The organism is Halomonas sp. KHS3 (assembly GCF_000830495.1).
GTDB lineage: Bacteria > Pseudomonadota > Gammaproteobacteria > Pseudomonadales > Halomonadaceae > Vreelandella > Vreelandella titanicae.
This window is the reverse complement of the sequence record NZ_JWHY01000011.1, coordinates 115,343-173,013: the sequence shown is the minus strand read 5'-3', so window position 1 is coordinate 173,013 and position 57,671 is coordinate 115,343. Positions and strand designations below refer to the sequence as shown.

Annotated in this window: 48 protein-coding genes and 2 pseudogenes (2 of these 50 running past the window's edge); 28 read left to right on the top strand and 22 right to left on the bottom strand. The window is 55.9% G+C overall.

The genetic code is table 11. The annotated features are described in order from the left end of the window. The 6 genes from araD1 (RO22_RS20865) to RO22_RS20840 all read right to left on the bottom strand — a co-directional run. Positions 1-67: the 5' portion of an AraD1 family protein gene (gene araD1 / locus RO22_RS20865; protein ID WP_041159295.1), read on the bottom strand. It extends 932 nt beyond the left edge of the window; 67 of the gene's 999 nt are visible here — the first part of the coding sequence; its start codon is at positions 65-67; its stop codon lies off the left edge, out of view. A gap of 22 nt (positions 68-89) precedes the next feature. Then, on the bottom strand, positions 90-1,262 hold the full coding sequence (locus RO22_RS20860) for an L-rhamnonate dehydratase (protein ID WP_041159294.1): 1,173 nt from the start codon (positions 1,260-1,262) through the stop codon (positions 90-92). Between the two features lie 27 nt (positions 1,263-1,289). Next, on the bottom strand, positions 1,290-2,315 hold the full coding sequence (locus RO22_RS20855) for a 4-hydroxythreonine-4-phosphate dehydrogenase PdxA (protein WP_041159293.1): 1,026 nt from the start codon (positions 2,313-2,315) through the stop codon (positions 1,290-1,292). Between the two features lie 33 nt (positions 2,316-2,348). Beyond that, positions 2,349-3,629 (bottom strand): TRAP transporter large permease, encoded by a 1,281-nt coding sequence (locus RO22_RS20850; RefSeq protein ID WP_041159292.1) that lies wholly within the window; start codon positions 3,627-3,629, stop codon positions 2,349-2,351. Continuing rightward, positions 3,626-4,180: a TRAP transporter small permease gene (locus RO22_RS20845; protein ID WP_200890273.1), complete on the bottom strand. Its 555-nt coding sequence runs from the start codon at positions 4,178-4,180 to the stop codon at positions 3,626-3,628. Before RO22_RS20845 ends, RO22_RS20850 begins: the two co-directional genes overlap by 4 nt. Before the next feature lie 70 nt (positions 4,181-4,250). Then, on the bottom strand, positions 4,251-5,231 hold the full coding sequence (locus RO22_RS20840) for a TRAP transporter substrate-binding protein (RefSeq protein WP_041159291.1): 981 nt from the start codon (positions 5,229-5,231) through the stop codon (positions 4,251-4,253). Positions 5,232-5,437: 206 nt separating this feature from the next. Here RO22_RS20840 and RO22_RS20835 point away from each other — a divergent pair, with 206 nt between their 5' ends. Beyond that, positions 5,438-6,181: a FadR/GntR family transcriptional regulator gene (locus RO22_RS20835; protein WP_041159290.1), complete on the top strand. Its 744-nt coding sequence runs from the start codon at positions 5,438-5,440 to the stop codon at positions 6,179-6,181. 39 nt (positions 6,182-6,220) lie between these two features. Here the strand turns inward: RO22_RS20835 and RO22_RS20830 are convergent, their stop codons facing one another. The 3 genes from RO22_RS20830 to RO22_RS20820 are packed head-to-tail and all read right to left on the bottom strand — an operon-like array spanning position 6,221 to position 10,156. Continuing rightward, the gene (locus tag RO22_RS20830; RefSeq protein WP_041159289.1) at positions 6,221-7,645 is read right to left on the bottom strand and encodes an FAD-binding oxidoreductase; all 1,425 of its coding nucleotides are present in this window, start codon (positions 7,643-7,645) and stop codon (positions 6,221-6,223) included. Beyond that, positions 7,645-8,946 carry an L-fuconate dehydratase gene (locus RO22_RS20825; protein ID WP_041159288.1) on the bottom strand — a complete coding sequence of 434 codons (1,302 nt, stop codon included), beginning with the start codon at positions 8,944-8,946 and terminating at the stop codon, positions 7,645-7,647. Before RO22_RS20825 ends, RO22_RS20830 begins: the two co-directional genes overlap by 1 nt. Positions 8,947-8,992: 46 nt before the next feature. Continuing rightward, a complete protein-coding gene (locus RO22_RS20820; RefSeq protein WP_027956969.1) occupies positions 8,993-10,156 on the bottom strand; it encodes a fumarylacetoacetate hydrolase family protein in 1,164 nt (387 codons plus the stop codon). 237 nt (positions 10,157-10,393) lie between these two features. Here RO22_RS20820 and RO22_RS20815 point away from each other — a divergent pair, with 237 nt between their 5' ends. The 8 genes from RO22_RS20815 (at position 10,394) to nanR (ending at position 18,553) form a co-directional block, all read left to right on the top strand. After that, a complete protein-coding gene (locus tag RO22_RS20815) occupies positions 10,394-11,158 on the top strand; it encodes an SDR family NAD(P)-dependent oxidoreductase (RefSeq protein WP_027956968.1) in 765 nt (254 codons plus the stop codon). Further along, positions 11,155-12,156 carry a 4-hydroxythreonine-4-phosphate dehydrogenase PdxA gene (pdxA, locus tag RO22_RS20810; RefSeq protein WP_041159287.1) on the top strand — a complete coding sequence of 334 codons (1,002 nt, stop codon included), beginning with the start codon at positions 11,155-11,157 and terminating at the stop codon, positions 12,154-12,156. Before RO22_RS20815 ends, pdxA begins: the two co-directional genes overlap by 4 nt. Further along, positions 12,153-13,346 (top strand): four-carbon acid sugar kinase family protein, encoded by a 1,194-nt coding sequence (locus RO22_RS20805; RefSeq protein WP_041159286.1) that lies wholly within the window; start codon positions 12,153-12,155, stop codon positions 13,344-13,346. The genes pdxA and RO22_RS20805 overlap by 4 nt, the downstream gene beginning before the upstream one ends. A 199-nt stretch (positions 13,347-13,545) precedes the next feature. Beyond that, positions 13,546-14,547 carry a sialic acid TRAP transporter substrate-binding protein SiaP gene (locus RO22_RS20800; protein WP_009287493.1) on the top strand — a complete coding sequence of 334 codons (1,002 nt, stop codon included), beginning with the start codon at positions 13,546-13,548 and terminating at the stop codon, positions 14,545-14,547. A 128-nt stretch (positions 14,548-14,675) separates the two neighbouring features. Next, positions 14,676-15,209 (top strand): TRAP transporter small permease, encoded by a 534-nt coding sequence (locus tag RO22_RS20795; protein WP_009287494.1) that lies wholly within the window; start codon positions 14,676-14,678, stop codon positions 15,207-15,209. 38 nt (positions 15,210-15,247) lie between these two features. Next, positions 15,248-16,627, top strand: a complete 1,380-nt coding sequence (locus tag RO22_RS20790; RefSeq protein WP_027956967.1) for a TRAP transporter large permease — start codon at positions 15,248-15,250, stop codon at positions 16,625-16,627. 62 nt (positions 16,628-16,689) lie between these two features. Beyond that, complete coding sequence (locus tag RO22_RS20785; protein ID WP_041159285.1) at positions 16,690-17,766, top strand: Ldh family oxidoreductase; 1,077 nt, start codon at positions 16,690-16,692, stop codon at positions 17,764-17,766. A 64-nt stretch (positions 17,767-17,830) separates the two neighbouring features. Further along, positions 17,831-18,553 carry a transcriptional regulator NanR gene (gene nanR, locus RO22_RS20780; protein WP_022521913.1) on the top strand — a complete coding sequence of 241 codons (723 nt, stop codon included), beginning with the start codon at positions 17,831-17,833 and terminating at the stop codon, positions 18,551-18,553. 56 nt (positions 18,554-18,609) lie between these two features. On the opposite strand, the gene RO22_RS20775 is transcribed toward nanR, so the two are convergent. Further along, on the bottom strand, positions 18,610-19,686 hold the full coding sequence (locus RO22_RS20775) for a TRAP transporter substrate-binding protein (protein ID WP_022521914.1): 1,077 nt from the start codon (positions 19,684-19,686) through the stop codon (positions 18,610-18,612). 327 nt (positions 19,687-20,013) lie between these two features. Between RO22_RS20775 and RO22_RS20770 the strand changes: the two genes are divergently transcribed. The 4 genes from RO22_RS20770 to RO22_RS20755 are packed head-to-tail and all read left to right on the top strand — an operon-like array spanning position 20,014 to position 24,542. Beyond that, a complete protein-coding gene (locus RO22_RS20770; protein ID WP_041159284.1) occupies positions 20,014-21,816 on the top strand; it encodes an IlvD/Edd family dehydratase in 1,803 nt (600 codons plus the stop codon). Positions 21,817-21,833: 17 nt separating this feature from the next. Beyond that, positions 21,834-22,778 carry a DMT family transporter gene (locus RO22_RS20765; RefSeq protein WP_009287497.1) on the top strand — a complete coding sequence of 315 codons (945 nt, stop codon included), beginning with the start codon at positions 21,834-21,836 and terminating at the stop codon, positions 22,776-22,778. Positions 22,779-22,809: 31 nt separating this feature from the next. Next, entirely contained in the window at positions 22,810-23,580 is a 771-nt protein-coding gene (locus RO22_RS20760; RefSeq protein WP_035580622.1) for a FadR/GntR family transcriptional regulator, read from the top strand. 35 nt (positions 23,581-23,615) lie between these two features. Beyond that, on the top strand, positions 23,616-24,542 hold the full coding sequence (locus tag RO22_RS20755; protein WP_041159363.1) for a Gfo/Idh/MocA family protein: 927 nt from the start codon (positions 23,616-23,618) through the stop codon (positions 24,540-24,542). 48 nt (positions 24,543-24,590) lie between these two features. On the opposite strand, the gene RO22_RS20750 is transcribed toward RO22_RS20755, so the two are convergent. The 5 genes from RO22_RS20750 to RO22_RS20730 form a co-directional block, all read right to left on the bottom strand. Next, a complete protein-coding gene (locus RO22_RS20750; RefSeq protein WP_041159283.1) occupies positions 24,591-25,487 on the bottom strand; it encodes an NAD(P)-dependent oxidoreductase in 897 nt (298 codons plus the stop codon). A gap of 68 nt (positions 25,488-25,555) precedes the next feature. After that, positions 25,556-26,611 (bottom strand): Ldh family oxidoreductase, encoded by a 1,056-nt coding sequence (locus RO22_RS20745; protein WP_041159282.1) that lies wholly within the window; start codon positions 26,609-26,611, stop codon positions 25,556-25,558. A gap of 38 nt (positions 26,612-26,649) precedes the next feature. Continuing rightward, positions 26,650-27,528, bottom strand: coding sequence for an NAD(P)-dependent oxidoreductase (locus tag RO22_RS20740; RefSeq protein WP_022521921.1), 879 nt, complete (start codon positions 27,526-27,528; stop codon positions 26,650-26,652). A 131-nt stretch (positions 27,529-27,659) separates the two neighbouring features. Beyond that, the gene (locus RO22_RS20735; protein ID WP_041159281.1) at positions 27,660-28,625 is read right to left on the bottom strand and encodes a GntR family transcriptional regulator; all 966 of its coding nucleotides are present in this window, start codon (positions 28,623-28,625) and stop codon (positions 27,660-27,662) included. A 28-nt stretch (positions 28,626-28,653) separates the two neighbouring features. Further along, positions 28,654-30,183 carry a UxaA family hydrolase gene (locus RO22_RS20730; RefSeq protein WP_027956961.1) on the bottom strand — a complete coding sequence of 510 codons (1,530 nt, stop codon included), beginning with the start codon at positions 30,181-30,183 and terminating at the stop codon, positions 28,654-28,656. A gap of 550 nt (positions 30,184-30,733) precedes the next feature. Between RO22_RS20730 and RO22_RS20725 the strand changes: the two genes are divergently transcribed. The 4 genes from RO22_RS20725 (at position 30,734) to RO22_RS20710 (ending at position 34,977) form a co-directional block, all read left to right on the top strand. After that, on the top strand, positions 30,734-31,867 hold the full coding sequence (locus tag RO22_RS20725) for an iron-containing alcohol dehydrogenase (RefSeq protein WP_022521924.1): 1,134 nt from the start codon (positions 30,734-30,736) through the stop codon (positions 31,865-31,867). Between the two features lie 189 nt (positions 31,868-32,056). Beyond that, positions 32,057-32,983 carry a tripartite tricarboxylate transporter substrate binding protein gene (locus RO22_RS20720; RefSeq protein ID WP_197029746.1) on the top strand — a complete coding sequence of 309 codons (927 nt, stop codon included), beginning with the start codon at positions 32,057-32,059 and terminating at the stop codon, positions 32,981-32,983. 9 nt (positions 32,984-32,992) lie between these two features. After that, a complete protein-coding gene (locus RO22_RS20715; RefSeq protein ID WP_041159280.1) occupies positions 32,993-33,487 on the top strand; it encodes a tripartite tricarboxylate transporter TctB family protein in 495 nt (164 codons plus the stop codon). Beyond that, positions 33,475-34,977, top strand: a complete 1,503-nt coding sequence (locus RO22_RS20710) for a tripartite tricarboxylate transporter permease (RefSeq protein ID WP_041159279.1) — start codon at positions 33,475-33,477, stop codon at positions 34,975-34,977. Before RO22_RS20715 ends, RO22_RS20710 begins: the two co-directional genes overlap by 13 nt. A 375-nt stretch (positions 34,978-35,352) precedes the next feature. Here RO22_RS20710 and RO22_RS20705 read toward each other — a convergent pair whose 3' ends face one another. The 5 genes from RO22_RS20705 to RO22_RS20685 form a co-directional block, all read right to left on the bottom strand. After that, positions 35,353-36,927: an aldehyde dehydrogenase (NADP(+)) gene (locus RO22_RS20705; RefSeq protein ID WP_022521927.1), complete on the bottom strand. Its 1,575-nt coding sequence runs from the start codon at positions 36,925-36,927 to the stop codon at positions 35,353-35,355. 30 nt (positions 36,928-36,957) lie between these two features. Further along, positions 36,958-37,944, bottom strand: a complete 987-nt coding sequence (gene araD1, locus RO22_RS20700) for an AraD1 family protein (protein WP_041159278.1) — start codon at positions 37,942-37,944, stop codon at positions 36,958-36,960. A 42-nt stretch (positions 37,945-37,986) separates the two neighbouring features. Beyond that, the gene (locus RO22_RS20695; protein ID WP_009287507.1) at positions 37,987-39,288 is read right to left on the bottom strand and encodes a TRAP transporter large permease subunit; all 1,302 of its coding nucleotides are present in this window, start codon (positions 39,286-39,288) and stop codon (positions 37,987-37,989) included. Beyond that, positions 39,288-39,899: a TRAP transporter small permease subunit gene (locus tag RO22_RS20690; RefSeq protein WP_009287508.1), complete on the bottom strand. Its 612-nt coding sequence runs from the start codon at positions 39,897-39,899 to the stop codon at positions 39,288-39,290. The genes RO22_RS20695 and RO22_RS20690 overlap by 1 nt, the downstream gene beginning before the upstream one ends. 97 nt (positions 39,900-39,996) lie before the next feature. Next, on the bottom strand, positions 39,997-41,016 hold the full coding sequence (locus RO22_RS20685; RefSeq protein WP_022521929.1) for a TRAP transporter substrate-binding protein: 1,020 nt from the start codon (positions 41,014-41,016) through the stop codon (positions 39,997-39,999). Positions 41,017-41,254: 238 nt separating this feature from the next. Here RO22_RS20685 and RO22_RS20675 point away from each other — a divergent pair. Then, positions 41,255-43,181 (top strand): annotated as a pseudogene (locus tag RO22_RS20675) (IlvD/Edd family dehydratase). Here RO22_RS20675 and RO22_RS20670 read toward each other — a convergent pair. Then, the gene (locus tag RO22_RS20670) at positions 43,178-44,119 is read right to left on the bottom strand and encodes a LysR substrate-binding domain-containing protein (protein WP_041159276.1); all 942 of its coding nucleotides are present in this window, start codon (positions 44,117-44,119) and stop codon (positions 43,178-43,180) included. The pseudogene RO22_RS20675 and the gene RO22_RS20670 overlap by 4 nt on opposite strands. Positions 44,120-44,313: 194 nt before the next feature. Here RO22_RS20670 and RO22_RS20665 point away from each other — a divergent pair, with 194 nt between their 5' ends. The 5 genes and pseudogenes from RO22_RS20665 (at position 44,314) to RO22_RS20645 (ending at position 51,144) form a co-directional block, all read left to right on the top strand. Next, positions 44,314-45,543 carry an aldose epimerase family protein gene (locus RO22_RS20665; RefSeq protein WP_041159275.1) on the top strand — a complete coding sequence of 410 codons (1,230 nt, stop codon included), beginning with the start codon at positions 44,314-44,316 and terminating at the stop codon, positions 45,541-45,543. A 90-nt stretch (positions 45,544-45,633) separates the two neighbouring features. Next, positions 45,634-46,629, top strand: a complete 996-nt coding sequence (locus tag RO22_RS20660; RefSeq protein WP_009287511.1) for an arabinose ABC transporter substrate-binding protein — start codon at positions 45,634-45,636, stop codon at positions 46,627-46,629. A 71-nt stretch (positions 46,630-46,700) separates the two neighbouring features. Next, positions 46,701-48,194, top strand: coding sequence for an L-arabinose ABC transporter ATP-binding protein AraG (gene araG / locus RO22_RS20655; protein ID WP_027958970.1), 1,494 nt, complete (start codon positions 46,701-46,703; stop codon positions 48,192-48,194). Positions 48,195-48,259: 65 nt separating this feature from the next. Beyond that, entirely contained in the window at positions 48,260-49,270 is a 1,011-nt protein-coding gene (araH, locus tag RO22_RS20650; protein WP_009287512.1) for an L-arabinose ABC transporter permease AraH, read from the top strand. 64 nt (positions 49,271-49,334) lie between these two features. Next, positions 49,335-51,144, top strand: a pseudogene (locus RO22_RS20645) (IlvD/Edd family dehydratase). Between the two features lie 43 nt (positions 51,145-51,187). On the opposite strand, the gene RO22_RS20640 reads toward RO22_RS20645, so the two are convergent. Further along, the gene (locus tag RO22_RS20640; RefSeq protein ID WP_027956956.1) at positions 51,188-52,414 is read right to left on the bottom strand and encodes an ROK family transcriptional regulator; all 1,227 of its coding nucleotides are present in this window, start codon (positions 52,412-52,414) and stop codon (positions 51,188-51,190) included. A gap of 212 nt (positions 52,415-52,626) precedes the next feature. Between RO22_RS20640 and RO22_RS20635 the strand changes: the two genes are divergently transcribed. The 5 genes from RO22_RS20635 to RO22_RS20615 all read left to right on the top strand — a co-directional run. Beyond that, the gene (locus RO22_RS20635; RefSeq protein WP_041159274.1) at positions 52,627-54,138 is read left to right on the top strand and encodes a sugar ABC transporter ATP-binding protein; all 1,512 of its coding nucleotides are present in this window, start codon (positions 52,627-52,629) and stop codon (positions 54,136-54,138) included. Further along, positions 54,131-55,156, top strand: coding sequence for an ABC transporter permease (locus RO22_RS20630; protein ID WP_223828102.1), 1,026 nt, complete (start codon positions 54,131-54,133; stop codon positions 55,154-55,156). The genes RO22_RS20635 and RO22_RS20630 overlap by 8 nt, the downstream gene beginning before the upstream one ends. Before the next feature lie 114 nt (positions 55,157-55,270). Next, positions 55,271-56,236: an ABC transporter substrate-binding protein gene (locus RO22_RS20625; protein ID WP_041159273.1), complete on the top strand. Its 966-nt coding sequence runs from the start codon at positions 55,271-55,273 to the stop codon at positions 56,234-56,236. 100 nt (positions 56,237-56,336) lie between these two features. After that, positions 56,337-57,392 carry a sugar phosphate isomerase/epimerase family protein gene (locus tag RO22_RS20620; protein WP_027956952.1) on the top strand — a complete coding sequence of 352 codons (1,056 nt, stop codon included), beginning with the start codon at positions 56,337-56,339 and terminating at the stop codon, positions 57,390-57,392. Between the two features lie 22 nt (positions 57,393-57,414). Then, on the top strand, positions 57,415-57,671 hold the beginning of the coding sequence (locus RO22_RS20615) for a Gfo/Idh/MocA family protein (RefSeq protein WP_041159272.1). It continues 907 nt past the right edge of the window; 257 of the gene's 1,164 nt are visible here — the first part of the coding sequence; its start codon is at positions 57,415-57,417; its stop codon lies beyond the right edge, outside the window.

Genomic DNA, 57,671 nt, shown 5'->3' with positions numbered 1-57,671 from the left:
GCTGAATGGGGCTTTCAACCACCGCGGCGCGAACGCCGCGGGAAGTTTTTACTTGTACAATTCGCATGATAAAGACCCTTGTTCGATGCTTATTCGCTAATGTTGAACTGATCGAAATAGCGCTCATTGAGCTTCAAACCGAGGCCTGGCGTATTGTCGTCAAGGTCGATAAAACCATTGACCGGCTCAGGGTCGCCCTCAAACAGGTAGTAGAACAGCTCGTTACCAATCTCAACGTCATGCACCGGGAAGAATTCCGACATGGGTGATGCCAGGGTAGACATGGTCAAGTGGTAGTTATGCATCTGACCGGCATGGGGGATGACCGGCACGCTAAACGACTCAGCAAGGGCATTGATCTTATGCGCTGCGGTAATGCCACCAACGCGATTGGTGTCATATTGAATGACGGAGACGGCACGCTTTTCCAGCAGTTGTCGAAAACCGTAAGAAGTGAACTCGTGCTCACCGCCAGAAATCGGGATACTGGTGAGTCGATTAAGCTCGGCGTAGCCATCGATATCATCGGCGAGCACCGGCTCTTCAAGCCAGCGCGGCTGGAAACGCTCTAGCCGAGGTAGCATTCGTTTGGCGTATTCAAGGTTCCAGCCCATGTAGCATTCGAGCATCAAGTCAATATCGTCGCCAATGACTTCTCGTACCGCCGCGACACTATTAAGGTTTTCACGCATACCCGCCGGCCCGTCTTTCGGGCCATAGCCAAAGCGCATTTTCATTGCCTGGAAGCCTTGGTCGAGGTAAGACTGAGCCTCTTCCTGCATGCTGTTGAGGTCGGTGCGGTAAAGCTTGGAGGCGTAGCAAGGAATCTTCTCTTTGGTGCGGCCGCCGAGTAATTTAAAGACAGGCTTGTTAACGGCTTTACCCATGATGTCCCAGATGGCGATATCGACACCGGAAATCGCCGCCATACCGATGCCTTTGCGGCCCCAGGCATGCGTCGAGCGATACATGCGCTGCCAGAGGTATTCGTAGTCAAAAGGGTCTTGGCCGATCACTAGCGGAGCGAGGTACTGGTCGATAATGGCTTTGGCAATACGCGGTGCTAGCGCAACATTCCCCAGTCCTACAATGCCGTTATCGGTTTCAATCTCGACCACCGTCCAGCCGTGAAAGCGGAACGTGCCCATGGAGTCGCTTTTGTCCCAGAGTTCGTCCATGGCATTGGAGCAGAAGTGCGGCTGGGCAGGTACGGTGTGCCCTTTCCATTCGAAGACACGGGTGCGGACATTAGTGATTTTCATTATGTTTATCCTGAGTTAGATAATCGATTAGGCGCTAGCGTTAAGACGCTGTTGGCGAAGGTTTTTGCCCATTTCACAAGCGATGAGAAAGGCATTGCGTGTGGGGTTTACGTTGGCTTTACCCTGCCCCGCAATGTCGAAGGCCGTGCCATGAGCAGGTGTGGTGATGGGAATCGGTAAGCCACCCTGAACCGTCACCCCGTCCATAAAGCCCATGAGCTTGATCGCGATTTGGCCTTGGTCGTGGTACATGGTGACGATGGCGTCGTATTCGCCGTCTCTGGCTTTAAGAAAGATGGTATCGGCAGGGAATGGGCCACTGATGGGGTAGCCTTGAGCGCGGCAGGCTTCGACGGCTGGCGTAATGACCTCGATTTCTTCGCGGCCACAGGTACCGCCCTCGCCTGCATGAGGGTTAAACGCGGCCACGGCCACGCGTGGCTCAGGGGTGCCGGCGAGTTGAAGTGCGTCGTACATTAAACGACTAGCTGCGATTATCCGCTCTTCGGTGATGTATTCGGCGGCATCTTTCAGCGGCACGTGTGAAGAAATGCGTGCCGTCCATAGGCTGCCTAGCGTATTAAATTCGCAGAAGTAATCTTGAACATTCAGGTGGTTGGCAAAGAAGTGCAGTTCATCTTCATAAGCCAATCCGCCTTTTTTCATCGAGAGCTTGTTCAGCGGTGCAAAGCAAATGGCGTCCACTTCGTTGGCCAGTGCCGCATCCATGCAGCGGGTCAAGAGGGCCAATGTCGAGGCGCCACCTGCGGCAGATTCTCGTGCATAGCTAACGTCACCTTCAGCAACGGTCTCCATGGGTAAGAATACCGGGCCAGCGTGTTGACGCACTTGGCTGAACTCTTGAATTTCAGGTAGCTGGTGGCTGATACCCGCCACGCGCTGACCTTCTTGCCATAGCCAGCGATCCCCCAGTAGCACCGTGTGGACACCATCGAACAGGGTGGTTTCATTAAATAGCTTGGCGATGAGCTCAGGGCCAATGCCCGCAGGGTCACCTAAAATTACGGCAATGACAGGTTGTGCGTCTTTCATGTAATGCTCCTAACGGATCGACATCAACGGGAATCAATAAAACAAATCAACGAGGAAGAGTGGAATGACCGGCACGTAGGTCACCAGCAGCAGTACGATGAACAGCACGCCGATCATCGGTAAGTTGACACGTGTGGTATTCCACATATCGGTTTTAGCAATCGAGCACGCGGTAGCGAGCACTGAAGCAACAGGTGGCGTTTGCTGGCCAATGGCAAGGTTGAGGGTCAGAATCAAGCCAAAATGAATGGGGTCGATGCCAACTTGCGTCACCAACGGCATGACGATGGGGACGACCAGAATGATGGCCGCCGCACCGTGTAAAAACATACCGAGGAGCAGGAGCAATATATTGAGCAGGGCCAATACCGCGACGGGGTTTTCCGTTAGCGTGGTGATTTGCGCTGCCAACTGTTGCGGGAGTTGCATTTCGGTCAGAAAAAGCCCCAGCACGGCGGAGGTCGCGACCAGCAGCATCACCACCGATGTCTGGATGACACCATCCGTCACCGCGCGGTATAGCACCTTGAGGTTGAGCTCGCGATAAACCAGGCCACCAATCAACAGCGCGGCTAACACCGCAATGCCGGCCCCTTCCGTTGCTGTGACAAAGCCGCCGAAGATGCCGCCAAGAATGATGACGGGCAGTAGGAGTGCCCAGGAGGCCTCTTTGAATGCTTTTCCCAAGCGGCTCAGCGAGAAGGCCGCTTCCCGGGGTAGGTCGTATTTGACTGCGTAGTAATAGCAGAAGCCGGCCAGACCGAAGCCGCCCAGAAGGCCTGGAATGATCCCCGCGACAAACAGCTGGACAATGGAGACTTCCGCGATAGCGCCGTACAGAATCATCGACAGCGATGGCGGAATAATGACCGCCAGTGAAGCCGATGAGGAAGTGATCGCCGCTGAGAACTCGGGGTTATACTGCTTACGTTTCATCTCGGGAATCAGTATCGACCCCGTCGCCGCGACATCGGCGACTGCAGAGCCTGAGATTTCAGCAAAGAACATCGACACCCCTACGTTTACCATGGCTAATCCGCCGCGCACGAAGCCCACCATGGCGGTCACCAGATTAATCAGCCGTGTCGAAATTCCGGATGTATTCATTAGTGCGCCTGCAAAAATAAATAGCGGGATCGCAATAAGAGGAAAGTTGGTGGCACCGTTAAACAGTGTCAGTGGTATGTTGAGAAGGTGCTGCGGCCCCATATTGATATAAACACCGACAACCCCTACGGCTCCTATGGCTATCGCAATGGGCACATTGATCAGCACTAGCGAAAATAGAGCGGCAATAACAATCAATAGAATCATGCCCGGCTCTCCTTTAGATCTTCCTCGGCTAGGCGGATTGCCTCTTCAATGGCTTCTTGCTCGCTGTCAACGCCGGTGCGCATTTTCTGCCAGGCGCTGGGCAGTGATAGAAGCTCACACAAGATGAACAATACCGCGCTGATAGGGATGACCGATTGGGTGATCGTAAGACTAATGCTGGGCAGTGACACCAAATGATCCCAAGCCAGAATCTCAAGCACTTGGTACCCGTAATAGGCAATAACGATAAAGAAGCCAATGACGATGATTTCGCTGAAGACAAACAAGGCAACGCGTAAAGGGGCAGGGGCACTGCTGACAAGGCCAGGAAAGCCCATGTGGGCTCGCTTGATAGCCGCCAGATTTGCACCGTAGAAGCTTAGCCAAGCTAGCCCGATAGAAGCCACCTCGTCGTACCATGCCAGTGAGCTACCGAAGGTGCGAAACGCTACGGCAACCAAGACAATGAAAGTAAGTGCAAGCAGTAAGAAGATGGTGAAAACTTCTAATAGCTTCTCCAGCCAAGCTCGCATGTGATGAATCAGTACCATGAACTGCCTCATTCCTGATGAATGAAAACGAGCATCCCATTTGAATGCATGAGGGTTAGCAGCGAATGTTTTATTGGTCTGCTAGTGACGCTGCACGGTCTATTAACGCTTGACCACCATCCACTTGTTCTGCAAATGCGTCATACACAGGGCTGCTGGCTTGTATGAACGCATCGCGGTCAACGTTATTAATGGCGATACCGGCTTCGCGCATAGTGCCGATTAGCTCTTCGTCAAGCTCTGCCCCCTTGGCAAATGCCCACGCTTGTGTCTCGGCTGCCGCATCGCTGATCGCTTCGCGCACTTCATCGGAGTACTGATCCCAGCTCTGCTGTCCGGCGGTTAACCAAATAGGGGTATAAACGTGATTGGAAAGCGATAGATACTCTTGTACCTCGTGTAGGCGAGCACCGTAGATATTGCTGAGCGGGTTTTCTTGACCATCGATGACACCGGTTTGTAGGCCCACGAAAACTTCTGAGAATGCCATGGGTGTTGGGTTTGCCCCCCAGGTAGAAAACATGCGCGTACGCCAATCACTTTGTGGCGTGCGAATCCTTAAGCCATCAAGATCATCGGGTGTCGTAATAGCTCGACTGCTATTAGTGATCTGCCGGAAGCCGTTTTCCCAAGTGGAAATGATTTTTAAACCGCGCTGTTCGACGCTATCGGCTAAATCGATCATGACAATTTCTTCATCAATACGCTTAAGGTGATCGCGATCTTTTACGAGGTAAGGCAAGTCGAACAGTGCAAAGTCAGGCGATACAGAAGACATAATGGAAGAGATAGCGGCGAGATCCACAGTACCCAAACGGAGTCGTTGAATTAGCTGTCGCTCATCACCTAACTGCCCGCTGTCGTAATACTCCACTTGTAGGTTATCGCCCAGGCGTTGCTCCAGCTGGTGGATAAACTCCTGAGCCGTTTGCCCCTGCAAGCTTTGTGGAGAGCCACCGATGGCAAACACAATTTTTTCTGGGTTGGCTTGGGCTTGCCCAGACAATAGGGCTATTGCGAGAGTTGAAACAGCTATTGAGTATTTCAGCATGCGAACGACCTCATTGTTTTTGGATTGTCTAACTGGTCTGGTCTGCTGGTTGGTTTACCGTACCAGTTGTGTGAAATTTAGAACTACAAGAAGAGCTGGTCAAGCAAGATTTTAGGAACCTAGACTATGGTCTAAATAGTAATTTGTATGGCAGTTATTTGGTTTTCTGGTCTATTATATGTACCAGTTGCTTGGAGTATGATTTAATGGATAATTCCGCATTTGCTTTCGAAAAAGCATTGAAAAACAAGACAAAAAAAGAAGTGTTGGTTGAAAAGCTGATTGACATGCTGATAACAGGGTTGCTGAGGGAAGGTGATTTGCTACCTAGCGAACGCGAATTAGCACAGCTTTTTGAAGTCAGTAGGGAAACCGTGCGTGGTGCACTTACGCAGTTGGCTGCCTATGATCTCATCAGTGTTTCCCATGGCAGCAAAACGCGGGTAAGTGCTAACGAACATGTGCTCGCACGCTTTACCGATACGTTTGAAGCGGCCAGAACCAGCGATATGGAGCACTTTGATGTCGACTGTGTTTTCGAGAGTCGTATTGTTGTAGAAGCCGCTATTGCTAGACGAGCCGCTCCCAGAATAGACCGAGAGGGTATTCAGAAACTAGAGCGTATGCTTGAAGCGCAGAGCCATCTGTTTACATCGCCTGTCTCTTTTCAGTTATCAGACCAGAGTTTTCACAAGCTTATTTCAGAGTACGCTGATAATGCCTTGTTGCTGCGCTATGCACAGGAGCTATACGGCTATGGGCTTAATATTCGCCGTCAGGTAATGATCGAAGAGGGGAACATTGAGAAAAGTTATCAAGAGCACATACATATCGTGGATGCCTTAAAACGAGGCGATCCGGATGCCGCTGAGCGAGCAATGCTCGCTCACTTGGACAGTGTTTATCGTACGACGAAAGAGAAAGTCTTAGCAGGTCTGCAATCCATATAATGGCCCCGCTAGGCTATGCCAGCGGAGCGAGCTTGAGAGCTACTTATCTTCAGGCAAAATCCGACCTGGGTTCATCAGCCCTTTAGGGTCAAACAGGGTTTTAACCCCGTTGATCAGCTCCCGCTCAACAGGCGATAGCCGCGCCAGGTAGGGTGCCTGCTTGGTGCGGCCAATGCCGTGCTCGGCGCTGATGCTGCCGTTGAAACCGTCAAGTACCTCAAACAGCCGCTCCTCCAGGTCGTGCAGGTGGGCTTTCTTATCGCTATCCGCCATTGCCGTGGGCGGTAGAATGTTGAAGTGCAGATTGCCGTCGCCCACATGCCCGTAGGCAATAATTTCGCACTCGGGCGACGCCGCCATCACCACCTCGCTTGCCCGGGTAACGAAGTCGGGTATCGCCGAGATAGGCACCGAGATATCGGTGCGCAGGTGCTCACCGCGTCGCCGCTGGCCTTCCAGCATGCTTTCACGGAACTGCCATAGCTGGGCGGATTGGGTGTCGCTGGATGCCAACGCGCCATCCTGCACCAGCTCGCGCTCCATGCCGGTTTCCAGCAGCGCTTCCAGCATCGAACCCAGATCCACTGGTCCCGTGGCCGCGACTTCCATCAGCACGTACCAGGGGTAGGCGTCTTCAAGCGGGTCACGCAGCTCTGGCGTTGCTTCAATCGCCAGCTCGATACAGCGGCGAGGAATCAGCTCAAAAGCCGTCAGCAGGTCGCAGCACTCCCGGCGCGCCAGACTATACAGGTCGATGACCGCCTGGATGGAGGGTAGGCCCAGTAGAGCAGTCCGGTTCTGGGTAGTGCGTGGTGAAAGCTTTAACACTGCGCCCGTAACAATACCCAGCGTACCTTCACTACCCAGAAACAATTGCTGAAGGTCGTAACCACGGTTGTCCTTGTGCAGCGCATTCAGGCTTTCCCAGACGCGCCCATCGGGCAGCACCACTTCAAGCCCCAGCACCAGCTCGCGCATCATGCCGTAGCGGAGTACGTTAAGTCCGCCCGCATTGGTGGCAATATTGCCACCAATCTGACAACTGCCTTGGGCGCCCAGCGAGAGCGGAAAGTCACAGTCATGATCAAAAGCTGCCAGCTTGACGTTCTCAAGGATGCAGCCAGCGTCTACGGTAATGGTGAAGTTAATCGGATCAATGGCGCGCACGCTATTTAAGCGCTCAAGACTGATCACCAACTCCTGATCATTGGCAGCGGGCAAGGCGCCCGCCACCAGACCGCTATGGCCGCCCTGGGGCGTCATCGCGATTCCTTGGGCGTAGCAGCGCTTTACCACCTCGGCGACTTCTTCCGTGTTAGCCGGACGGGCCACCGCCAGCGGTGTGCCCAGCGTATCCCCCGCCCAGTCGCTAACGTAGCGCGCTATGGCGTCTGGTTCGCGCAGCAAGCCTCGCTCGCCGAGCAGGCTGGTTAGCTCATTTAGAAAGGAGGTGGTGTCTGTCATTACTTCTCTTCCTTCCAGGCCGCGCCCTCGGGGAAGCGGTGCTGTGCTTGGGATTCTGCGTGCATGGCGATACTGTAACCTGGCGCTTCAGGCACTTGGTAGCGGCCACGGTTGATTACTACCGGGTCGATAAAGTGTTCGTGCAAGTGATCCACATACTCAAGCACGCGACCTTCAAGGCTGCCGGATACCGCGATATAGTCGAACAGGGAGATATGCTGGGTGTACTCACACAGCCCGACGCCACCGCCGTGGGGGCAAATCGGCACGCCGAACTTGGCGGCCATCAGCGTTACTAAAATCACTTCGTTAAGCCCGCCCAAACGTGCCGCATCGAGCTGGCAATAGTCGATGGCATCCGCCTGGAAGAACTGCTTGAACATCACTTTATTGTGACAGTGCTCGCCAGTGGCGACGCCGATAGGCGCAACCCGGTGGCGGATTTCGGCGTGGCCGAGAATGTCGTCAGGGCTGGTGGGCTCTTCTATCCATAGCGGGTCAAATTCGGCCAGCCGACGCATCTTGGTGATCGTCTCGTCGACTTCCCACACCTGGTTGGCGTCCATCATCAGCACGTTGTCCCAACCGATCTCTTCGCGTAGCAGCGCCGCTCGGCGGGCATCCTCTTCAATGTCGCCGCCAATCTTCTGTTTGAAATGAGTCCAGCCTTCAGCCAGCGCTTCACGCGCCAGACCGCGCACTTTCTCGTCGCTGTAACCCAGCCAGCCCGCTGAAGTAGTGTAGGCGGGGTAGCCATCGTGGCGCATTTCGGCTTCGCGGGTTTCTTTGCCGGAGGCCTGACGGCGCAGCAGACAGATCGCTTCTTCCGGCGTTAGCGCGTCGGTGACGAAACGGAAATCAAGGCAGCGCACCAGCTGTTCCGGGGTCATATCCACCAGCAGCTTCCACACCGGCTTACCTTCGTTTTTCGCCCACATATCCCACACGGCGTTGACGATGGCGGCGGTGGCTAGGTGAATTGCGCCTTTATCGGGGCCAATCCAACGCAACTGGCTGTCGCCGGTAATTTCCCGCCAGAAGGTGCCCATATTGTCGGTAATAGAGGCCAGCGAGCGACCTTCAATCAGCGGCGCTAGTGAGTGCAAAGCGGTAACCACAATCTCGTTGCCGCGGCCAATGGTAAAAGTTAAGCCGTGCCCCTCGGGGCTGCTGTCATCGGTGTGCAGGATGACGTAGGCGGCGGAGTAGTCCGGCGCGGCATTCATGGCATCCGAGCCATCCAGAGAACGCGAGGTGGGAAAACGAATATCCTGGATCTCGACGCGAGTGATGGTTGTCATTGTGCGCTCCTAGGCTGTGATATGAGTGGCGTATTGATTGTTAGAATCAGCGGCGCGCTAAGTGGCGCATCAGTTCGCGAATACCGTAGGTCCAGGGCGGCAATTGATCGCTTCTGCCTACCTGGTTGACCAGGGCGCCCAGGGCGGGGGTGGCGATGGTGACGCGATCACCCTGATGATGGGTAAAACCCTGGCCTTCCCCGTCGCGATCCTGAATGGGAGAAAACATGGTGCCGAGGAACAGCATAAAACCATCCGGATATTGGTGGTGGTCGCCGATGGTTTGGCTTACCAAGTCCAGCGGGTCGCGGCTGATCTCGCGCATATCGCTCTCGCCCTGGAGCAAGAAGTCGTCATCCTCACCCTCAATGCGCAGCGATACCTGACAGTTGCGAACGCTGTCGATATCGAAGTGGTCATCAAACAGGCGAATGAAGGGACCAATGGAGCAGGAGGCGTTGTTATCTTTTGCCTTGCCGAGCAGCAGGGCGCTGCGCCCTTCCACATCGCGCAGGTTAACGTCGTTGCCCAGAGTCGCACCGCGCACCTGGCCGCGGCTGTCTACTGCCAGGACAATTTCCGGCTCGGGGTTATTCCATTGAGATGATGGGTGTAAACCTACCGGGGTGCCAAAACCTACCGAGGAGAGCGGCTGGGCTTTGGTAAATACCTCCGCGTCGGGGCCGATGCCAACTTCCATATATTGCGACCAGCCGCCGCGGGCCTGTAGCGCTTTTTTAAGCGACATCGCCTCTTCAGAACCCGGCGCAATCTTGGAAAGGTCGGTGCCGATCAGTGCCTGCAGGTCGTTGCGCAGCTCCACCGCTCGTGCAGGGTCGCCGCCCGCTTGCTCTTCGATCACTCGCTCTAACAAACTCACAGCGAAGGTGACGCCGCAGGCTTTAACGGCCTGAACATCGCAGGGGGCTAGCAGGTAGGGCGCTTGTGGTAGGGGTAACTGAGAGTTTTCCAGCAGTGCCTCGACACTACCTAGGTTGGGGCCTTCCGCTCGCTGCACTACCGCTTGTAGGTCGTCGCGTTCCAGCAGGTCAGCCATGGTGGGCCCATAGGCGGTAATGTCGATCACCTGACCGTTGTTGACGGTCACTAGCGCGGGGCCAGGATGACTGCCCTCCAGCCAAACGCGGCCAACCAGCAGCGCGTTACCCAGGTCGGCGGGAAGTGTGTCCGTCGATGAAAGTGGATTCATGTACTTCTCCATTCGCTCTTAGAATTAGTTTTAATCGTTGGCAGTGGTAGGAGACTGGCGCTAAACACGCCATCGCCTATCATGTTATAGATGTCGCTTTGTATGACAGGTATGCCAGTTCATTGCTTACTTTAGCGCACCGCTCCATTTCGGGTCGATAGTTAAATCTATCTAGAGGACGACGGTTTCGCTAAGTGTGGCTCTCACAATAAAAGCAAAAGTGTTAAGGAGAATTTCATGTTAGACGAGTGGAACGGTAAGCGAGCACTTATCACCGGTGCTAGCCGTGGCATTGGCGCGGCGGTTGCGAAACAGCTGGGGGCGTTGGGAGCGCACGTAGCGGTGCACTATCACAACAGTGAAGCGCCCGCTGAAGCGGTGGCTAAGGCGATTCGAGATGCGGGTGGGGACGCCTTTACCGTTAAAGCAGACGTCAGCCACACCAGCGAGACCCAAAAACTCGTCGACGATGCCGCCGAGCGTCTGGGCGGTTTAGACCTGTTGATCAATAACGCGGGGGACATGATGGGCCGGGTTGGCTTAGATGAGATGGACGATGACCAATATGACCGGGTCATGGATCTCAATGTCCGTTCAGTGATTATGGCTAGTCGGGCGGCGCTACCGCATTTTCGTCGCGCAGGTGGCGGCAATATTATTCACACTACCTCGATTGCCGCACGTAATGGCGGCGGGGGAGGCGCTGGCCTATACGCCTCAGCAAAAGGTTTTGTGAGCACGATAACGCGAAATATGGCCAAGGAACTTGCCGGGGATAATATCCGCGTGAATGCTGTGGCCCCCGGTACGATTGCGACCGATTTTCATGAGCGCCACTCAAGCGATGCTCATCTAAACGCAGCTCGGGCATCGATTCCCATGGGGCGTTTGGGCACGGCGGAAGAGTGCGTGGGTGCGTACGTTTTTCTGGCGACCGATACGCTCAGTAGCTATGTCACTGGTCAAATCATTGAGGTCAACGGCGGGCAGTTAATGCCATGAATAGCTCCCCACGCTGTTATGAAATTGCGATCACCATGGGCGACCCTGCTGGCATCGGCCCTGAGATTATTTGCCGCGCGCTGAGTGCTATGTCCGCCACCGAACGTGCCACGGCGATGGTCATCGGTGACCCGGCTATTTATCGCCGTGCGGCGGCAAGTGTTGGTGTTGTGCTTGAGTTCGTGCCATTGGAGCAGGTAGAGAGCGATAAGGATTGTGTGGCGGTCGGTGTGGTCGAGGTGCCGGAAGGCGTTGAGATTGCTGATGGTCAAATTAGCGCCGGTGCGGGTGATATGGCGTTTCGCTGCGTTCATAGAGCCGTGGAATTGGTGCAGGCGGGGCGGGCGCAGGTGATTGTCACCGCCCCGCTGAACAAGGCGGCGTTACATGAAGCCGGGCACCATTACGATGGCCACACCGGAATGTTGGCATCGCTGACCGGTGCGCCCTCGTCGTTTATGCTGCTGGCATCTGAGACGCTCTCGACGCTACATGTATCCACCCACGTGTCGCTACGTGATGCGATCGACCGAGTGACCCCTGAACGCATCATTGCCACCGTTGAAGCAGGACACGCGCACTTGCTCGCGTTGGGCATGAAGGCTCCGCGCATTGCCGTGGCAGGCCTTAATCCGCACTGCGGTGAAGGAGGGATTTTTGGCGACGAAGATAGTCGCTGTATCGCCCCAGCGGTGGAACGCTTGCGGGAACGGGGTTTTGATGTGAGCGGGCCGATCTCTGCGGATACGGTGTTTTACCGCGCTTCGAAAGGCGAGTTCGATTTGGTTATTGCCCAGTATCACGACCAGGGCCATATCCCCGTCAAACTGATTGCTTTTGATACCACGGTCAATGTCAGCCTTGGCTTGCCGCTTCAGCGCACCTCGGTGGATCACGGCACTGCCTTTGATATTGCCTGGCAGGGCAAAGCCGATGCCACCAACATGGGATCAGCGATTGCCTATGCGCGACGGTTAGCCAGTGGCGCCAAGGCATGAGCGGCTGCCGATTGGCGATTATTGCCGATGATCTTTCGGGCGCGCTGGACACTTCAGCACCCTTTGCCGCGCGAGGCGCAGATGTCCGCGTGGTGATTAGCCTGGAGGCATTAGCGACAACGCTAGAGGCATGGCAAGGCCAGTGGCCAGAGGTCATCGCCGTGAATACCCAGTCTCGCCATCTGCAATCTGAGGAGGCGGCGCTTCGGGTAAGCGAAGCAGTGCGTTTGCTCACGCGAGTCGCGCCGCAGGAGTGGTTCAAGAAAGTCGATTCAACCCTGCGTGGCCAAGTAGTCGCAGAGTGCACAGCACTGCGGGAAGCGCTTGGCTTTCCCCTGCTGCTGGCTCCCGCGGTACCGGCCCAGGGGCGAACAGTGCGTAATGCCGAAGTGTGGGTGGACGGCATTCCACTGGCTGATACCACCTACCAACAGGATGCCCTCTCAACGCCCCTGATCGGCCCCATTGATCAGGCATTTTCCGTCAGCGGGCGACCGCTGCAGCGCTATCGCTTTGGTCAGGGCGTTCAACTCCCTAACGGGGACTGTATCGCCGATGCCCAAAGTGACGAGGAGCTTGCTGCGCTCTATCAGCTCGTGTCGAGTGCTGGCTGCCGCCGAGCAATGGCGGGGGCTGCGGGGCTGGCAACGGCTATCGCCCAGCGTTTTTTCGGGCGGCCTGATGCACCATTTCGAGCGTTGAATAGCGTCAATGCAGTGCTTTATGCCATCGGTTCTAGAAGCCCTCGTGCTGCCGAACAGCTCCAACAGTTGCGACAATACGTGCCCGGTTTGGCCGTGATTAAAGCGTGTACCGAGCCCTCTGCTACACCTTGTAATAGTAGCCCGGCCTTAGGGACCTATGTGGTCGTGCCCGGAGAGAGTGAGGAATGCACGGCAAACCAAGTCGCCGAGTCGATGGCTTCCAAAGTGGCCGACCTTACGTCTGCCTGGCGGGACGATGATCCGTGTTTGCTATTTTTAACCGGCGGGGATATCGCCATGGCCGTATTAACCCAACTGGGGGTGAGTTATATCTCTGTCGAGACGGAGTGGTCACCCGGGGTGGCACTAGGGAGTATGGATGGCGATAGGCGAAAGCGAGTGATGACTAAAGCAGGTGGCTTTGGCGATCCTCAACTGCTGGTGCGCTTATACCATCAGTTCGCTCCACGGCTTGAATCATCATAGGCACTACTAAAATCGTTACCTGGATAGTTGCGCGATTGCGGGCAGCCAACTAAGTTTGAAGCTGGTGGTATGACACGTATATAGCACTATGATCGGTTACGTTGGTTGCCGCCGCTTAAAAAATAACCAAATACATCACAATAAATAGCAGCAAATCACACTATCCAACAACAAATCCAATGGTTGTGAGGAGTACACGATGAGTCACAAACGCCAACACTCGCTTAAGATGGCCCGCCTGCTGACCGCTACGCTTATCGCCGGTGGTCTCTCAGTGACCGGTGCTGTGCATGCGCAAGAAGAACTCACCTTTGCTCACGTCTATGAGACATCCGAGCCCTACCACGAGTGGGCCCTGTGGGCGGCAGATGAAATCGAGGAGCGTACTGATGGCCGTTATTCGATCAGTGTCCACCCGGCGTCGTCACTGGGTAAGGAGTCGGACATCAACGAAGGCCTACAGCTGGGCACGGTTGATCTGATCTACACCGGCAACCAATTTGCCGGTCGTTTCTATGGCCCGGTGGGTATCGCTGGCGCGCCCTATATGTTCCGCGATTTTGACCATTGGCAGGCCTATGCCGATAGCGACCTGTTCAAAGAAATCGCTCAGGGCTACCAGGATGAAACCGGTAACGTACCGCTGGCCATGAACTACTACGGGCGTCGCCATGTAACCTCCAACAAACCGATCAATACGCCGGAGGACATGCAAGACCTGAAAATTCGTACGCCCAATGCGCCAATGTACATGATGTTCCCCGAAGCGGTGGGCGCCAACCCCACTCCGATCGCATTCTCCGAGGTTTATCTGGCGCTGCAGCAAGGTGTGGTGGATGCTCAAGAAAACCCACTGCCGACCATTCGCGCCAAAGCGTTTCATGAGGTGCAGGACTATATCAATCTGACCGGGCATATCACCGATTCGCTAATCACCATCGCCGGTGGCCCATTGTGGAATCGCCTCTCCGAGGAGGATCGTGAGGTTTTCCGTGAGGTCTACACCGAAGCCGGCGAGCGCATCACTCAAGATATCTTGAAATCCGAGGAAGAGCTGGTGGCTTGGTTCGAAGAGCAGGGTGTGACCGTCAACGAAGTCGATATAGAACCCTTCCGCGAAGCCACGATTCCTGCCCATAACGGTGAAGCGGCGACTTGGGATCAGGAAACCTATGATCGTCTGCAGGCTATCGGCCAGTAATCAGACTATCGGACGGTAATGCCGTGAGGCCTGAGTTTTCCAGAATCCGTACGTTTCCGGGATCGTTTTTTTCGTAGACCAAGACTCGCCCCGCCCAAGCCTCGGGTGGGGCGAAGCGGGAGCCTTCCATGAGCCAAACTGACTCTACTGACGAGACCAGCCTTGCAGGTCTCGACGATGATTCCTTCAACATTCACGACTATGCCCTGGAGGATTTCCTGACGCTTGGGATCTTCTGGCTACTGGCACTGGATGTCTTTATGCAGTTTTTCAGCCGCTATGTGCTGGGTAATTCCATCGCCTGGACGGAGGAGATGGCGCGCTATCTATTGGTTATGGTGGGCTTTATGGGCAGCACCATGGCCGTGCGAAAGGGATCGCATATCGCAGTGGAATTTTTCTATCGCTACATGCCGGGGTGGCTGGGGCGCGTGATGTCGACGCTGGTAGACCTGATCAATATTGCCTTCTTCGCCAGCATGGCCTGGATCACCTTCAAACTGGCTGATCGTACCAGTGCCATGATGACCTCGGTGGATATCCCTAAAAGCTGGCTTTACTACTTGGTGATGGTGGGCTTTATCATCATGCTGGTGAGAGGGGTGGAGGTGGCTATTCGTCACTGGCGCTCGGGCACCAGTGAACTGCTCAATACCCAATAACAACACGCCAACACGCTACTCTCTCGGAGATCACCCCAATGCCCAACATTCTGGCTGTGAGGCGCGGCGGTGCGATAGTACCGCCATTGGTCGCGGCTGTCGCGATACTCGGCTGTATCGCATTGGCCGCCACCCAGCACTATTTACTGTTCCTGTTTGCGGCGCTCTTTACCCTGCTGGTGATGGGGGTGCCGATCGCCATTAGTCTTGCCGGCTCGTGCCTGCTGTATGTGCTGCTGACCGGCAGAGTACCCGATGTTGTCGTGATGCATCGCATGATCAACGGCGTCGACAGCTTTCCCCTGTTGGCGATTCCGTTTTTTATACTCGCCGGTAACCTAATGAACAACGGCGGTATTACCGTGCGGATATTTGACTTTGCCAAGGCATTGATGGGCTGGATGCGTGGCGGTCTGGGGCACGTCAATGTAGGCGCCAGCATTGTTTTTTCCGGCATGTCAGGAGCCGCAGTCGCCGATGCAGGGGGGCTAGGTACCATTGAAATCAAGGCCATGAAAGATGCCGGTTACGACGAGGAGTTCTCGGTGGGTATCACCGCGGCATCTTCGACCATTGGCCCGATTATTCCGCCGAGTCTGCCGATGGTTATCTACGGTGTAATGGCCTCGGTGTCGGTCGGCCAGTTGTTCGTCGCCGGCCTGGTACCGGGCCTGTTAATGGGGCTGGTACTCATGGTCATGATCACGATCATTTCACGGCGGCGCGGCTATACCCGCGATGCGGTGTTCTCGTTTCCGGTGCTTGGTCATACGTTCAAGCGCGCCTTCCTGTCACTCTTAACACCGGTCATCATCGTCGGCGGCATAATGTCGGGGGCCTTCACGCCTACCGAAGCGGCGATTGCTGCGGTGGTCTACGCCTTGGTGCTGGGGGGAGTGGTTTATCGTAGCCTGACCTGGCGCCGCCTGCTCAAGGTGAGCATGGAAACTATTGAAACCACTGCCGTGATCCTGCTGATCGTCGCTGGTGCCTCGATATTTGCCTGGATCCTGACCAGCAACCAAGTCACGCAGCATGTCGTGACCCTGCTCGGGCCATTTGCCGATAACCCCATCGCCACGCTGATCATCATCAACCTGGTGCTGATTCTGGTGGGCTGTTTTATGGAGACCATCGCGGCGATCACCATCCTGGTGCCGGTATTGTTGCCGGTGGCCATTACTGCGGGTGTCGATCCGGTGCACTTTGGCGTGATCATGGTGCTCAACCTGATGATCGGCTTGTTAACGCCGCCGGTAGGCATGGTGCTGTATGTACTGTCGCGAGTGTCCGGAATTTCCTTCGAGAAATGCATGCGTGGCACGCTGCCGTTCCTGGTGCCGCTGGTCATCGCATTGCTATTGGTTACCTTCATTCCAGCTATCTCGCTGTGGCTGCCAACACTGATTTATCGTTAAGCATTACCGGGGCTGGCCAATGGTCAGCCAGTAGCCCGACTGAAACCAGGAGCTATCGATTAATGAGAGATACGTCGTCAAATTTTCGCGTCGCTCGCGAAGACCTTGCCCGCTTCATGCAAGCCGTTCTGAAGGCGGCAGGTGCTGATCAGGCATCAGCAAACGCGGTCACTCGCGCGCTGATTACCGCCTCACGTATGGGCACCGACAGCCATGGCCTGCGTCTGCTGCCCCACTATCTGCAGGCGCTCAAGGGCGGGCGGATCAACGGCGCGCCCGACATGCAGTTCCACCAGCGCCTTGCGGCGACCGGTTTTCTGGATGCTGACGACGGGTTGGGGCACCTCGCGGGTTATACCGCCATGGAGCACGCCATGGCGATGGCCGAGACGGTGGGGATGGGGGCCGTCGCGGTGGGCAACTCGTCGCACTTCGGCGCGGCGGGGTGCTATGCGTTGGCAGCGGCTGAGCGCGGGTACCTCGGCATGGCGTTCTGCAATTCGGATCCTTTCGTGCTGTTGCATGAGGGCGCCAAGCCCTTTCACGGTACCAACCCCATCGCCTTTGCGGCGCCGGTGGCGGGCGAGTCGCCTTACCTGCTGGATATGGCGACCAGCTCGGTGCCCTGGAATCGCGTGCAGCAGTACGGGGCGATAGGGCGTGAACTGCCTGACCAGGTCGCGGCGGATGCTGCCGGGCAGGTAAGCCGCGTTCCTGGTGAAGTGGCCGCATTGTTACCGCTGGGTGGTAGCGGCTTCGGCTTCAAGGGCGCGGGGTTGGGTGGCATGGTTGAGGTTCTGAGTTCGATGCTGTCGGGCATGCAGCATGGCTTTAAGCTGCTGCCCATGGGGGGGCCAGACATGGCGACGCCACGCGGGGTAGGGCACTTCTTCCTGGTCATGCAACCGGATGCGTTTGCGGATGCAGGCACCTTTGCGCAAGGAATGGCCGAGTATCTAGCCGACCTGCGCGCCCAGCCTGCTGCACCCAATGCCCAGGTAATGGCACCAGGTGATCGCGAATGGCGCTGCCAGGCTCAGCGCGACGCCGAAGGCATTCCGCTTGATTCTGCCAATCAAGTAGCCTATGCCGAGATCGCCGAGCAGTACCAAATAGCGCCGCTCTCTCGGCTGGTTTGAAGGATAATGACTAGAAATGCAGTAAAATGGCGGAAAATTCCAGGTTAACCAGGGGTGACTGCCTATGAGCAGATACCGGATCGAGCGTAAAACGCTATCGGAACAGGTCGCTGAGCAGCTTGAGGCGGAGATTCTCGAGGGGCGGCTGAGTGAAAACGATCAACTGCCTTCAGAGAGGGAGTTGATGGAGCAGTTTGGTGTTGGCAGACCCGCGGTGCGTGAAGCACTGTTCCACCTGCAACAGCTAGGACTTATCGCCATCAACAGCGGTACCCGCGCCAGGGTAATTCGTCCCACCGCTGAGGCGGTGATGGCCAGGCTTTCTGGGGTAACCCGACAGCTACTTTCTAAGCCCGATGGTCAACAGTATTTCCAGGAAGCGCGGGCCATGTTCGAGATATCTTTGGCTCGCTACGCGGCGCGTAATGCCAGTGAAGAGGATCTAGCGAGGCTGCGGGATGCATTAGCGGATAATCGCGATGCAATAGGTGATGAAGCACGCTTTAAACGCTCTGATAATGACTTCCATGGCGTGTTGGCCAGCATTGGCCGTAACCCCATTTTTGATGCTATCCATGTGGCGCTCTCTGAGTGGTTGGACGATCGCCGCGCGCTGGTACTGCAACAGAAGGACGAAGACAAAGCGGCTACCGCTGCGCATACCGAAATCATCGCAGCGATAGAGTCTCGTGACCCAGATGCGGCCGAGGCAGCCATGCGGCGCCACCTCGACCGTCACTACGGCACCTATATGCAGCTTAAAAAGCGCCTCTCGGACGCTTCTTAATTCTCATGCTACCCAATTAATCCTGCCGCCTTTTTTATTCGGCGGCAGGGATGGGATCACTCGGTCATTGTCGATTCAGCAATCTCTTGGAATTCAGTCACGAGATCTTCGCCGATGCGTGGTGCCCACTCTTCGTAAACCGGCTGCACGGCTTCCTGGAAAGCGGCAATCTGCTCGTCATTAAGACGGGTAATTTGCATGCCGCGTTCTTCAAGCTGATCCCGTGCCCAGTCGTCGTACTCGCTGGAAAGCTGGATTTCGTAATCCGCTGCTTGCAGCGCGGCTTCCTGAACAAGTTCCTGATACTCTGGATCGAGGCGATCCCAGGTACGCTGAGAGATCATCTTGATGAAGGGCGTATAAACGTGACGGGTTTCGGAGCCGTAATCCTGCACCTCATAGAAGTTGGAGGTCAGGATGGTGCTCCAAGGGTTTTCCTGGCCATCGACAACGCCTTGTTCCATGGCGGAGAAGAGTTCACCAAATGCCATCGGGGTCGGGTTGGCGCCCAGCGCTTCCCAAATAGCCAGGTGCACTGGGTTCTCCATGGTGCGAATAGACAAGCCACGAACGTCCAGGCCCGCCACATCTTCTGGTGAAGCGACTTCACGAGCACTATTGGAGAGCTGGCGGAAGCCGTTTTCAGAGAATGCCAGGGCTTTTAGACCAGTGCCATCGAAGGCATCAAGCATCTCCTGGGCAGCATCGCTACGCATGGCCTTTATAGCCGCTTCCCGAGTAGGCAGTAGGAAAGGAAGGTCAAAGACTGCCAGCTCCTCGACATAACCTGTGGCGGGTGAAGAGGAAGGGTAGGTCATATCCAGAGTACCGGTTTGCAGCATTTCCATCATCTGCACGTCATCGCCAAGCTGGCTGTTGGGAAAGATATTAACGCTGATACGCCCTTCGCTGCGCTGGTCGAGAATATCCGCAAAGTATTGGCTAGAGATATATTGAGGCGAGCTTTCCGCCAAGCCCAATCCCATTCGCAGAGTGACGCTGCCGTGGTCACCCACGGTACCGCCCTCTATCTCTGGCGGATCGGAAAGGTCAGGCGTTTGCGCGTAGGCAATGCCTGAGCTGAGCAGTGTAGCGCCGGTCATTAATAGGGTGCGTTTCCAAAGATGGTGCATAGTCGTCACTCTCCTGGCGTGCTGCAGGTCGCTACGCTAAGGGGATATTCCTAGCGAGCTGCAGCGTGGTTGATTGTTGTTGTGTGTAAGCGGCACTCGCTTATAGAGGTGTAAGTGCCGCTCCCTTAGGTGAATGTCTAACGTTTTTGATATATGTTCAACATATACTTTTGTATGTGTCGACGCCGCGGGTAAGAACGCGTACCGTCATGGCAACTCTTCCCTACATTTTAGGAAGCTTTCTTCATTGTTAGTGTTGGTGGGCAGTTTGAGTGCCTAAAGCGCGCCTGCCGACTTGTATATTTACTTTAGGCGTGGAGCGGAACCATGGCCAATTTTCAGCGAATAACTCCTGAGCAGTTGCGTTCACGCTACTGGTTCGATAACCCTGATCACCCCGGAACCACGGCGCTATGTATTGAGCGTTACCTCAATTACGGTATTACTCTGGATGAGCTGACCAGCGGTAAGCCGATCATTGGTATTTGCCAGTCGGGCTCTGATTTAACCCCGTGCAACCGCCACCACATTGACTTGGTCAAGCGGGTTAAAGACGGAATTCGCGCCGCAGGTGGCGTGCCGTTTGAATTTCCCATGCATCCTATTCATGAGAACGTGCGCCGACCCACTGCTGCGCTGGATCGGAACCTCGCTTACTTGGGCATCGTGGAAGTGCTCCATGGCTACCCGCTAGATGGCGTGGTATTGACCACCGGCTGTGATAAAACCACCCCGGCTGCGCTGATGGCCGCGGCAACGGTGAATATTCCGTCCATTGTGCTCTCCGGTGGTCCGATGCTAAACGGCTGGCGCGGTGCCGAGCGGGTGGGCTCAGGCACGATTATCTGGGAGCTTCGCAAGCGGCTGGCAGCTGGGGATATCGACTACGCAGAGTTCCTTTCCCGCGCCAGCGATTCAGCACCCTCGATAGGCCACTGCAACACCATGGGCACCGCCTCTACCATGAATTCCATGGCGGAAGTCCTGGGCATGAGCCTGCCGGGGTCGGCGGTGATTCCTGCGCCCTATAAAGAGCGCGCAATGGTGGCCTACGACACGGGTACGCGGATTGTCGATATGGTGTGGGAAGACCTGCGCCCGCTGGATATTCTGACCCGGGAAGCGTTTGAGAACGCCATCGTGGCATGCTCGGCACTGGGCGGTTCATCCAATGCGCCGGTACATATCAATGCGATTGCCCGCCATGCAGGCATCGAGCTGGATAACGATGACTGGCAGCGCCTGGGCCATGAAATTCCACTGCTGGCCAACGTAATGCCTGCCGGTGCTTTCCTGTGCGAAGAGTTCTACCGCGCCGGTGGTGTGCCCGCGATCCTCCATGAGCTACACACTGCCGGTAAGCTGCACGGCGAGGCGCTAACGGTCAATGGCCGCTCCATCGGCGATAATTTGCAGGGCCGTGAAACTCAAGACACTGACGTGATTTGTCGCTATAGCGACCCGTTGGTGGATCATGCGGGCTTCCTCAATCTCAAGGGCAATCTATTCGACTCGGCGCTGATGAAAACCAGCGTGATCTCGCGGGATTTCCGCGAACGCTTCCTGAATGACCCCAATGACCCGGAAGCCTTTGAGGGCAAGGTGGTGGTATTCGATGGCTCCGAGGATTACCACGCCCGCATTGATGATCCAGCGCTCAACATCGACGCTCGTACCATTCTGGTAATGCGCGGTGCTGGCCCGGTAGGCCACCCTGGCGGTGCCGAAGTGGTTAACATGCAGCCGCCGGAGGCGCTTATCAAACAGGGCATCGAATCGCTGCCGTGCTTGGGCGATGGTCGCCAGTCGGGTACTTCCGGCTCACCGTCGATTCTCAATGCCTCCCCGGAAGCCGCTACCGGGGGTGGCTTGGCGCTGCTGGAGAGTGGCGACCGTCTGCGGGTCGATCTCAAGCGCGGTGAGGTGCAGCTGCTGATCGAACCCAGTGAACTGGAAGCCCGCCGGGAGCGTTTAGCCCAGCAGGGAGGTTACCGCTACCCTGGCCACCAGACGCCTTGGCAGGAGATCCAGCGCAGCATGGTCGAACCGCTGGACCGCGGTATGACATTGGAACCCGCCACCAAGTACCGCGATGTGGCTCGCCAGCATCCGCCCAGGGATAATCACTGAAGAGGCGAATACTAAAGATGAGTCGTTGGAGTACCTTATCGCATCGCCAGCAGGGACTACTATTGACCGCTGGCGGGGCGCTGATCATGGCCCCGGATGCCCTGCTGATTAAAGTGGCCGATCTGCCCGATGCCGAGATATTGATGTGGCGTGGCTTTCTTTCGGGCTTAGGTTTTCTACTGATCGCCCTGATGCGCTATGGCCGTGGCACGCTGGCAGCCTACCGTCGCTGCGGCTGGACGGGTATCGCCGTGGCGCTGCTGTTCAGCCTGACCACCTGCGGTTTCGTGCTGGGCAACCAGTACACCAAGGCGGGCAACGTACTGATGATACTGGCCAGTTCGCCGTTAATCGCTGCCGTGCTCTCCTGGATCATCCTCAAGGAGCGTCTGCCAAGGCGTACCTGGTTAGCGATATTGCTGTGCATGGTGGGTGTCGCCATGATCGCCCTCGATGACGCGGGCGCAGGTTCTTGGGTCGGAAACGCTTTCGCTTTGATGGCGGCAACGACCCTGGCGATTAACTTTACCCTCTGCCGTACGCGGCCGGGGGTGGATATGAGCCCGATGCTGGTGTTCAACGGCCTTATTGTGGGTAGCACCGCAGGGCTGTTTTGGCTGGCGGGCAGCGAACCAACCCTGCCTGCAGCCAACCAGCTTGCTGTCGTTATCCTGCTCTGCCTGATTATTGTGCCTTGCGGCGTGACGCTACTGCAGCGTGGGCCGCTCTATCTGCCCTCCGCCGAAGTGGGCCTGCTAATACTGCTGGAAGTGGTGATAGGCACGCTGTTGGCCTGGTGGATTCTGGCCGAACAGCCCGCGCCAATGGCCATGGTTGGCGGCGTTCTGGTGCTGGGCACACTGGGTGCTAAAGGCCTCTATGAACGGCGGCTGGAACTGAAACAGCGGGCGGGGCTCGATGCTACGCCGTCGATAACAGTCGACCGGTCAAGTACGGTATGATTGACAGGAATCGAAATAGGGCCTTATCGCAGTGACGTCATCTCCTAGTAAGCCAGTAGCTCGCCCCAGTATTGCCGAACATCTCGCCGAGGAGATCTTTGGTGGGCGCTATCACCCCGGTGACTTAGTACCCCGAGAAATGGATCTATGCGAACGCTTTGCGATCAATCGCTCAGCGGTGCGTAGCGATCTTCGCCAACTGGTCGATGCCGGGATTATTGAGCGGATTTCTGGTCATGGTTCCAAGGTGCGCGAATACTCAGAGTGGCATATTCTTGATGCCCAGGTGACTGACTGGCTGACCCGCTACGCTGCCCCCAACCCGGATATTCAGCGCGAGATTCTTGCCTTCCGTCTGGACGTTGAGCCCTATGTGGCGATGACCGCCGCCAAGCGGGCCAAGGCGCGGGATCTGGTTGCTATCGAAGAGGCGTTTGAAGGGCTGGGACAGAATCTGCGCAATGCAACCTGCGAAGAGGAGCGGCGGCTGCACAGCGAGTGTGATGTCGCTTTTCACGAGGCGATTTTCAAGGCGACCCACAATATTGTTTGGGCGCAGCTATCGCATATCCTGCGCCCCTCCATCTATATGCTGATCTCCATGTCCAACGAGAACGCCCCAGATCCTGAAGAGAGCCTGGAGCGTCACCGTCAACTGATGGAGAGCATCCGGCTGCGCCGCCCCCGGGAGGCGTTTTTAGCGTCCCAAGCGGTGTTGGCAGGTACCGCCGCCGCGCTAGGGCTTGAGCACAGCGTTAGCTCATTAGGGCGCAGCGTTGAGTTGCCCCACACCAACTCCTGACCCCATTTTCAATGGTAAATAACAAAGGCCAGCGTATGTCTGACTTCAACCTCGGCTTAGTGGGCGTGGGCAAAATCGTCCGCGACCAGCACCTCCCGGCAATAGCCGCCACCCCGAACTGCCATCTTGTCGCCTCGGCGGATCCCTTCGCCTCGCTGCCGGATCTACCCGCCTATCAAGACCTGGAAGCGATGCTAGACGCCCACCCTGAAATTACCGCTGTCTCAATCTGCACGCCGACCCATCTGCGCTACTCCCAGGCGCGGGCCGCACTGATGCGTGGCAAGCACGTGCTGCTTGAGAAGCCACCGGGGGCAACGTTAAGCGAAGTGGAGGACTTGATTGCCTGTGCCAAAGAACAGGGCGTTAGCCTGTTTGCCGCTTGGCACTCGCGGTTTGCCCCTGGCGTTGCCCAGGCCCAGCAGTGGTTAGCCGAACGGCAGGTGCAGCGGGTAGAGGTCGAGTGGAAAGAGGACGTGCGGGTATGGCACCCAGGCCAAGCGTGGATCTGGCAGCCGGGTGGCATGGGCGTGTTTGATCCCGGTATTAATGCGCTGTCGATTGCGACCGCCATCTTGCCCCAGCCGTTTTTTCTACAACAGGCGCGACTGCTGGTGCCGAGCAATGCGCAAACTCCGATTGCAGCGGATCTCACCTTTACCGACCCACAAGGCGCGTCCATTGAGGCGGCGTTTGATTTTCGCCAGAGCGGCCCGCCCACCTGGGATATGCATATCCACAGCGATGGCAGCCGCTTGAGTCTCACCCAAGGCGGCTGTCGATTGGTCATCGACGATGAACTGATCATTGAAGAGGAGGAGCGCGAGTATCAAGGTTTATATGCGCGCTTTGCCGAGCTGATCGCAAACAAGCGCAGCGAGGTGGATGTTGCCCCGCTGCGCCAGGTCGCCGATGCGTTTCTATACGGCCATCGTGAGTCTACCGAAGCGTTTATCGAGTGAAGGCTTTATATGGAAATATGAGGTAGCCAAGAAGCTATCTTAGTGGCCTTAATCGGATACGATCTTATTGCGTTTTATACAGCTGTCATACGCTTGGGGAACGAAACTATCTTCCCCCACGTCGTCTCGAGCTAACGTAAGAAACTCGCAAAGCGGTGGCAGCATATGGGGGGCTAGCTGATAGGCGTTTAACGTTTCAGTCAGGTAGCGCATATCTTTTTCAGCATTACCAAGACTGAACTGTAACTTTGTGCACTCCTTGTGCAGTACCCATTCCATAACGGGAGCGAGCATCGCGCTGTTGGCTCCCCCTTGTGAGCAAATTTCCAGGAGTTTGTCTTGTGAAACGTCCATGCCGGCCGCCATAGTGGCCGCCTCACTGACTAGGGCAGCAGCCCCTAACGAGAGAAAATTATTAATCAGTTTCAGTTTATGCGCTGAACCAACCTTACCCACATGAAAGATGTTTTCCGCGAAACTTTCCATGACCGGCGTAATACGCGCCACTGTGGAAGCATCGCCACCCACCATGACATTTAGCCGTCCATCTCTGGCTTCACGAGGCGTGCGTGCTAAAGGCGCGTCAACGAGTATCACCCCTTGATGTTCTACGTTTTTCGCAAGGCGCTCAGTTGATTCGGGATGAGCCGTAGAGCAGTCGACAATAATAAGCCCTTCATGGCTTCCCACCATTAAACCGTCAGCCCCGCTGACGATTTCGTTAACCTGTTCGGATGTCTTCACGCAGATAAAAACAATATCGCTATTTCTTGCCATCTCTGCGGGAGTGCTAACTTCCGTCGCGCCTTCCTTGCATAGCGCTTCAAGGGGGGATCGATTCCTATGGGCCATCACCGTTAGCGGATAACCGTTATGTACGATATGTCTGGCCATTTCCTTGCCCATTAAGCCGAGCCCAATGAATCCGATGCGTTCTTGTTTCATAGTCGCCTCTGATGAGTTGGTTCACCACACCTGAAATATTGCCCACTAGACCTATGCATGAGCGGTTGTTATTGCAGTGCCTGAGGGAAAGTAACCCCCAGACGTTCCGACCAATCGGCTAGAGCTTCGGGAACACCGTCTGGCAGAGGCACGCCCTCCTGCGCATAACGCTTATGGAGGGCAAGTCCGCGCTCGCCAGGAATTCGTACTGGAGGGCTACCTTCCGCAACAGGATTGTTACGGCAAGCATCCACCAAAGCGCCGGTTTCGCGTTTGAAGGCGTCAAGCCCACCAAAGGCTTCGGGATCCATGATCTGCACCATGACCGAGGCACCCCATTGTGCAGGCGCCTGCACACGGCCAAATCCAGCGAGCCCAGACGTTAAGGCTTCCACCATTAGCCCCAGCGCATATCCCTTGTGGCCGTGGTCAAGCCCACCAGTTGGCATGATGCTCCCCTTAGGCTCATCGAACAGCACGCTAGGTTGATCGGTCGCGTTGCCCTGGTGATCCTTAAGCCACGGATACGGCAGTTGGCTGTTTTGTTTGTGAAGTCGGCCGACCATGCCATTAGTGGTAATGGATGTGCTGACATCTAACAGAACCGGGCCCGAAGCCGTCGGATAGCCCACAGCGATAGGGTTAGGGGTGTGGGTCGCTTGCAAACCGCCATACGGGGCAACCGACTTAGTCGCCGGATCGGATGATTCGATCACCACCACGAGGTCTTGATCAGTGGCACGTTTCAGATAGGCTGCCAAGCAGGCGATATGATTTGAGCATCGAATCACGACTGTCCCTGTGCCGCAGGAGCGAGCCATCAATTCGGCGGTTTCCATTGCTTTAATGATCAACCAGGGGCCGGGAAGATAACGACCATCCCATGTCTGCACGGCAGCGCGTTTGGAGATTACCTCATACTCACCTGACACAGGCATCCGGCCAGACTGAATCTCGCCAAGGTAAGGGGATAGTAGCTGAAGCCCGTGAGTCGTGTGTCCCATCAAATCACCTTCGACGAGTATCTCGGCAACTGCTCGAGCCTTTTCTTCTTCGAGCCCGGCTGCCACAAGTAAAGCGGTGCTGAATTGAGTAATTTCCTGAACGTCGTAATGGTGGCTCATTGTATTTATTCTCCTAAATTTGTTGTTGTCAGGCTCTCTTAATCATTGCGCCGTCTGAGTTGATTGATTAAGGCGCTATGGTCTAACTCGCCATCCCCTTGATCGACGAGCTCTTCAAAAAGTGTGTTGACCAATGACGAAATCGGTAGCTTAAGATGTAGCGTTTCGGCAAAAGCCATCGCGGTCTGGGTATCTTTCAATTGCCATTTCGCTGGCCCACCCGGAGTAAAGTTTTCCTGAATCATACGCTGCCCGTGTATACGCAAAATGGTCGAGTCAGCAAACCCACCTTCAAGCGCACTGAGCATTCGCTCGGGGTTTGCCCCGCCCTGTTCTGCCAATAGTATGGCTTCTGCCACGGTAGCAATGGTGTTGGCCACAATCATTTGATTGGCGAGCTTAGCAAGTTCCCCGCTACCTGCAGGGCCAACATGAACGGGCCTGCCGAGAGATAAGAGAATGGGTTCTACTGCTTTAAAACTTACGGCATCGCCACCCACCATAATGGCCAGCGTGCCGTCGATCGCTCCCTGCTCACCGCCGGAAACCGGCGCATCAAGGTAATTAATCTGGCTCTTGGCGGCTTCTTCTGCTTGACGGCGAGCGGTTTCTACAGGTATTGAACTCATGACAATAAGTGTGGCGTCACGCTGCATGGCATTGAGTAGGCCGCTAGGGCCCAACAGCATTTCATCACACACAGGCCCAGAGCTAAGCATAACGATAACGACATCGCTTTCGGCAACGGCTTCTTCGGGCTTTTCTACGATTGTGGCACCCACCGACTCTAAACGGTTGGCTTTGCTTTTTGTTCTATTCCAGACAAGCACTTGGTGTCCTGCATGGGCCAAGCGTGCTGCCATCGGCGCACCCATAATGCCCGTGCCAATAAATCCGATAGTACGTGACGTTGTCATTATTAGTTCCTCTATCTAGATGAGCCATTGAAGAGATGGGGCGGTGCGTTTCTATATCTCATACAAGATTTCAGCTACGTTTCTCGGCTACGTTCCAGCGTGATGGGGCATCCACGTTCGTTATTTGGTTGTTAGCGCAGGTAAAGCGGTATATCGATATCACCTGATTCTCGGAAGTTAATCAGCCGGTCGAGCACCTTGGATTCTGAACGCTCTAAATGGGTTGCCAAGGCTTTGCCTGCTTGTGCAGGTTGTTGCTGGCGCATTTTTTCAAATATCCATAAATGTTCATCGAAGAAAGGATCTTGATCGGGAAGCTTTAATACTCGTCCAAGCAGGTGTTTACTGACTAATAAGATAGGATGCGTGCGCCGGAGCATATTCATGACCTCCTGGTTATCACCTAAACTAACGGCGGTATGATGGAGATCATTTTCTAACTCATCCAGTAGCTCCCCCTTTATATCAGGATAGCTCTCAGCAGCGTGTTTGAGTTTGGTAATATAGCCTTTAATGGCACTTTCTGGCATATGTTGTGTGGATCGCGCAATCATATAAGGCTCTAATTGGCGACGTGCTTCATAAAGATTATGTAACCGCTGATCATTCAGAGGCACCACGCTCCAGCTGTTATATTTAATCTTCTCGACTAAACCGATAGACTGTAAATAGAGCAATATTTGGTGAGTGACCGTACGGCTGACATTAAGCGTTTTGGAAAGCTGCAGCTCATTGAGTTCAAACGCACCCTTAATCGAACATAAAACGATGTCATGTTCAACGCTGTCGATATGCGCCCGCCAAGACACGATACGGTCTACTTTTGGGGCATGGCCAAGTTGTTTGAAATCATGCTCACTGAGCGCACGTCGCACTACCTCACCTGGCGATGCGCCTACTAAATAGCCGCGCCCCTCGAAACGGCAGATATACTGCTCTTCGTGCAATCGGCTTAATGTTTGCCGAACGGGCGAGCGGCTAATACCAAACAGCTCCGCTATATTTCCCTCAAGCAGTACTAAACCGGGTTCAAGACGTTTCCCAACAATACTCTGCTTAAGAGCCGTGTAGAGTTGGTCGCGCAGCGTTTGTGTCATAGTCAGTTAATTGCTCTTTAATGGGAGTTTAGGTGACGGCACCTACCAACCAGGGAACGAATTCATTATTACCGTAACCCAGTGATTCGCTGGCGCTCATATCGCCTGAAGCGATGGCAATAATGCGCTCAAAAATCTGCTCTCCAACACTTTCTACGCTGTCAGTGCCATCAACAATAACGCCACAGTTTATATCCATGTCTTCATGCATTTTCTCATACATGGAGGTATTCGTTGCGAGCTTAAGGCAGGGGGCGGGTTTGAAGCCTGAGACTGAACCTCGTCCAGTGGTAAAGCAGACTACGTTAGAACCGGAGGCGATTTGACCCGTGACCGAAATCGGGTCATAGCCAGGGCTATCCATAAAGTTAAAACCGCGCGTGGTCATCTTCTCAGCATACAGCAGCACGTCGTTAAGGCTCGACGTTCCGCCTTTAGCTACTGCGCCCAATGATTTCTCAAGGATAGTTGATAGCCCACCCGCTTTATTGCCTGGGGAAGGGTTGTTGTTTAGCTCAGCGCCATTTATCTCAGTGTAATGTTTCCACCAGGTGATCCGGTCGAGTAGTTTCTGTGCGACGTTCTCATTAATGGAGCGGTCTATCAGGAGGTTTTCAGCGCCATAGATTTCGGGGGTTTCGGCGAGTATAACGCTGCCACCATGTTGCACGATAAGGTCGGCGGCATGGCCCAAAGCTGGGTTCGCGGTAATACCTGAGTAGCCGTCTGACCCGCCACACTGCAATGCAACCACTAAGTGCTCAAGGGGCGCAGGTGCACGCTGCTGTTGGCCGTGTTGGGTGGCCATTTGCATGATGTGATCACAGGCCGTTTTGATGCTAGTGCGTGTCCCTCCCGCGTCTTGAATATTAAAGTAAGCCAGCCGCGAGGCATCTTCCAACCCCTTTCTTTTGACTAATGTTTTGACCTGGTTGGTCTCACAACCCAGGCCAATGATGAGTACAAAAGCAAAGTTGGGGTGCTGGGCATACCCTGCGATAACACGCTCAAGAAAGGCAAAACCTTCTGAGTCAGTATTCATGGCGCAACCAGAACCATGGGTAATGGCCACTACACCATCGAACCCCATTTGGCTTAATTCCCCAGACTGATTGAGCGCGTCCGCAGCGGCTTTAGCCACCGTGGCAGAACAGTTCACGGTAGAGAGAATACCAATATAGTTACGCGTTCCCACGCTACCATCAGCCCGTTGGTAGCCTTGAAACGTCCGTGAATGGCTAACGGTGACGGTTTTTTGATGGGGCTGAAAATCTTCCAATGAAGAACTAAGTTCAATCATGGTGAGGTTGTGGGTGTGCACATGCTCACCAGGATTAATATCCCGTGCAGCCAGCCCAATCAGTTGGCCATATTTAAAAACGGCCTCACCATTTTTGATAGGCGTGAGCGCAACTTTATGCCCCGCATCAATATTTTCTTGAGCAAGCGTGCCCTTTTTATCAATGGGTATATCTTTTGGAACTGCTTTTGAGGCAACGCCTACGTTATCCCGCGGATTGAGATGAATAATAACTGACGGGGAATTAATGAGATTCATCGTTTACCTCAAGCTGATTATTGGGCTTTTGTTGCAAGGGTCAGGCGCAAGCTTAAAAGCGATCATTGTGGGTGCACTCTAGCAAGCCGGCCGCGTACGTCGATTAGACTATTGTTCTATATAATGTTCATTGAGCGCAATGGTCATCTAGTCTAGATTGCTTTCATACACGCGGTGCACAAAGCTAATTGCCGATTGCGGCTCAGTTGGAAGGCCAGCTCACGATTACGCCGCAGATGGATGATGTGATTTGGATACGGCGCGGCCATCCATCGCTTCTTACGGCCTGTGTGTTACCAAGATCTCCCCATGGCCTTGCTGCCGGAGGCGCTGAAGGAGAGCAATCCCCTGAAGGTAATCCGCTTGGTGGATGGGCAGCGTGAACATGCCCATATTTGAGCCGCCGTTCACAGTTTTGCTAGGCGTTTTTTGTAAAGGCCTTGGCAGCTGCAAAATACATTACTAGACTGTTATCACGCAGTCATACTGTATGACACCTTGAGTGAAGAGATTGCTGGGTTCACGAGCAAAACAATAATGAGAAATGACAATGCCCCACATAATCAATTATTTAACAAAAATTCAGTTCGGTGAAAGCGCTATTGCTGAATTAGCCAATGAGCTGCAATTGCTGAAGATAAAACGACCGTTGTTTGTGACTGATAAGGGGCTCAGTGCTACCCCTCTTATCACACACGTTATTGAGTCTGCTCAGCTTGATGATGGCGCATGTGTTTTCGATGATACGCCGTCCAACCCTACGGAAGTAGCGGTAGAGCAAGCGCTTACTTACCTGCGTGAAAGCAAATGTGACGGCATTATTGCCGTTGGCGGTGGTTCCAGCATTGATTTAGCTAAAGCGGTCGCCTTACTTTTTAATCATCCTGGGCCGTTACGCCAATACGCTGCGATTGAAGGCGGCGTAACAAAAATTAAAGCCGATGTGCTGCCATTAATAGCAATACCGACAACGGCAGGAACCGGTAGTGAGGTGGGAAGAGCCTCATTGATTACCATGAAAGACAACCGCAAACTTGGCTTTCTCTCTCCTTACCTGATTCCTTCGGTCGCTATTTGTGACCCTCGTTTGACGCTAGGTCTACCACCTTTTTTGACCGCCGCCACGGGTATGGATGCGATTGCTCACTGCGTTGAAACCTTTTTAAGCCCCAAAGTGAATCCTCCGGCTGAAGCGATTGCTTTAGATGGGCTGACGCGCGCTAGCAAATATCTAGTAGAGGCAGTTGAAAACGGCGAAAACTTAACGGCTAGAAATGAAATGATGATGGCGGCCCTTGAAGGCGCCATGGCTTTTCAGAAGGGGCTGGGAGCGGTGCACTCCTTATCCCATGCATTAGGCGGCCTGCACGAGTTAAAACTTCATCACGGTACGCTCAATGCTGTGTTGATGCCGACTGTGCTTAGATTTAACCAGCCCGGCTGTGAGGAAAAATATGCTTGCCTCAAAGACGCGATGGGTCTCAATCCTAACGACGATTTAGCTGAAGCATTTGAAAAGCTCAATGTGAAATTGGGGATGCCTGCTAGCTTGAGCGAAATGGGCGTCATGGAAGAGCACTTGGATCAACTGGCTCAGTGGGCATTGGAAGATCATTCTACGGCGACCAATCCGCGCGCGCCCTCTAAGGAAGACTTTTATGACATGCTCAAAGAGGCTTTCTGATAAATAGAGTTCTGTCCACTTAATAGTCCGTGAAGGAGGTCTTTGACAAGAAAAACGTAAAGTAATAAAGCATGCAGTTCCAAAAATGATAATTAATTGTAAGCAATACATTACTAAAGGAAAATGAATATGATAATTACAAACCATTCCCTTAAAACTATTTTTGCTTCAAGTATAGCCGCAGCTGTTATGACAGCGTCTGGCTCTGCCCTTGCGGATTACCCCGAACGCCCCCTTACGTTGATTGTGCCTTGGGCTGCTGGTGGTGGCACTGATGCGACGGCGCGAACTATCGCCCGTGCTCTGGAAGAAGAGCTGGGGCAGAACGTCAATGTTGTCAACCGAACAGGGGGCAGTGGCGTTGTTGGTCATACCGCCATGATTAATGCTGAGCCGGATGGTTATACGATTGGCTTGGCTACTGGCGAAGTTAACATGATGCATTGGTTGGGTTTAACGAACCTTACGTATGAAGATTTTACGCCTATTGCTCAAATCAACTACGACTTTCCAGGCATACAGGTAGCAGCCGACTCTCCTTATGAAACCCTTGAAGAGCTCCTTGAAGCGATACGCTCTGAACCTAAAGGCACGTTTACTGCTTCGGGTACTGGCCAAGGCGGTGTGTGGCATCTAGCCTTTGCTGGCTTTTTGATGGATCAAGGTATTCCCGCCGACCAAGTGATTTGGATTCCTAGTGAAGGAGCAGCACCAGCGATGACTGAGCTGGTGTCTGGGGGGATTGATATCGTACCAAGCTCGGTGCCTGAAGCCCGCTCAATGATCGAGGCCGGTCGCGTTAAGAGCTTTGCGGTAATGTCTCCAGAGCGTATACCCAGCTTCCCTGATGTTCCCACCACTAATGAGTTAATCGGTAGTAGCTATCAAGTGGGCGAGTGGCGTGGAATTGCAGGGCCTAAAGGCATGGATCCAGAAGTAGTAGCAACACTTGAATCAGCACTAGAGACTGCTTACAACAGTGATACTTATCAAGGGTTTATGAGTCAGCAAGGTTTTGGTACCGAGTGGCGTAACGCGGAAGAGTTTGGCCAACTCATGGAAGATATGGATAGCGTATTCGGTGAAATTGTTGAACAAGTTGGCTTAGCTAACTGAGGAATGACAATGCGGGATTTTTTCGCCGGAATAGCGTTCGTTATTGCTGGGATTGTTACGATCATTACTGCCCAGCAGTTTCCTACTCTACCAAGCCTGCAGTATGGACCTTCGCTTTTCCCCTCCCTCATAGGGGGGGGATTTTGCCTCGGTGGGGCTGTACTTGCCTTGAATGCATTATGGCTTAGACAAAAAGCTGTCGCGCAAGAAGCACACGGTAGTCCATCCCTAGCTGGCTCACTGCCTGAGAAAAAGAATTGGGCAATGTTGTTGCCACCAGTATCGATTGTCTTTTATATCCTGGCAAGCGACTACCTTGGTGCAATGTTGACGATAATGATCATTATGTTTTTGCTGATGTTATTAAGAAAAACATCACCCTACATAGCATTGGCAACATCTCTAGCAGTGTCGTCAGCTATTTATTTTATCTTCTCGCGCTACTTGCTCGTTCCATTGCCGCAAGGTCTTCTATTAGGGGGTAGCCTGCCATGGATATCTTAATGAATGGGGTTGGGCTGGTTTTAAACTTTGAAACCTTGCTGGTTATTTTAGCGGCTTCACTGTTTGGTATATTTGTAGGTGCAGTCCCCGGCCTTACTGCGACAATGGCAGTAGCGCTATTAGTACCTTTAACTTTCTACATGGATACCATCCCGGCTATTGCTGCCATTGTAACGACATCGGCGATGGCGATCTTTGCGGGTGATATTCCGGGTACCTATCTAAATATACCGGGCACGCCTGCATCGGCTGCTTATGTAGGGGAGTCCTACGCATTAGCGAAAAAAGGCAGGGCAAGAGAGGCCTTAGGTATTAATTTAGTATGTTCTGTTTTTGGCGGTATTTTTGGCACCATCGTTTTAATTGTTGTGGCTCAATCCCTTGCTGAGGTAGCGCTGCAGTTCAGTGCATTTGAGTACTTTTGGCTTGCGGTGCTCGGGTTAAGCTGTTCAATTTTTATTTCAGTTGGTTCTAGAACAAAAGCATTCCTCTCACTTCTTTTTGGCATTCTGCTTTCAACCGTAGGGCTTGATATGATGAGTGGTGCTCCACGTTTTACATTTGGAGTGCCCGACCTTATGGCCGGTATTAACTTTATACCCGTTATGATTGGTATGTTTGCTCTAAATGAACTGATGAGCTATTACGCTTCAAAATCTGAGAAGAAAACAATCAGTATCGTCGATAACGATAGTGTCTTCCACAATGTACCTGGGCATATTAAACGTTACTGGCGTAACATGATACGTGGTAGCTCAATCGGCACGTTGATTGGTGCACTGCCGGGCGCGGGTGCAGATATTGCGGCCTGGATCTCGTATGGTGTGGGAAAGGGTAGGTCAAAAGAGAGTGCCAAATATGGCACCGGTAATATAGAGGGCATCATGGATGCAAGCTCCGCTAATAATTCCGGTATCAGTGGTGCATGGGTGCCCGCTTTAGTCTTTGGGATTCCAGGTGACTCTATTACTGCCATCGTCATTGGCGTTTTATACATGAAAGGGATGAATCCTGGGCCCACTATTTTTATGGATGGGAGTGGATTGATCTATGCGCTGTTTATGGTGTTTATTTTAGCTAATTTGATGATGCTACCTATTGGCTATATGGCTATCCGACTTTCAAAGTTTTTCATCCTAACACCCAGCCGGGTACTAATGCCCATAATATTATGCTTTTGCATTGTGGGGGCTTTCGCTATCAATAATAGCGTTGTGGATATTTGGTTAATGCTTATTGTAGGGCTAGTGGCTTATGTATTGGCTGTGAATGACTTTCCAATGGCGCCAGCCATTCTTGGTCTAGTGTTGGGTTCCGTTGTTGAAAATAATTTCATGAGCGCAATGTTGCGTACCGGTGGTGACTTAACGAGCTTCTTTGCAAGACCAATCAGTGCGGGGCTTGGCATTGCGGTGATTTTACTATGGTGCTCACCGCTTATGATTAAAGCTTATCGCTATCAGCAGCATAAATCAGGAAGTGTATATTAGGGCCTGTTGACGTTTCATCGCGAACCGCGTTGCCCCACAAAGCGCGTCAGACAAGGCGCAAAACGCTGGGAAGGGTGGTTCCCTTTTCAAGTTTTGCCACGCCGTATGGCGCGCTTTGTGGGGCAACCCGAAGGGCTGGGCCCGTTTTTATCCGCGGCGGCGTTAGTCGTCGTTCATTTGGAACCACCAAACGTCTCTCCTCCTGCCTTGCCGCGAATAAAAACGGGCTCCAGCGCGGCCGCGAGTGAAACGTCAACAGGCCCTAGTCTGTCAGTTACTATGAAATAAGCGCAGCGAGGCAAATATGGCCTCGCTGCGCTAGTTCGTAAGTCTGTTTTATAAGACTATCGTGAAGCCATCGCTGGCTTTATTACGTTATTCACGCTTGCCATCGACCAGGCGCGATACTCCTGCAGGATTGCCATCACGAATAGCGTCGGGCAGTAGCCCTTCCGGCAGTGCCTGATAGCACACTGGGCGCAGGAATCGGAAAATCGCCGCGCTACCTACTGAGGTCGTGCGTGAATCCGAGGTGGCAGGATAAGGGCCGCCATGCACCATGGCGTGGCACACTTCTACACCCGTCGGCCAGCCGTTGGCCAGGATACGTCCGGCCTTGCGCTCCAGCGTCGGCAGCAGTTGCTTGGCAGTCGCCAAGTCACCGTCATCCATCTGCAGCGTAATGGTGAGCTGGCCTTCTAACTGAGCCGCAACGCGGGCCACTTCCTGGGTGTCAGCACAGGCGATCACCAATGAAGTCGAACCGAACACCTCTTCCTGTAACGCGGGGTCGCTCAGAAACGCCTCGGCTTGGGTAACGAACAGCCCGGCCTGGCAGGGGTGAGCTGTCTCACCTGCCTGGCCGCGTGCCACCTCGGTCACCTTGGCGTGGCTGGCGAGTCGGCCTACGCCCTGTTGGTAGGCATCATGGATACCCGGCGTCAGCATGGTCTGGGCAGCACTGCCCTTAACTGCTTCACCGGCCGCCGCAACAAAGGCGTCCAGTTCAGGGCCCTGAACCGCAATGACTAGCCCCGGGTTGGTGCAGAACTGCCCGGCACCCATGTTGAGTGAACCGACAAATCCCTCCGCAATCGCTTTACCGCGTGCCTTGAGGGCTTCCGGAAGTAGAAACACCGGGTTAATGGAGCTCATCTCGGCGTAAACCGGGATCGGCTGCGGCCGCGCCTGGGCGGTAGCCATGAGCGCCGTGCCGCCGTTACGTGAACCGGTAAAGCCTACTGCCTGGATGCGAGGGTCGGCAACCAGCGCCTGACCGATTTCGCGGCCCGAGCCAAACAGCAGCGAGAAAACGCCCTCAGGGAGTTCGCACTTGGCAACGGCGCGTTGAATGGCGCGACCTACCAGCTCAGAAGTGCCGGGGTGGGCAGAGTGGCCCTTGACCACTACCGGGCAGCCGGCGGCCAGTGCGGAGGCGGTATCGCCACCGGCAACGCTAAAGGCGAGCGGGAAGTTGCTGGCGCCAAACACTGCCACCGGGCCCAGGCCGATATGGCGCTGACGCAGGTCGGCGCGGGGCAGCGGCTGACGATCGGGCATGGCCGGATCGATACGTACATCCAGCCATTCACCTGCGCGCACTACCGAGGCGAACAGCCGCAACTGGCCACAGGTACGTCCACGTTCGCCCTCTAAACGCGGGCGGGGCAGGCCGGTTTCGGCCATGGCACGTTCGATCAGCTCATCGCCGATCCCTTCGATCTCGGCGGCAATGGCTTCAAGAAAGCTGGCCCGCGCCTCTAAGGAGGTCTCGCGATAGCTATCGAAAGCCGCCTCGGCTAATGCGCAGGCCTGTTCGACCTCGGTCTTGCTGCCGCCGGGGTAGGCGGGCGCCAGCGTTTCGCCGGTGGCGGGATTTACCGCATGAATGTCAGCCTGTTGGCCGCTAATGGCCTGCTGACCGATCAGTAGTTTACCTTCCAGAGTCATACTTCCTCCTGCTGGGGTGGTTAGAGTACGTTAAAGCGACTTTACGCTGATGGGCGGTGCGTCTGCTTCCACCCGTAGAGGGTTGCGCAGGGCGCGACCAAACTCCTTGATTTTGATCTCAAAGCGATCGCCCTCGCGCACCTTGATGCCGTCGGCGAAGCTCAGTGTCGCGGTACCGAAAAAGTGCACATGCACATCGCCGGGGCGGCGGAAGCCCGGGTATTTAAAGTGGTGATATTCCAGGTTGGCCAGGCTATGGGCCATGTTGGCCTCGCCGGTGAGAAAGGGCTTCTCCCACACTGTTTCACCACTGCGATGAATAGCGCTGTTGCCTTCCAGATGATCAGGTAGTTCGCCGATCAACAGTTCGGGACCAAAGCTGCAGGCGCGTAGCTTGGAGTGAGCTAACCACAAGTAGTTGAAGCGCTCGGTCACGTGATCAGAAAATTCGTTACCGAGGGCGTAGCCGACCCGCCAGGGCTGGCCGTCATCACCAATCACATAGAGGCCCGCCAACTCAGGCTCCTCGCCTGCATCTTCGGCGAAGGCGGGGGATGGAATCTCCGCTTCTGGCGCCACCACGCACTGGCCATCGCCCTTGTAGAACCACTCCGGCTGTGCACCTACCTGGCCTGCATCGGGTTTGCCGCCCTCCACGCCCAGCTTGAACATGCGCATGGAGTCGGTCATATCCTCCTCCGCGGCCTGGGCTTTGGCATGCATTGCCGAGCGGGTATCGGCACTTCCCAGGTGGGTAAGGCCGGTGCCGGTGACCAGGCAGTGGGCCGGGTCGGTATGGGTCAGCGGGGGTAGCAACTGTTTAGTGTCGACCAGCGCTTGATAATCCAGGCGTGTGTCGGTCAATGCTTCCGTCAGCATGTCGCTAAGTGGCTTGCCGGCGGCAATGGCCCGATTGGCCAGGGTGTAGGTGTCGCAGTCGAGCAGTCTGACCTGCTCTTCGCTTTCGACCAGGGCGGCGCGAACCTGGCCCTGGTGGTCACACTGAATCAGTCGCATGGCGGTCTCCTTATGCAGAGTCAGTCAATAGTGTAGCGGTCATCATAGTGGCCAAATGGCCAGTTGCGGCCACATCAATAGCGCCGCGAGTACGCACAGCTGAATGGCCATAAAGGGTAGTACGGACAGGTAAATATCCTTGAGGCTGATATCCGGCGGTGCCACGCTTTTAAGGTAGAAGGCGGCGGGCCCAAAGGGTGGCGACAGGAACGATACCTGCATATTCACGGCGAATAGAATGCCGAACCAGATCGGATCGAAACCGAGCTGAATAACGATGGGTAGAAAGATCGGCAGAGCCAGCATGGCGATCCCGATCCAGTCTAGGAATAGCCCCAGCACGAGCATAATCGCCATCATCACCAGAATGATCACAATGGGCGCTACATCGAGTCCCAGGATCAAGCTCGAAACAAAACGGTTGCCTCCCATTAAATTATAGACGCCCACCAGGGCGGCGGCGCCGATGCCGATCCAGATGATCATGCCGCAGGTATTCATGGTCTGCCCAAGGCTATGGTGCAGCATACCCGGGGTGAATTCGCCGCGAACAATAGTGGCGAGCAGTACACCGAAAACACCCATGGCCGCGGCTTCGGTGACCGAGGCGATACCACCGTAGATAGTGCCCAGCACTAAAAAAGCGATCAGCCCTGGTAACAGAATGGCCTTAACCGCGTCCAGCTTAGTGGCGAAAGGGTTATCCTGGGTATCTCTATCTAACGGCGGGCCCAGTGCGGGATTTCTCAGGCAGCGCACCAGCACATAGGCAATATAGCAACCCATCAAAATCACCGCTGGCGTCACGGCTGCGGCGAACAGGTCAGCAATCGATACGCTGGCGATCAGACCGTAGATAATCAGCACGATTGAGGGCGGCATCATGGTGCCCAGGGCGCCCCCGGCACACACCACCCCAATAGAGAGGTGTTTGTCGTAGCCCAGGCGGAGCATTTGGGGCAGCGCCAGAATCCCAAGCAGCACGATCTCACCACCGATAATGCCCGAAAGAGCGGCCAGGAAGAACGCTACCACGATGGTCTGCACCGCCACGCCACCTGGCAGGCGACCGGCGAAGACGCGCATGGCGTTGAACAGGTCTTTGGCGATTCCGGAGCGATCCAGCAGTGATGCCATCAACACGAACATGGGCACCGCCACCAGCGAATACTCGGTGATAAACCCATAAACGCGGCTGGTGACCAGGGGCAGCGCCGCCTCGCCGAACCAGCCGAAGGTGAACGCCATCGCTACCAAGCCGGTGATAAACGCCAGCGGCAGACCGGTGACCAGTAGCGCGAAAATGGCCCCGACCATGAGGATCGTTGCGGTTGAAATATCCATCAGCGCGCCTCCTCGATGTTGGCAGCGGGTTTCGCTTTAATCGATTCCCACAGATGCAGGCAGGCCTGTAGCGTCATCAACACCAGAGCAAACAGAATCATGCCCTTGACCATAGCGGGAAAGGGCGGATTCCAAGAGGTGCCGGAGCGCTCCAGCGACCACTCACCGAGCGGGTTATGCGAAGCTCCCCAGAACATATGAAAGGCGGCATAGCTCATCGTCAGGCAGAAAATCAGAGTGAGCAGGTCGTTGAAACGATCCATCCAGCATTTCAACCTGGGCCCGGCGCTGTCGTAAAGCACCTTGACGCGGATATGGCTATTGCGCGCCATGGCCGCTGGGCCGCCCAGTACAAAGATAACGGCGATCAGAAACACGACGGTTTCGTGTACCCAGGAGGTGGGGTTGTTGAAACCGTAGCGCATAAAGACTTCGACGACGCTGATGCCCATCGCGACCAGCACGAGCCAGGAAACGGCACGGCCGCCCCGTGCAATTAAGCGGTCTAAAGCATTACGTTCGGGAGACACCTCCTCCACCGTTTCGAGAATCTCGGGGAGATCCTGGGTATTCGGCGAAGGAGTTTGATTGTCAGGCGTTTTTTGGGACATGGCGCGACTCTACGCGCAGCGCTCGGGGTGTTTGCCCGAGCGCTGCGTTGGTTAGATTAATGAGGCCGGTTGTGAGCAGAGAGTTGAGAGCACAGAGTTAGAGCAGATTGCGCGAGCGCAAAAAGGCGGTCGCCGAGTCATAAATCTTCTGAGTCATCTCATTTTCACCCGCCCACTCTTGCCACTCCTGCTCAGCCGCGGTGCGGAATTTCTGACGCTCTTCTTCGGGCAAGTTGAAGGGGTGAACGTCTGGGTCATCCTGAAGCCGCTGCAGGGTCTCAATATCCTGCTCCTTGAGGCGGGCAATCAGGTCGTAGGCCATGCCATCAAAGGCGGTATTGAGGGTCGTCTGTAGCTCCTCGGGCAAGCCATCCCAGATGTCTTTATTGATCGACACAGCGATCATGGGCATGGAGTGAAAGCCAGGGTAGAGCGGGTAGGGGGCGAAAGCGTGCAGACCCATGGCGTCGTTATTCGAGAGCACCGTGGAGTCCGCGGCGTCGATCACGCCTTTTTCCAGGCCGGTATACACCTCAGAGCCCGGCAGGTTGACGGGCGTGGCGCCAATGCGCTCGAAGATGTTGTACACCATGCCTTGAGGGGCGCGGATTTTTAACCCTTCAAAGTCAGCGATGGATTCGATGGGCACCGTGGAGGGTACCGACTCCAACGGAAAGGTCGCTGCGCTGATCAAATGGGCGCCATAGGGTTCGACCAGTTCGTTGTAAAGCTCTTCACCGCCGCCGTATTTCATGTACTCCAGGAAATCGTAGGGGTTCTGCCAGGCGCCGACAAGGTTGCCGAGCATACCAAAAGCCGGATCTTGGCCAGAGAAGTAGCTTGGGTCGGTCATATGACCCTGCAGAATCCCTGAGCTAACGGCGGTCAATGTCTCAGTAGGGCCAACCACGGAATTAATCGGCATTACCTCGATTTCAACACGGCCATCAGTCATTGCCGTAATGCGCTCGGCCCACTCTTGTTTGATCTTAAAGCTGGGTTCGCCCGAGGTTTCTGACGCCTGAAATTTCCATTCGTACTCGGCTGCCTGGGCCGCAGAGAGGCCCAGCAGTAGCACGGAACCAGTGAGTAGCGAGCTGTATTTCGATTTGAGCATAGCACTATTCCTCAAGTTTTTTGTTGTGGAGAGCGTGGTGGTTAACGCTGTAATGCAACGGGCCAATGACCCACGTGGGAGGGTAATGTTGAACATTAAGAGCAATTGTTCAACATATACTTTTGTATGGTCGACTAGATTGACGGGGTAGTTTAGTGTCTTGCGCATTCGGCACCCACTCTCGACGCCAACTCTCAGGTCGTCAGCCGTCACCGAACTAAAACAAGGAGTTAACCTCATGGGCCAACGTCAACGTCCGCTGCGCAGTGCTGAATGGTTTGGCACGGCTGATAAGAACGGTTTTATGTACCGCAGTTGGATGAAAAACCAGGGCATTCCCGACCATGAGTTTCAGGGCAAACCGATCATCGGTATCTGCAACACCTGGTCGGAGCTCACACCTTGCAATGCGCACTTTCGTAAGTTGGCGGAGCACGTGAGGGCAAACCGATCATCGGTATCTGCAACACCTGGTCGGAGCTCACACCTTGCAATGCGCACTTTCGTAAGTTGGCGGAGCACGTGAAGCAGGGCGTGCTGGAAGCGGGGGGCTACCCGGTGGAGTTCCCGGTGTTCTCCAACGGCGAATCCAACCTGCGCCCCACGGCGATGTTTACCCGCAACCTGGCTAGCATGGACGTGGAAGAAGCGATTCGCGGCAACCCCATCGATGCGGTGGTGCTGCTGGTGGGCTGCGACAAAACTACCCCGGCGCTACTGATGGGCGCGGCGAGCTGCGATATTCCCACCATCGTGGTCACCGGCGGGCCGATGCTCAACGGTAAGCACAAAGGTAAGGATATCGGCTCTGGCACCGTGGTCTGGAAGCTCTCCGAGCAGGTCAAGGCGGGTGAGATTTCACTTCACGACTTTATGGCCGCCGAGGCGGGCATGTCCCGTTCTGCGGGCACCTGCAACACCATGGGCACCGCCTCCACCATGGCCTGCATGGCCGAGTCGCTGGGCACCTCGCTGCCGCACAATGCAGCGATTCCGGCAGTCGATTCTCGCCGCTACGTGCTGGCGCACCTTTCGGGTAACCGGATTGTCGAGATGGTCAACGAAGACCTGCGGCTCTCCAAAATCCTCACCAAGGAAGCCTTCGACAACGCCATCCGTACCAACGCCGCCATTGGCGGCTCCACCAATGCGGTGATTCACCTCAAGGCGATTGCCGGACGGATTGGTGTGGATCTGACCCTGGACGACTGGAGCCGAGTGGGGCGCGGCACGCCCACGGTGGTCGATCTACAGCCCTCGGGGCGGTTCTTGATGGAGGAGTTCTACTACGCCGGTGGCCTGCCCGCGGTGCTTAGACGCCTGGGCGAGGCCAACCGGCTGCCCTTCAAGGACGCCTTGACCGTCAACGGCAAAACCCTGTGGGAGAACGTCCAGGACGCCCCGCTGTACAACGACGAAGTGATTCGCCCGCTGGATAATCCGCTCACCGCGGACGGCGGCATCTGCGTGGTGCGCGGCAACCTCGCCCCTAATGGCGCGGTGTTAAAGCCCTCGGCAGCCACGGCCGAACTCATGCAGCACCGAGGTCGTGCGGTGGTGTTCGAGGACTTCGACGACTACAAGGCGCGCATCAACGACCCGGACTTGGACGTGGAAGCCAATGACATTCTGGTCATGAAGCACTGCGGCCCACGTGGTTATCACGGCATGGCGGAGGTGGGCAATATGGGCCTGCCGCCCAAGATCCTCGCCCAGGGCATTACCGACATGGTGCGCATCTCCGACGCCCGCATGATCACGGCATGGCGGAGGTGGGCAATATGGGCCTGCCGCCCAAGATCCTCGCCCAGGGCATTACCGACATGGTGCGCATCTCCGACGCCCGCATGAGCGGTACCGCCTACGGCACTGTGGTACTACACGTCGCCCCCGAAGCCGCTGCCGGTGGCCCGCTAGCCGCCGTGCGCAACGGTGACTGGATTGAACTCGACTGCGAAAGTGGCCGGCTGCATCTGGAACTCAGCGACGAAGAACTGGCCTCGCGCCTGGCCGAAAGTGACCCCACTGCCGCCTCAACGCTGATTGCCAGCCAGGGCGGCTACCGCCAGCTGTATATCGAGCGGGTGCTCCAGGCGGACGAAGGCTGCGACTTTGACTTCCTGGTGGGTTGCCGCGGGTCTGACGTGCCGCGGCACTCGCATTAATTGGACTGAGCAATCACTTCCCGCAGAGTGCTCATTAATGCGGCGGCACCGGGGGAGAGTCGCTGGTGGCGTAAGCTCACCAGCCCATAGGGCTGAACGCTTAGCGCCTCGCTAAATGGCAGTAGATGAAAACGCTGCGGTGGGCAGAGCAGGTCAGCGGCTTCCCGTGTAGTCACCGTGATGGTATCGGATTTGTCGACGAGGGCCAGCGACAGCAGCAGGTCAGCGGTATCGACGATCTGGCGGGGCGGCGCGACCTGATGGTGCAGAAATAGGCTATCCACCCGCTGGCGCATCAACGCGCCAGCGGGCTGCAGCGACCAAGGGAAGCCCGCCATATCAGCAAGGCTCAGCGTTTGTTTATCGGCTAATGGATGCCCTTGGCGGCACACAAAGCAGAGTTCCTCCTCGCCAATCTCCTCGAAGACAAAGCGCTCGGCATCGACGCCTGCGGGTATGCGGGTAATCGCGAAATCCAGTTCGCCTTCCAGTAGGCGTGGTACCAGCACTTTGCTGACATCCACATCTACGCTGATTTTTAGCCCTGGCCGGTCGCGGTGCACCCGTTCGATGGCGCTGGTGAGCAGCGTAACCGCTGGCGCCATTACCGTGCCGACGGCTACCGTGCCGGCACTGCCCTCGCCGAGAGCGTTTAGCTCCTCACCGGTGTGGCGTAGCGCTGAGAGCATGCTGTGGGCGTGGCGAATCATAATTTCGCCATACCAGTTAGGCGTTAGCCCACGGGGGTGGCGATCGAACAGCCGAATACCCAGGTTGGCTTCCAGGTCGCTGAGCAGTTTTGAGGCGGCGGGTTGGCTCATATTGAGCTGAGCCGCCGCGCGGTGCAGGTTGCGCTGCTCGTCCAGGGCTAAAAATAGCTGAAAATGACGCAACTTTAGTCGCACGTCTAAAAACCAGTTTTCGCCGAGAATGCCCATGGCATAAGCCTCGTGTTGTTATTGATACTTAGAAGTATATCGATAGTGAGGCATTTGTATATTGGTTGGTTATGCCAGACATGGCTACTGTAGTGTCTGTATCGGTCATGATGAACTGTGGTAACTCACTGAGTTTTCTGACCAAGCCTAACAACAATAATTTAGCAACAAAGTATGCCTCCAGGAGGAAGCTCATGCCTCTCATGTACAGCCAACGATTAAGAAATGGTTCACCTCTTCTGCTCGGTGCAATTGCCGCGGTGCTGTTGGCAAACACTGCACAAGCCCAGAGCAGTTCTGAAGCCAACGCGAGCAGCAGCGTCGGCAGTGGTATCCAAACGTCGGTGTTTGGTCATCTACCCGATGGTCGCCAGGTGGATGTCTATCAACTTACCAACGCCAATGGTATCGAGCTGCGGGTGACCAATTACGGTGGCATCATTCTGTCGCTGAAAACCCCTGATATGGACGGTAAGTTTGACGATATAGCGCTGGGCTTTGACTCTTTGGAAGCCTACCTCTCCGATGAGTACCGTCAGGCCAATCCTTACTTCGGTGCCATTATTGGTCGTTACGGCAACCGTATTGCGGGTGGGCAATTCTCCCTCGATGGAGAAACCTATTCATTGGCTACCAACGATGGCAGCAACCACCTGCATGGCGGCGACCAGGGATTCGATAAAGTGCTATGGCAGGCCGAACCATTCGAGAGTGACGCAGGCAATGGATTGGTACTGCGCTATACCAGTGAGGATGGCGAAGAGGGCTACCCCGGTAAGTTGGAGAGCGAAGTTACCTATACGCTGACCGATAATGACGAGCTGATGGTGGATTATCGGGCGGTAACCGATAAAGCCACCCCGATTAACCTAACCCAGCACAGCTACTTCAACCTAAAGGGTGAGGGTAGCGACACCATTCTCGATCATCAGCTGATGATCAATGCCCCTGAGTTTACCCCGGTCAATGACACCTTGATTCCAACCGGTGAGATCCGCTCGGTGGAGGGCACGCCGTTTGACTTCACCCAGGCGACGCCCATTGGCGAACGGATCGAGCAGGAGAACGAGCAGCTTGCCTTTGGTGGCGGTTATGACCACAACTTTGTGCTTGCCCGCGATAACGCTGCATCAGATGAGCTGGTCTTGGCTGCCAAAGTATGGGAGCCCCAAAGCGGACGCCTGGTGGAAATCACCACCACCGAACCCGCGATCCAATTCTATTCCGGCAACTTCCTTAACGGCGACCTGACCGGCAAGCAGGGCCAGGCCTACGGGCACCGCTCCGGCTTTGCGCTGGAAACTCAGCACTACCCTGACTCTCCCAATCAAGAGGCGTTTCCCAGCACGATCCTAGAGCCGGGCGAGACTTATCGCTCACGCACGGTCTATCGCTTTTCCGCGCAGCAAGACCTGGGCTCGTAATCTCGATTCATCATTACTATTACCAACCGTCAGTGGTTAGTAATCAAAAATATCAATAAAAACAACTCTCAAAATAGCAGGAGTACAACAATGAAATTGACGACAACATTTACCCGTTTAGCACTTGGTAGCGCGATTATGCTGGCCTCACTAGGGTCAGTACAGGCCCAGGAAGACGAGGTGAAGATTGGCTTTATCGTTAAAAAGCCGGAGCAGGCGTGGTTCATTAACGAACAGGAGGCGGCTACTGAAGTAGGCGAAGAGCTCGGTTTCGAAGTGGTACGCCTTGGCGGCGAAGATGGCCAAGAGGTGCTTAGCGCTATTGATAACCTCTACTCCCAAGGCGCTGAAGGGTTCGTAATCTGCCCGCCAGACGTACGCTTGGGGCCAGCGATTATGAACCGTGCTAACCAGTACGGCATGAAAGTAGTCACTGTGGATGACCAGTTTGTTAACTCAAGCGGTGAGCCCATGGAGGGCGTGCCGCACCTGGGTATGTCGGGCACCAAAATTGGGCGTCAGGTGGGCGAAGCCATTAACGCCGAAATGGAAGCGCGCGGCTGGAACCCCGAAGAGGTAGCCGCGCTGCGGATCACCAACAACGAACTGCCGACCGCCGTTGAGCGTACCGACGGCGCCACCGAGGCGCTGATAGCCGCGGGATTCCCAGAAGATAATATTTTCGACGCGCCTCAGCAGAGCACCGATACCAGTGGGGCTTTCTCTGCTGCCTCGCCGGTGCTTTCCCAGCGTGGCGATTATGAGCACTGGGTGATCTATGCCCTTAACGAAGAGAGCGTGCTCGGCGGTGTTAGGGCTACCGAGCAGTATGGCTTAGCGCCGGAAGATGTGATCGGCGTGGGTATCAATGGCTCCGGCGCCGCCTTTGCCGAGTTTTCCCGGGATAACCCCACTGGCTTTCACGGCACGGTAGCGGTCAGTTCCACCATGCACGGCCGCCAGACCGCCGAAGACCTCTACCGCTGGATTAGCGAGGATCAAGAGCCCCAGGCCAACACTGAAACCTCCGGCACGTTAATGACGCGCGACAACTGGGAAGAAGTGCGCGCAGCGCTCGGTCTATAAAGCGCTTGATTGGCAATGAAAGAGGCCTGTAACGGGCTCGCTGTTACAGGCCATCTGTGGAGTATTCATGCATGTCTGATGCTTATTTACGGTTCGACGGGATTAGCGTGGTGTTCCCCGGGGTGCGCGCGCTGGATGGGGTGAGCTTTGCCGCCCACGCCGGTCAAGTGCATGCGCTAATGGGTGAGAACGGCGCGGGTAAATCCACCCTGCTCAAGGTGCTCAGTGGCGTTAACCGGGCAGCCGAAGGCGCGCTATGGATCGATGGCCAGCGCCACGTATTCAGCAACGCCCGGGAGGCGCTGCGGGAAGGCATCGCGATTATCTACCAGGAGTTGACGCTCTCGCCCAATATGTCGGTGGCCGAGAATCTGCTGCTGGGCCAACTGCCCACACGGCAGGGGTTTGTTAACCGCCGCGAGTTAAAACAAAAAGCCCTGGCGATTCTGGCTGATCTTGGCGAGGGGGAGATTCACCCCTCGACCAAGGTGCGCGAGCTCTCCATCGGCCAGCAGCAGATGATCGAGATTGGCCGTGCGCTGCTGCGAGACGCCAAGGTTATCGCGTTCGATGAGCCCACCAGTAGTCTCTCTATTCAGGAGATTCGCCAGCTAAAACGTATCGTCCAACGACTGCGTGATGAAGGGCGGGTGGTGCTCTACGTGACGCATCGCATGGAGGAGGTGTTTGAGATGTGCGATGCGGTCACCATCTTCCGCGATGGCCAGCATATCCGCACCCATGAGGATATGTCGGCACTCAATCACGACCTGTTAGTGAGTGAAATGGTCGGCCGGGATATCGACGATGTTTACGGCTACCGCCCGCGCACACAGGGCGATGTGGTCTTGAACGTGGAAGGAATCCACGGGCGCGGCCTCAAGGCGCCGGTGAGTTTCTCCGTCAAACGCGGGGAAGTCTTCGGGCTGTTTGGTCTGGTGGGCGCGGGGCGCAGCGAACTGCTGAGGCTGATCTGCGGGGTCGAATCGCCCAAGGCCGGCAGCGTACAGTTCAACGGTGAATCGCGACGTTTTAAAAGCCCTGGCGAGGCGATACGCGCCGGTATTGCCATGTGTCCAGAGGATCGTAAATCCCAGGGTATTTTCCCGGTGGCCAGCGTGGCTGACAACCTCAATATCAGCTGCCGGCGCTTTTTCAAACGCTGGGGCATGTTTCGCCACCCCGGCCGTGAGCGGCGCAATGCCGAGTCGTATATCCAGCAACTCAGTGTTAAGACACCGGGGCCACGTACGCCGATCGGCAAACTTTCCGGCGGCAACCAGCAGAAGGTGATTCTAGCCCGCTGGCTTGCCGAGGAGATTGATCTGTTTGTGATGGACGAGCCGACCCGAGGCATCGACGTCGGCGCACGGCGGGATATTTACTCGCTACTTTACGATTTGGCCGAACAGGGCAAAAGCGTGGTGGTGATTTCCAGTGACCTGGCAGAAGTCAGCTCCATCTGTGACCGCATCGCGGTGATGCGCGACGGTGAACTGGTGGACATAGTGCCGCGGGAATCGGCTACGCCGGAACGCCTGCTGGGCTTGGCGCTACCTGCCTAAGTGTCAGCTTTTTTTAAGGTTTTCAAGATATTCGTTTTTAAGAGAACAAGTTCAGGACAACAACCATGACAACTAATAATGCAACCCAAGGCGAGACTGCGCCTGCCCGCCCGGCGGGCCGGCAGGGGCTGATCAAGCCACTGCGCACGCTGCTGGATACCTCAGGGCTGATTGCAATTTTCTTGCTGCTGTTTGTGGCCCTGGCGGTACTCATCCCGGACTTTCTGACCGGCCGCAACATGGTTGGGCTACTGCTCTCGATCACCCTGATCGGCAGTTTGGCCACCACCATGATGCTGGTGCTGGCACTGGGTGAGGTGGATCTCTCGGTGGCCTCTACGGTGGCCTTTGCGGGGGTGGTCGCAGCGGTGGTGACTTCCAGTACCGGTAGCGTGTTTATCGGCGTGATCGGTGGCATTGTCGCTGGGGGCGCGGTGGGCGCTTTTAACGGCCTGGTAATTGCCAAGTTCGGTATTAACTCGCTGATTGCCACCCTGGCAGCAATGGAGTTTGTACGCGGGCTGGCCTATATCACCTCCGGCGGCGACGCGGTAATGATCACCGTGCCGGGTTTCTTTGACCTGGGCAGTGCCTCGTTCCTCGGCCTAACCCTGCCGGTCTGGACCATGCTGGCCTGTTTCGTGATCTTTGGTGTGGTGCTCAACATGACCGCTTTCGGGCGCAATGTGCTGGCCACCGGGGGGAACTCGGAAGCCGCCGCGCTTGCCGGGGTTAATGTTCGCCGCCTCAAGATTATTGTTTTCGGCCTCCAGGGCGTAGTGGCGGGTGTCGTAGGTGTACTGCTAGCTTCACGCATGGGGCTGGGCGACCCCAATACCTCCATGGGCCTGGAACTGGCGGTGATTTCCGCCTGTGTGCTGGGCGGTGTGGCGCTATCCGGCGGCGTTGCCACCATTACCGGTGTGGTGGTCGGTGTACTGATCATGGGTTGTGTCCAGAACGCCATGGGGCTGCTCAACGTCCCCACCTTTTACCAGTACCTGGTGCGTGGCGCGATTCTGCTGCTGGCGGTGATGTTTGACCGCTGGAAACAGACCCGTCGTCAGCGGGCCTGACGCTTAAGCCGTTACCCCTTTATTAGTTGGTCACTTTTTTTCCGGTTTGTACGGAGGCTTTGTTATGTCTGATCGTCAGCGCCCATTACGCTCTGCCCAGTGGTTCGGCACCGCCGATAAAAACGGCTTTATGTACCGCAGTTGGATGACAAACCGATCATCGGTATCTGCAACACCTGGTCGGAGCTCACACCTTGCAATGCGCACTTTCGTAAGTTGGCGGAGCACGTGAAGCAGGGCGTGCTGGAGGCGGGTGGCTACCCGGTGGAGTTTCCGGTGTTCTCCAACGGCGAATCCAACCTACGGCCTACCGCGATGTTTACCCGCAACCTGGCCAGCATGGACGTGGAGGAAGCGATTCGCGGTAATCCCATCGATGCGGTGGTGCTGCTGGTGGGCTGCGACAAAACCACCCCGGCGCTACTGATGGGTGCGGCAAGCTGCGACATTCCCACCATCGTGGTCACCGGCGGGCCAATGCTCAACGGCAAGCACAAAGGTAAGGATATTGGCTCCGGCACCGTGGTCTGGAAACTCTCTGAGCAGGTCAAGGCGGGTGAGATTTCACTCCACGACTTTATGGCCGCCGAAGCGGGCATGTCCCGTTCTGCGGGCACCTGCAACACCATGGGCACCGCCTCCACCATGGCCTGCATGGCGGAATCCCTGGGCACCTCGCTACCCCACAATGCGGCGATCCCTGCGGTAGACTCTCGCCGCTACGTGCTGGCACACCTTTCGGGTAACCGGATTGTCGAGATGGTCAACGAAGACCTGCGGCTCTCCAAGATCCTTACCAAGGAAGCTTTCGACAACGCCATCCGTACCAACGCCGCCATTGGCGGCTCCACCAACGCAGTGATTCATCTCAAGGCCATTGCTGGGCGGATTGGTGTGGATTTGACCCTGGACGACTGGAGCCGTGTAGGCCGCGGCACGCCCACGGTGGTCGATCTACAGCCCTCGGGGCGGTTCTTGATGGAGGAGTTCTACTACGCCGGTGGCCTGCCCGCGGTGCTCAGACGCCTGGGCGAGGCCAACCGGCTGCCCTTCAAGGACGCCTTGACCGTCAACGGCAAAACCCTATGGGAGAACGTTCAGGACGCCCCGCTGTATAACGATGAAGTGATTCGCCCGCTGGATAATCCGCTCACTGCGGACGGCGGCATCTGCGTGGTGCGCGGCAACCTGGCCCCCAACGGTGCGGTGCTCAAGCCCTCAGCAGCCACGGCCGAGCTGATGCAGCACCGAGGTCGTGCGGTGGTGTTCGAGGACTTCGACGACTACAAGGCGCGCATCAACGACCCGGACTTGGACGTGGAAGCCAATGACATACTAGTCATGAAGCACTGCGGCCCGCGGGGTTATCACGGCATGGCGGAGGTGGGCAATATGGGCCTGCCGCCCAAGATCCTCGCCCAGGGCATTACCGACATGGTGCGCATCTCCGACGCCCGCATGAGCATCACGGCATGGCGGAGGTGGGCAATATGGGCCTGCCGCCCAAGATCCTCGCCCAGGGCATTACCGACATGGTGCGCATCTCCGACGCCCGCATGAGCGGCACCGCCTACGGCACCGTGGTACTGCACGTAGCGCCCGAAGCCGCTGCCGGTGGCCCGCTGGCCGCGGTACGCAACGGTGACTGGATCGAGCTCGACTGCGAAAGTGGCCGGCTGCATCTGGAACTCAGCGACGAAGAACTGGCCTCGCGCCTGGCCGAAAGTGACCCCACTGCCGCCTCAACGCTGATTGCCAGCCAGGGCGGCTACCGCCAGCTGTATATCGAGCGGGTGCTCCAGGCGGACGAAGGTTGCGACTTTGACTTCCTGGTGGGTTGCCGCGGTTCTGATGTGCCGCGGCACTCGCATTGATCGCTTTCCCGGCGCTAGCGGATCGCAACCCACCCCAATCTGGCTAAGCTTCGCGGGCGGTTTGGCTATCTAACAGCGTCTGGGCATCGGTAGCGTTTAGCGCCATGGTGATGCCTCCCATGCAGGTCATGTCGCGATCCCAGGCGCAGTGTTCGATGCGGGTAGTGCCCATCAGTTCGGCCACTAGGGCATCGTCAATGGCGGTGTGCATGGCGGCTTGCATGGCGTCAAAGCCGCGCACGCCGGAGCCGGTAATCAGCACTAGATCGGGGTTAAAGAGCGCCATCACATTGGCAATGCCGAACCCCAACGCCCGCCCAGCCTCGGCGTAAATACGCTGGGCTGTCGGGTCGCCTTTTAATGCCAACTGTGTCAGCGCCTGCATCTGCTGCTCTGAGGGGTGTGCGCTGTCGCCGGAGGGAAGCGCTAAATGATCGGCGGCGGCGCGATAGAGCGCATAATCGCTAGTGTAAGCTTCAATGCAGCCCCGTCGCCCGCAGGCGCACAGGGCGCCATCGGGTTGGTATTTGCTGTGCCCAAACTCCGCCGCTGAGCCATTGGCACCTAGAAAGGGCACGCCGTTAATCAATACCGACATACCGATACCGTAGCCCAGCATAATGACCACCAAGTTGGGGCAGTCTGCATAGGCGGGCTGTGCCGCTAGAACGCTGGCGATGCAGTTGGCATCGTTTTCCAGCAGTACGCTGCAGTGAAAACGCTCCGCTAATCGCGTCGATATCGGTGCGTTACGAAAGCTTAAAGCGGGGGACCAGATAATCGTACCGCTTTGCGACGAGACTACCCCCTGCACTGCCAAACAGATCCCCGCCAATCGTTGAAATCCCTTTAGCTGTTGCGCGCAAACAGTGCTGATCTTCTCTTCCAGCAGCGCTTCCAGGTCGTCGGCGCTCAGCGTCAGGGTGGGCACCGCGTGGTGTTCGCTATGGCGTACCTGGCCCGAAAAATCGCCCACCACCAACTGGATCTCATTGATCGATAGCTTGATACACACCACGCAGGCGGCATTAGGGTCGAGTTCAATCAAGGTTTTTGGTCGGCCACGCCCGGTGGGGCGGGGTGTTTCGGGGGGCCGTTCCGTGATCAACCCCTGCTGGAGTAGTTCGGCGCTGATCGAGGTGACGGTGGCAGAGCTAATGCCATTGAGTGCGCCCAGGTCGATGCGTGCCACCGATCCTTGGTCACGCAGAGTGCGTATCACCGCCAGGGTGTTGTCGAGGCGGCTAGTGTCAGTCGACGGAAGGGCCATAGGGTCGCCGTTATAGTTCGTGTTGAAAAAAAGCAGTGCTGCACATTGCTGAGCGCTCTCATCGTGGGGTGTGAGCGCAATTGTCAAAATACGACCTAAGTTGCATATGCAAATATTTATTTTAGCACCTAAAGTAAATCAAGCATCAATCTAAATCAATCGATGTTGATAAGCCCCCAACACAATAACAACAGACTTCATCAGGTGGCCTCATGCTGTTATCAGCGCGCAAACTCTGCCGCTCGTTTGGCGAAAACCAAGTGTTATTCGACGTTGATCTCGACCTGCAGGCGGGCGAAGTGCACGCCCTGCTAGGCGAGAACGGCGCCGGTAAATCGACCCTGGTAAAAATCCTGGCCGGTTACCTTCGACCCACCTCGGGCGAGGTGGTGGTGGACGGCAGCCAACGACACTACCGCTCTAGCGGTGAGGCAGAGGCCGACGGCGTGGTAATGATTCACCAAGAGTTGGCACTGGCGGAACAGCTCAGCGTAGAGGAAAACATCTTCTTGGGCCGCGAACTGCGCCGTGGAGTGTTTCTGGATCGACGAGCCATGCGGGAACGCAGCCGGACGGCACTGTTGGAACTCGAAACCGACGTTGATCCACGCGCTCGAGTAAAAGACCTCAGCACCTCTGATCAGCAGATGGTGGAAATTGCCAAGGCGATCACCCGGGATGTGCGCGTGCTGATTATGGACGAGCCCACTGCCACGCTGACGGAAAACGAAGTATCGGTGCTGTTCGCACTCATCGACCGTTTGCGCCAGCGTGGCGTGGCGATTCTATATATCTCCCACAAACTGCGTGAAATTGAGCAGATTGCCGACCGCGTGACGGTATTGCGCGACGGCCATTTGGTCGATAGCGGCTCCATGACTGGACGCAGCAAGGAGGAGTTGGCACGGCTGATGGTGGGGCGTGAGATCACTGAAATGTACCCACCGCGTACGCATCTCCCCTCCGATGCGCCGGTGGTGCTGGAAGCGCGGGATATGGTGGTGCCCGGGGCCGTTAAACAGGCCAGCTTTACCCTGCGCCAGGGGGAAGTGTTGGGGTTTGGTGGCATCGTGGGCGCTGGCCGAACCGCGCTGATTGAAGCCGTGCTGGGTCTGCGCAGTAAAAGCGCCGGTCAGGTGCTACGCAATGGTCAACCGGTGGTATTGCGACACCTGCGCGATGCGGTGCACCAACGAATTGCTTATCTCACCGAGGATCGCAAGGGCAAAGGCTTGGTGCTCAATATGGATCTGCGCTCCAACGTTACGTTGCTCAATTTACGCGCTCACTGCCATCCGCTTATTGACCGCCGGCGTGAAGAGCAGGCCTTTCAACAGGCCATCCAGCGCTTTGATATCCGCCTGCGGACGGCAGCGCGCACCGCTGCCGAACTCTCCGGCGGTAATCAGCAAAAGCTGCTGCTCGCCAAGGTGATGTCCATTGACCCTGAAGTCGTGATTATCAATGAACCGACCCGGGGCATCGATGTGGGTACCAAGCACCAGATCTATCACTTTATCCATGAATTAACCGAGGCGGGCTGCTCGGTGATATTGATCTCTTCAGAAATGGGCGAGCTGATCGGCCTTTCCCACCGGGTGGCGGTAATGTGCGCCGGGGTACTCACCGGGGTGCTTGAAGGCGAGCAAATAAACGAACACGAAATCATGCAGTACGCATCCGGCATTAAGGGAGTAGAGGTCGATGAGCAGCGTCATGGCTAATAACAAAACGACTAATAAAGCAGCTAACCAAATGATCAAGCAAAAAGGCTTCGCCATAGACCTGAAAACCTGGGGGCCCTTTGTAGCACTGGTGGTTCTGGCGCTACTGGGCGTGCTGATTAATCCGGCTTTTTTGGGGCTGGATAATCTCTCGAACATGCTCACCCGCAGTGCCTTTATCGGCATTATTGCCATCGGCGCCACCTTCGTGATTACCGCCGGCGGGTTGGATCTTTCGGTAGGGGCAATGGCGGCCTTTATTGCCGGGGTGATGATTATTTTGATGAACAGCCTCGTCGAGCAGTTTGGCGCAGGGCTGACCACCGTGCTGTTCGGCGTGGGTGCCTCGCTGCTGCTGGGGCTGTGCGCTGGCTTTATCAACGGCATGGTGACTACCAAAGGCAAAATTGAGGCGTTTATTGTCACCCTCGGCACTATGGGGATTTACCGCTCACTGGTCACGTACCTCGCCGATGGCGGCACCCTTACCCTGGACTGGGCAGTGCGTGATATCTATCGGCCGATGTATTACGGCAGCTTCCTGGGCATCACCATTCCGGTCTGGGTGTTTCTATTTGTCGCCATTGTTGGCTACATTCTGCTCAACTACACCCGCTTCGGGCGCTACTGCTTTGCCATCGGCTCCAATGAAAAAGTGGCCGAATACAGCGCTATTCACGTCGATCGCATCAAAACCATGACCTACATGCTGCAGGGTGTTTGCGTGGCCTTGGCGACAATTATCTATGTGCCCCGGCTGGGCTCTGCATCGGGTGCCACCGGGGTACTCTGGGAGCTGGAGGCGATTGCCGCGGTGATCATCGGCGGCACCATGCTCAAGGGCGGGCATGGGCGTATCTGGGGCACGGTGGTGGGCGCCATCATGCTCACCATGATTGGCAATATTCTCAACTTGACCGATGCCATTTCCAACTATCTCAACGGGACGGTGCAGGGGATCATCATCATTGTGGCGGTCTACCTGCAGCGTGCCTCGTGGAGAAAAGCAGCGCCTTAAGGCACTGAAACGAATGTAAAAACCAGGAAAACGTTCGCAACATCAACCCTTAGCAGCTCGCAACACAGCAAGTAAAAACAGCAAAACAATTACAAACACGAAAGGAGCATCACTATGCGAACCATCAAGACAGCAGTGAAGGCCTGCGTCACTACTGCAGCACTCACTTCAGCAATAGGGCTCTCCGGCGCCGCGGTTGCCCAGGAGTACACCATCGGTGTCTCCATTCCCGCCGCCACCCATGGTTGGACGGGGGGCGTTAACTACCATGCCGAAGAGGCCAAAAAACGCCTTGAGGCGCTCTATCCTGACATTGAGATCACCATCTCCACAGCAGGCACGGCCGGCGAGCAGGCCAATGATCTAGAAGACTTGGTGTCGCTGCGCAACATCGACGCGCTGGTGGTGCTGCCGTTTGAGTCTGGGCCACTGACCGATCCGGTGCGCCGGGTTAAAGAGTCCGGGGTGTTCGTCACCGTGGTAGATCGAGGCCTGACGGAAGAGGGGATCCAGGATCTCTATGTAGCGGGGAATAACCATGAACTAGGCCGCGTTTCCGGTGAGTACATCCGCGAACGCCTTGATGATCAGGGCGACATTGTGGTGCTGCGCGGTATTCCCACGGTGATCGACGATGAGCGGGTGCAGGGCTTCCAGGAAGCGATCGAAGGCTCCGAGGTCAACATCCTCGATATGCAGCATGCCAACTGGAACCGTGATGATGGCTTTGAAGTGATGCAGGACTACCTATCGCGCTTCGACAATATCGACGCCGTCTGGGCCCAGGATGACGATATCGCGCTAGGGGTAATTGAAGCAGTGCGCCAAGCGGATCGTGAAAACGAGCTGTTTATCGTCGGCGGGGCGGGCATGAAGGACATTATTAAACGGGTGATGGATGGTGATGAGCTGGTGCCAGTGGACGTGTTGTATCCACCTGCCATGATCGCCACCGCCATGGACCTGACCGTACAGCACTTTGTCTCCAATGGCCCGGTGTTGGGTGAGTACATTCTAGGCTCGCCGCTGATTACCCAGGAGAATGCCGAGCAGTACTACTTCCCCGATTCGCCGTTCTGACCGCGTATTGATTGCGTAGTGATTAATAGGCGCGGGTAAAAGCACCACTCCTTCCCGCGCCTACCCAAGCACTTAATCCAAACGATATTGAGAGAGTCCTATGAAAACAATCAAAGGGCCAGCGCTCTTTCTCGCCCAGTTCGCCGGTGATGAAGCCCCCTTTAATAGCCTCGACAGCATTGCTGCTTGGGCGGCGGGGCTTGGGTATCAGGGCGTGCAGATTCCCAGCTGGGATGCACGCATGATCGATCTCAAACGTGCTGCCGAGAGCCGCACCTACTGCGATGAGATCAAAGGCACACTGGCCGAACACGGCTTGGCGCTCACCGAACTCTCCACCCATCTTCAGGGCCAGTTGGTCGCCGTGCATCCCGTTTATGACGAGATGTTCGACGGCTTCGCGGTGCCCGAAGTGCGCGGAAATCCCAAGGCGCGCCAGGCCTGGGCGGTTGATCAACTAAAGCTGGCCGCCAAGGCATCGCAAAATCTCGGCCTCACCGACCACGGCACCTTTTCCGGGTCGCTGGCGTGGCCGTTCATCTATCCCTGGCCCCAGCGTCCGGCGGGTTTGGTCGAGACGGCGTTCGACGAGTTGGCGAATCGCTGGCGGCCGATTCTGGATGCATTTGATGAAGCGGGCGTGAACCTCTGCTACGAGATTCATCCCGGCGAAGACCTGCACGACGGCATCACCTTTGAGATGTTCCTTGAGCGGGTCGGTAACCACCCCCGCTGCCACATCCTTTACGATCCCAGCCACCTGATCCTGCAGCAGCTCGACTACCGCGGCTTTCTGGACGTGTATCGCGACCATATTCAGATGTTTCACGTTAAGGACGCCGAGTTTAACCCCAGCCCCAAGCAGGGCGTTTATTCCGGCTATCAGTCATGGACAGAGCGCGCGGGGCGCTTTCGCTCCCTGGGCGATGGCCAAATCGACTTCAAGTCGATCTTTTCCTGGATGGCGGCCAACGACTATCACGGCTGGGCGGTGCTGGAGTGGGAGTGCTGCTTGAAGCATCCGGAAGTCGGCGCCCGTGAAGGCGCAGCCTTTATTCGCGACCACATTATTGAGGTCACCGAGCGGGCGTTTGATGACTTCGCTGACGGCGGCTCCGACGAGGCCGCCAATCGCCGCATTTTGGGTCTTAATTAACCAAAGGGGAGGGCAATACGACATGAGCAATCAACACGACACGCCGCGTCGGCTGCGCCTGGGCATGGTCGGCGGTGGCCAAGGAGCGTTTATCGGCGGGGTGCACCGCATCGCCGCGCGGTTGGATGACCATTTCGAACTGGTTGCCGGGGCCTTTGCCTCTGACCCTGATCGCAGCCGGGCCGCCGCCGCGGAGCTGCACGTTGACGCCGAACGCGCTTACCCCGACTACCAGACCATGGCCGAAGCGGAGCAGCAGCGGCCGGATGGCATCGATGT

What these genes read in the sequence shown, in the direction of transcription:
- RO22_RS20860 (WP_041159294.1), bottom strand. Translation starts at nt 1,262, where the DNA reads ATGAAAATCACTAATGTCCGCACCCGTGTCTTCGAATGGAAAGGGCAC.
- RO22_RS20855 (WP_041159293.1), bottom strand. Translation starts at nt 2,315, where the DNA reads ATGAAAGACGCACAACCTGTCATTGCCGTAATTTTAGGTGACCCTGCG.
- RO22_RS20850 (WP_041159292.1), bottom strand. Translation starts at nt 3,629, where the DNA reads ATGATTCTATTGATTGTTATTGCCGCTCTATTTTCGCTAGTGCTGATC.
- RO22_RS20845 (WP_200890273.1), bottom strand. Translation starts at nt 4,180, where the DNA reads ATGGTACTGATTCATCACATGCGAGCTTGGCTGGAGAAGCTATTAGAA.
- RO22_RS20840 (WP_041159291.1), bottom strand. Translation starts at nt 5,231, where the DNA reads ATGCTGAAATACTCAATAGCTGTTTCAACTCTCGCAATAGCCCTATTG.
- RO22_RS20835 (WP_041159290.1), top strand. Translation starts at nt 5,438, where the DNA reads ATGGATAATTCCGCATTTGCTTTCGAAAAAGCATTGAAAAACAAGACA.
- RO22_RS20830 (WP_041159289.1), bottom strand. Translation starts at nt 7,645, where the DNA reads ATGACAGACACCACCTCCTTTCTAAATGAGCTAACCAGCCTGCTCGGC.
- RO22_RS20825 (WP_041159288.1), bottom strand. Translation starts at nt 8,946, where the DNA reads ATGACAACCATCACTCGCGTCGAGATCCAGGATATTCGTTTTCCCACC.
- RO22_RS20820 (WP_027956969.1), bottom strand. Translation starts at nt 10,156, where the DNA reads ATGAATCCACTTTCATCGACGGACACACTTCCCGCCGACCTGGGTAAC.
- RO22_RS20815 (WP_027956968.1), top strand. Translation starts at nt 10,394, where the DNA reads ATGTTAGACGAGTGGAACGGTAAGCGAGCACTTATCACCGGTGCTAGC.
- pdxA (WP_041159287.1), top strand. Translation starts at nt 11,155, where the DNA reads ATGAATAGCTCCCCACGCTGTTATGAAATTGCGATCACCATGGGCGAC.
- RO22_RS20805 (WP_041159286.1), top strand. Translation starts at nt 12,153, where the DNA reads ATGAGCGGCTGCCGATTGGCGATTATTGCCGATGATCTTTCGGGCGCG.
- RO22_RS20800 (WP_009287493.1), top strand. Translation starts at nt 13,546, where the DNA reads ATGAGTCACAAACGCCAACACTCGCTTAAGATGGCCCGCCTGCTGACC.
- RO22_RS20795 (WP_009287494.1), top strand. Translation starts at nt 14,676, where the DNA reads ATGAGCCAAACTGACTCTACTGACGAGACCAGCCTTGCAGGTCTCGAC.
- RO22_RS20790 (WP_027956967.1), top strand. Translation starts at nt 15,248, where the DNA reads ATGCCCAACATTCTGGCTGTGAGGCGCGGCGGTGCGATAGTACCGCCA.
- RO22_RS20785 (WP_041159285.1), top strand. Translation starts at nt 16,690, where the DNA reads ATGAGAGATACGTCGTCAAATTTTCGCGTCGCTCGCGAAGACCTTGCC.
- nanR (WP_022521913.1), top strand. Translation starts at nt 17,831, where the DNA reads ATGAGCAGATACCGGATCGAGCGTAAAACGCTATCGGAACAGGTCGCT.
- RO22_RS20775 (WP_022521914.1), bottom strand. Translation starts at nt 19,686, where the DNA reads ATGCACCATCTTTGGAAACGCACCCTATTAATGACCGGCGCTACACTG.
- RO22_RS20770 (WP_041159284.1), top strand. Translation starts at nt 20,014, where the DNA reads ATGGCCAATTTTCAGCGAATAACTCCTGAGCAGTTGCGTTCACGCTAC.
- RO22_RS20765 (WP_009287497.1), top strand. Translation starts at nt 21,834, where the DNA reads ATGAGTCGTTGGAGTACCTTATCGCATCGCCAGCAGGGACTACTATTG.
- RO22_RS20755 (WP_041159363.1), top strand. Translation starts at nt 23,616, where the DNA reads ATGTCTGACTTCAACCTCGGCTTAGTGGGCGTGGGCAAAATCGTCCGC.
- RO22_RS20750 (WP_041159283.1), bottom strand. Translation starts at nt 25,487, where the DNA reads ATGAAACAAGAACGCATCGGATTCATTGGGCTCGGCTTAATGGGCAAG.
- RO22_RS20745 (WP_041159282.1), bottom strand. Translation starts at nt 26,611, where the DNA reads ATGAGCCACCATTACGACGTTCAGGAAATTACTCAATTCAGCACCGCT.
- RO22_RS20740 (WP_022521921.1), bottom strand. Translation starts at nt 27,528, where the DNA reads ATGACAACGTCACGTACTATCGGATTTATTGGCACGGGCATTATGGGT.
- RO22_RS20735 (WP_041159281.1), bottom strand. Translation starts at nt 28,625, where the DNA reads ATGACACAAACGCTGCGCGACCAACTCTACACGGCTCTTAAGCAGAGT.
- RO22_RS20730 (WP_027956961.1), bottom strand. Translation starts at nt 30,183, where the DNA reads ATGAATCTCATTAATTCCCCGTCAGTTATTATTCATCTCAATCCGCGG.
- RO22_RS20725 (WP_022521924.1), top strand. Translation starts at nt 30,734, where the DNA reads ATGCCCCACATAATCAATTATTTAACAAAAATTCAGTTCGGTGAAAGC.
- RO22_RS20720 (WP_197029746.1), top strand. Translation starts at nt 32,057, where the DNA reads ATGACAGCGTCTGGCTCTGCCCTTGCGGATTACCCCGAACGCCCCCTT.
- RO22_RS20715 (WP_041159280.1), top strand. Translation starts at nt 32,993, where the DNA reads ATGCGGGATTTTTTCGCCGGAATAGCGTTCGTTATTGCTGGGATTGTT.
- RO22_RS20710 (WP_041159279.1), top strand. Translation starts at nt 33,475, where the DNA reads ATGGATATCTTAATGAATGGGGTTGGGCTGGTTTTAAACTTTGAAACC.
- RO22_RS20705 (WP_022521927.1), bottom strand. Translation starts at nt 36,927, where the DNA reads ATGACTCTGGAAGGTAAACTACTGATCGGTCAGCAGGCCATTAGCGGC.
- araD1 (WP_041159278.1), bottom strand. Translation starts at nt 37,944, where the DNA reads ATGCGACTGATTCAGTGTGACCACCAGGGCCAGGTTCGCGCCGCCCTG.
- RO22_RS20695 (WP_009287507.1), bottom strand. Translation starts at nt 39,288, where the DNA reads ATGGATATTTCAACCGCAACGATCCTCATGGTCGGGGCCATTTTCGCG.
- RO22_RS20690 (WP_009287508.1), bottom strand. Translation starts at nt 39,899, where the DNA reads ATGTCCCAAAAAACGCCTGACAATCAAACTCCTTCGCCGAATACCCAG.
- RO22_RS20685 (WP_022521929.1), bottom strand. Translation starts at nt 41,016, where the DNA reads ATGCTCAAATCGAAATACAGCTCGCTACTCACTGGTTCCGTGCTACTG.
- RO22_RS20670 (WP_041159276.1), bottom strand. Translation starts at nt 44,119, where the DNA reads ATGGGCATTCTCGGCGAAAACTGGTTTTTAGACGTGCGACTAAAGTTG.
- RO22_RS20665 (WP_041159275.1), top strand. Translation starts at nt 44,314, where the DNA reads ATGCCTCTCATGTACAGCCAACGATTAAGAAATGGTTCACCTCTTCTG.
- RO22_RS20660 (WP_009287511.1), top strand. Translation starts at nt 45,634, where the DNA reads ATGAAATTGACGACAACATTTACCCGTTTAGCACTTGGTAGCGCGATT.
- araG (WP_027958970.1), top strand. Translation starts at nt 46,701, where the DNA reads ATGTCTGATGCTTATTTACGGTTCGACGGGATTAGCGTGGTGTTCCCC.
- araH (WP_009287512.1), top strand. Translation starts at nt 48,260, where the DNA reads ATGACAACTAATAATGCAACCCAAGGCGAGACTGCGCCTGCCCGCCCG.
- RO22_RS20640 (WP_027956956.1), bottom strand. Translation starts at nt 52,414, where the DNA reads ATGGCCCTTCCGTCGACTGACACTAGCCGCCTCGACAACACCCTGGCG.
- RO22_RS20635 (WP_041159274.1), top strand. Translation starts at nt 52,627, where the DNA reads ATGCTGTTATCAGCGCGCAAACTCTGCCGCTCGTTTGGCGAAAACCAA.
- RO22_RS20630 (WP_223828102.1), top strand. Translation starts at nt 54,131, where the DNA reads ATGGCTAATAACAAAACGACTAATAAAGCAGCTAACCAAATGATCAAG.
- RO22_RS20625 (WP_041159273.1), top strand. Translation starts at nt 55,271, where the DNA reads ATGCGAACCATCAAGACAGCAGTGAAGGCCTGCGTCACTACTGCAGCA.
- RO22_RS20620 (WP_027956952.1), top strand. Translation starts at nt 56,337, where the DNA reads ATGAAAACAATCAAAGGGCCAGCGCTCTTTCTCGCCCAGTTCGCCGGT.